Source organism: Pseudomonas sp. GW821-FHT07G10, assembly GCF_059418545.1.
In genome coordinates this window covers 1-45,088 of the sequence record NZ_JBWKQB010000011.1, presented here as the reverse complement: position 1 = coordinate 45,088, position 45,088 = coordinate 1, and the positions used below count along the sequence as shown (strand labels likewise).

The following is a 45,088-nucleotide window of genomic DNA, read 5'->3' as shown; positions in this document are numbered from 1 at the left end:
CCTACGTAGAGCCGAACACCGTTGTGACGCAGAGCGTCACGGGCTGCATTCCCACGCAGAGCGTGGGAACGATCAAAAGGCGGCGCCCGCTTCATGTGCTCGTGGGATACAGAAGTAGAGCGGGTACGAGAACTGGCGGCGGATATTCGAGAAGTGATGTCCCGCTAACCCTCGTCACCCTGATCGTTCCCACGCTCCGCGTGGGAATACCTCTAGGGACGCTCCGCGTTCCTGCCTCACCGCCTGCGTAGAGCCGAACACCGTTGTGACGCAGAGCGTCACGGGCTGCATTCCCACGCGGAGCGTGGGAACGATTATTAGAGGCGCGTCGCAATTTCCCACTAACTCCGCGGCGCTGTCCTCTAGCGCCACCCCACAACCCCGCTCACCCTGATCATTCCCACGCAGCAAAGGAATGCACCCATGGGCCACAGCCGCTACACCATCACCGAGCCCGACAAGCCCCACTTCCTGACCTGCACCATCATGGAGTGGCTCCCGTTGTTCATCCGCCCCTACATTGTCGATCACCTGCTCAATTGCTGGCGCTATCAACAATCCCATCAGAACATGCAGCTGTATGGCTACGTCATCCTGGAAAACCATCTGCACTTTGTTGCCGAAGCTCCGGACCTGAGCAAATGCCTCAGTCAGTTCAAATCTTTCACCGCACGGAAAATCATCCACGACCTGCAAAGCAAAGGCGCAGAACGAGCCCTGCAACGCCTGCGTTTCAGCAAGCGCGCCCATAAGCAGGATCGGGTTTATCAGCTATGGCAGGAAGGCTCTCACGCCGAGTTGGTCTATAGCGAAGCGGTAATGCGTCAAAAACTGGATTACATCCATCACAACCCGGTGAAGCGTGGGTATGTGGATCTGGCAGAGCACTGGCGGTACTCAAGCGCTCGGAACTATGCAGGGATGGAAGGGCTTATCGAGATTCAGCGCTGGTATTGAAACGTACGCCCGGACGACGGCGGCGAGACAGGAACGCAGAGCGTCCCGAGAGGCATTCCCACGCAGAGCGTGGGAACGATCATGGTTTGGGGGGGCTCCACGTGAGCTCGTTCCCACGCTCTGCGTGGGAATGCAGCCCCGGAGTAACGGGTTAAAACTCGATCCGCACATCACCCTTCGGCACGCTGCAGCACGAGAGGATATAACCCTCGGCTTCGTCTTCTTCGGTGATGCCACCGTTGTGCTCCATCTCGACCTCCCCGCCCAGCTTCATCACTTTGCAGGTGCCGCAGATGCCCATGCCACAGGCTTTGGGGATCAGCAGGCCGAGTTTGGCGGCGGCTGCGTGGACGGTTTCGCCCGGTGCGACGCGAATGCTTTTGCCGGAGGCGGTGAATTCCACCTGGTGCAGGTCGGCGGCATCGATTGGCGGCGCGTCGGCCGCTTGTTCGGCATGTTCGACAGCGTCGGCGCGCGCTTCCGGCGGGGTCGCGCCGAAGGACTCCTCGTGATATCGCGACATGTCGAAGCCAGCGCCTTCCAGCAAGCGCTTGACCGCGTTCATATACGGCGTCGGGCCGCAGCAGAACACTTCGCGCTCCAGGAAGTCCGGCGCCATCAACTCGAGCATTTTGTGGTTCAGGTAACCGCGATAACCGGCCCACGGCTCACCCATGCCATGCTTCTCGCAGATCAGGTGCAAGCTGAAGTTGTCGATCCGCGATGCCATATGTTCCAGCTCGCGGTGATAGATGATGTCTTTGGGCGAGCGGGCGCTGTGGATAAACACCATGTCGACATTGCCGTTGGTGTCGTAGAACCAACGGGCCATGGACATCACCGGGGTGATCCCGACGCCGCCGCTGAGGTAGAGTACTTTCGGCGCGGTGAAATCCATGGCGTTGAACAGCCCGACCGGGCCGTGCACCGCCAGCTCCTGGCCTTCATGCAGGGTGTCGTGCAGCCAGTTGGACACCTTGCCGCCCGGAACGCGCTTGATGGTCACCGAAAAGCTGTACGGCACCGAAGGCGAGCTGGAAATGGTGTAGGAGCGCATGATCGGCACACCGTCGATTTCCAGCTCCAGGGTGACGAACTGCCCGGGCTTGAAGAAGAACAGGATCGGCTGATCGGCCATAAAGCAGAAGGTACGCACATCCCAGGTTTCCTGGATGACTTTGACACAACGGACGATGTGCCGACCATTGGCCCAGGTCTGGGTTGTTACCGGATTCAGGAAACTATTGGACATGCTGATCTCCACGGCCGACTGTCGGCCTCATGTTGCCGATTCTGCTCAAGGCGTGCAGTGGCCACTTACCTATCTACGACATTCACGTACTTATCGCGACCAGCCCCCAACCACCGGGGGTTGCGCGTCGGGAACAGATTTGGCCATGTCGCCCATGGATAAGGTTCTGGCCTGCGCCGGCCCCACACTCGCTTCAACAGATAAACGCTGTTTTCTGCCTTGCGTAGCAACCCTGATTAGCCACTATTCGCCGGCCACACAGATGGCCATGAGGACTTAAACGATGGACGTCACCACTACCCTGAGCTTGGGCGATCCACTGGAACCCGCACGCAAGGCCACCGCGCAGATGCTGCAAGAGCGCGAGCGTACGTTCTCGCTGCCGCAGCCGTTTTACTCTGATGAGCGGCTGTTTGATATCGACATGCAGGAGATCTTTCAGAAAGAGTGGCTGATCGCCGGCATGACCTGCGAAATCCCGACCAAGGGCAACTACCTGACCCTGCAGATCGGCAAGAACCCGATCATCGTGATTCGCGGCGCCGAAGGCGTGGTTCATGCCTTCCACAACGTCTGCCGCCACCGTGGTTCGCGTCTGTGCACCAGCGAAAAAGGCAAAGTTGCCAAACTGGTCTGCCACTACCACCAGTGGACCTACGAGCTTGACGGTCGTCTGTTGTTCGCCGGCAGCGAGATGGGCGACGACTTCGACATGAAGCAGTACGGCCTCAAGCCGGTGAACGTGAAGACCGCCGGCGGCTACATCTTCATCAGCCTCGCGGAAAACCCGCCAGCCATCGATGACTTCCTGTCGACACTGAACCATTACATGGAACCGTACGACATGGAGAACACCAAGGTCGCGGTGCAAACCACCCTGGTGGAACAGGCCAACTGGAAACTGGTGCTGGAAAACAACCGCGAGTGCTACCACTGCAACGCGTCGCACCCGGCACTGCTGAAAACCCTGCTGGAATGGGACGACGTTACCGACCCACGCGCCGACCAGGCGTTCAAGGACCACGTAGCCGCTTCCGCCGCTGCCTGGGAAGCCGAGAAGATTCCTTACGCTCACGCCAGCTTCGGCCTGCGTAACCGCATCGTGCGCATGCCACTGCTCAAGGGCACCGTGTCGATGACCCTGGACGGCAAGCAAGCCTGCAAGAAACTCATGGGCCGGATCCAGAACCCGGATCTGGGCTCGATGCGCATCCTGCACCTGCCGCACTCGTGGAACCACTGCATGGGCGATCACATCATTGTGTTCACCGTGTGGCCGATCAGCGCGCAGGAAACCATGGTCACCACCAAATGGCTGGTGCACAAGGACGCTGTCGAAGGCGTGGATTACGACGTCGACCGCATGCGTGAAGTCTGGGATGCCACCAACAATGAGGACCGTCGTCTGGCCGAAGAGAACCAGCGCGGGATCAACTCCACCGCGTACCAGCCAGGCCCGTACTCCAAGACCTACGAGTTCGGTGTGGTGAACTTTGTGGATTGGTACAGCGAGCGTCTGCTGAACAACCTCGGCGCAGAGCCTGCGCCTTACCTCAAGGGCGTACCGGTTCACGGCTAAGATGATCGTTCCCACGCTCCCGCGTGGGAATGCATCCCGTGACGCTCAGCGTCACATCCAAAGCGGACGCAGAGCGTCCATGGCGGCATTCCCACGCAGAGCGTGGGAACGATCATAAAGGTCAACAGATCGCAGCCTGCGGCAGCTCCTACGGAATCACACGATCCCTGTAGGAGCTGCCGCAGGCTGCGATCTTTTTTTCGACAACGCAAAATTACCGCCCACATCCCCTCCCCTATAGAACTGTACGAAATATGATCTATTGCGTTCCAGCCTATAAGGGACGTGGCGTGCAGCCTTCAGCGAACAAGTTATCCACACCTCCACCCACAGCTAATGGGGACAACTGTGGAAAGGCCGGAAGGTTTCTCCACAGAAACCGAAGAAAATCCGTGACTTATCCAAAAGCAGGGTTTTCGGCAGCGATTGTATGTTTTTTAATCAGAGCCCTGTAAGCCACGTCCTGCATGGCTCGTAGCGGACCGCGAACACCTTATCCACAGAAGCGCCAACAGACTTTGGGGGCAACTTGGGTGGATCTGTGGAAAACCACCGGAGACCGCGATAAATCGGGGTTTTCAGGCGGTTTATCGGCTTGAATCGATGATTTGGTTGTTTTTTAACCATCACCCTGATAAGCCCGGTTTGTATGGTCTGTAGCGGACAGCGAACATCTTATCCACAGAAAGGCCAACAGAGATTGGGGGCAAGTATTGGTGTGCAAGCAAAGTTATCCCAGGGAAAAAGCTCGAAAAAACCGTAGGTTAGGCTGGTTGTTTTTTGTACGAAGGGTTGCAGGGCTTGATTGGCGTAGGGTGTAGCGAGGGGTGAACATGTTATCCACAGAAGCGCTAACAGGGATTGTGGGTAAATCCAAAAATCCCTGTAGGAGCCGAGCTTGCTCGCGATAGCGGTTTATCAGGCGACAGCGATGGTGAATGTCAGTACGCCTTCGCGAGCAAGCTCTGCTCCTACAGGGATTTGCGTTCGGCTCACGGCCGATACATCAGATAGGCTTCACCCGTGACCCGAATCATCGGATGAGGAGTGACCTGGCAGGTTTTGACGATGCCAAAGCCGTGTCGCTCATAGAAACGCCGGGCGCCGGTGTTCGCGGCGTAGTCGATCAGGCTCAGGCCATTGAGACCCAACTGGCTGGCTCGCGCATGGGCATGCTCAAGGAACTGCTTGCCCAGGCCCTGGTTACGCCAGCCCTCGTGCAGCGCCAGGCTGGAAATGTAGAGCGTGTCAGGGATTTCCATATCGGCGTAGGGCGCCAGGACCGGATCGGTCACAGGCTCTGCCTCGGGATCATGGCGCATTGTGTAGCTGTGCATCATGCCGACGACTTCGCCCTCGGACTCCGCAATCAAGCAGTTCTGGTAAGAGAAATCCACGTCGTCACGGGCGTACCGGGCGGCGCCTACATCGAGTAAATCCTGCCCCGACGCTGCCAGTTTGCTCCAGATATAGTCGGAGCAACCCTCAGAGGAGATCTGAAACAAGCGAGCAATCTCTCGCGCATCCGCGCGTACTGCCGAACGAAACACAATGGGCATTGAACTGAACTCCACAAGACGATGAGCGCCCGTTTTAACGCGGGCGCTCATGACGCGGCTACACGTCGGAGGGAAGGTTATTTTTCCAGATGTTGCAGCTTAAAGTTCAACGTCAACGAACCACGCCTTCTTCAATCAGCAACTTGAGAATCGCTTCAGCCCCGGCCTCGGCACTCAACCCCTTGAGCACCTGCCCACCGCCGCCGCTGGCCTTGGCCGTTGCGGCCTTCATGCGATCAGCGCCGCTTTTGGCCTTGATCACTTTCAGACGCTTTGGCCGGGGTTTCGCCGGTTGCAGCGTGGCGATTGTGAGTAACTCATCGTCGACCACCTCCACCTGATCGGCCTGCAACACACCACGCCGGGCCGGGCCATAAGCACTTTGCCGAGGTTTCGGCGCGGCGTTATCCACAGTCGCGAGAAACGGCAGGCGGACTTTCAGCCGCCGACGTTGACCACGGGGCAAGGCTTGCAGCACCAGGGCCGAATTACCATCGATGGATTCGACCTGCGCCAGACCCACGACCAGCGGCCAACCAAGGCTTTCGGCCAGAAGGAACGGCAACATGCCCGAGCCTTCACCGGTTTCCGCCTGGCTGCCGGTCAGCACGACCTGCGCCCCGGCATCGCGCAGATAGTCGGTCAATGCTGGAAGCGCATCCGCGCCGGGCGGCTGCTCCAGCACATGCAGCTGCTCCAGCCCCATCCCCAGGTAGGCCCGCAGCGCCGGTTCCGCGATATCGCCGGCATGCAGCACTTGCAGGTTATCCCCAGCCAGTTGCAATCCCAGTTCGACCGCCCGTGCGTCCTGTTCGGCACGCCGAGGTCGCCCGGAAGTCGGGTGGGCGCCGATGGACACCAGGCTGATCACATTCGTACTCATAACCTAAATCCTTCCCTTAAGCCGCATCGCGCTTGGCTTCGTTGCGGTAAGCCTCTACCGCCGCGATCAAGGCTTGAAGAATCGCCGCACTCTCGCCAATCACCGACAGGTCAGCGCGCTTGATCATGTCGCAACCCGGATCGAGGTTGATCGCCACCACCTTGTCGCAGGCACCGATGCCTTGCAGGTGCTGGATCGCCCCGGAAATTCCCACCGCGACATAGACCCGCGCCGTGACCCAGGTGCCGCTGGCACCGACCTGACGGTCGCGGGCCATGAAGCCATCGTCCACCGCCACTCGCGAGGCGCCTTCGGTAGCACCCAGGGCCGCAGCGGTCTTGTGGAACAGTGTCCAGTCCTTGACGCCGTTGCCGCCGGAGAAAATGAATTCGGCTTCGGCCATGGGAATCGCCGCCGGATCGACCGCCACCGCACCGAGGTCTTCGATACGCGACAGGCTGCGAGCGACCGCTGTGGATAACTCTACCGGCAACGCTTCGTGACGGGTTTCGCTGACAGGTTCGGCGCACTCGGCAGCCGCCAGAATCAGCCGCGCCACTGGTCGTGCGAGATCCTGCAGGCCAGCACCGGCGCGGCCGATGCACTCCTCGCCCTTGACCTGCCAGACCCGCGTAGCCGGGCGTTCGCCCAAGGCGGCAGCAAAGCGCCGGCCCAGTTCGCCTCCACCGCTGCGGCTGTCCGGCAGCAGCCAGTGCCGCGGGTTGAACTGGTTATCCACAGCCCGCAGGCCCTGGACTCGTTGTTCCGGTGCATAACCGCTGAACTCACTGCCATCGAGCACCAGCAAGCGGTCGACGCCAGCCGTGGCGAAAGCGTTCTCTTTGTGTTCGCCGAAAACCACGGCCAGCACCGCGCCGTCGTTGCCCGCCAGCTGATGGGCCAGGCCCAGCAGGTCGCGGTCGTGGCTGCTCAGGCGGCCGCCGACCATATCCGGCACGACGCTGATGTAGAACGCCGGTTGTGCCACTTGATGCAGCGGCAATTGCACTTCAACCGTGGCCGTACGCTTGGCCGCGCCGCCCTGTTGGGCGCCGCTGCGATCGATGCGTTTGATTCCGTTGGGACCGATGAATCCGATGCCGTGGGGATTCTTGCGAATGATGCCGTTAGGCCCCATCCAGCTGTGTTGCACCGGCTGCATGGCCGCGTGCAGCGGGTGCAGACGGTTGCGGGCGATCCATTCAGCGCGAGGGTCGCGGCGGATAATGTCGCTCATCAGTGCACCTCCGCAGGTTCACGTTTGGCCGGCTTCGACGGCTTGCCTGGCGCCGCGTCTTCGAGCAACGCATCAGCCACCAGCTCGGCGATGTCCTTGATCATCGGTCGCGGTTCGACCACGCCCTCAAGCATCGCGGTGCACTGTGGACAACCCACGGCCACCAGCTCGGCGCCGGTTTCGCGGATGTCTTCCATGCGCATGTCGGGAATCCGTTGCTTGCCGGGAATGTCAGTGATCGGCGCACCGCCACCGCCGCCGCAGCAGCGCGAGCGGAAACCGGAGCGTTGCATTTCCTTGATCTCGATCCCCAGCGCCCGCAGCACTTCGCGCGGGGCCTCGTATTCGCCGTTGTAACGGCCGAGGTAGCAAGGATCGTGATAGGTCACGCTGCTGCCTTTATGCTGGCCGAGGTTGAGCGCGCCGGCATCGATAATTTCTGCCATGTAGGTGCTGTGGTGCTGCACCACATAGTTGCCGTCAAAAGCACCGTATTCGTTTTTCAGCACGTGAAAACTGTGCGGATCACAGGTGACGATGCGCTTGAAGCTGTACTTGGCCAAGGTCTGAATGTTGCGTTTGGCCAGCATCTGGAAGGTCGCTTCATCACCAAGACGCCGGGCCACGTCACCGCTGTCGCGTTCTTCCAGGCCGAGTACCGCGAAGTCGACTTTGGCCGCTTTCAGCACTTTGACGAAGGCGCGCAAGGTGCGCTGGTTGCGCATGTCGAAAGCACCGTCGCCCACCCAGAACAGCACGTCAGTGGTTTTCTTCTCGCTGAGCAGGCTGAGGTTCAAGTCCGCCGCCCAGTTCATCCGTCCGCCCGGGGCGAAACCGCCAGGGTTGTCGGTGGCGATCAGGTTTTCCAGGACTTCAGCGCCCTTGTTCGGCGTGGCGCCTTTTTCCAGGGTCAGGTGACGACGCATGTCGACGATGGCGTCGACATGCTCGATCATCATCGGGCACTCCTCGACACAGGCGCGGCAGGTGGTGCAGGACCAGAGGGTTTCAGCGTCGACCAGACCGTTGACGATCGGTTGATGCGGATTACCCGCGTGTTCACCAATTGGCTTGCCCGGATAGGGGCTGCCCGCAAACTTGGCATCGGTGCCGCCAGCCAGGCCGACGACCATGTCCTGAATCAGTTTTTTCGGGTTCAGCGGTTGCCCAGCGGCAAAGGCCGGGCACGCGGCTTCGCATTTACCGCACTGCACGCAGGCGTCAAAGCCAAGCAATTGGTTCCAGGTGAAATCCTTGGGTTTTTCCACGCCTAGCGGTGCGTTCGGATCGTTAAGGTCCAACGGCTTCAAACCGGTGGAACGACCACCCCCAAAACGTTCGGCGCGGCGGTGCCAGGCCAGGTGCAAGGCACCGGCGAAGGCGTGTTTCATCGGCCCGCCCCAGGTCATGCCCAGGAACATTTCCGACACGCCCCACAACACGCCCAGACCGAGCACGGCGGCCAACAGCCAGCCGCCGAAGTCCGCAGGCAGAATCCCGGCTACCGGCAAGGTCGCAAGGAAGAAGCTGATGGAAAACGCCATCAGGCTTTTCGGCAGGCGCATCCACGGGCCTTTCGACAGCCGCGCCGGCGGGTTGCGCCGACGCAGGTAGACGAAGATCGCCCCGCCGAACATCAGCAAGGAGGCGAACAGCAAGGCGTAGCCGAGGATGCGGTTATGCAGGCCAAAACCATGGACCAGAATCGCCAGTACGGCAGCCAGCACAAAGCCGCCGGCCGTGGCGACGTGGGTGTTGGCGATGTATTTGTCCCGCGCCACCACATGGTGCAGATCGACCATGTAGCGCTTGGGTATGGCAAACAGACCGCCGATCAGGTCGACCCTGGAAGCTCGGCCCTGGCGCCACATAGCCACCCGCCGCAGCGCGCCCAGGACAGCCAGGCCCAGGGCAGCGAACAACAGGATAGGAAGAAGGGTGTTCAACATGGTGGAGCTCCCAAAGACCTCGAGGTCTTGCAGGCCTAACTACCTGGATGCCTTGCTCGACTCCTTGTAGGAGCGAGCTTGCTCGCGAAAGCGGTGGGTCAGTCGACATCAATGTTGAATGTCAGTCCGCCTTCGCGAGCAAGCTCGCTCCTACAGGGTTATCCACAAGCTCTTAGAAATCCTTGCACAACCGCAGCGCGTCGTAGATCGCCGCGTGGGTGTTGCGCTGGGCCACGCAGTCGCCGATACGGAACAGCAAGTAGCCGTCACCCGCCTGGCTCAACGATGGCTGAGGCTTGATCGCGAACAAGGCTTCGATGTCCATCTGGCCTTTGTTGCGCGAGCCTTCCTTCAGCGCGTAGTAGATTTCTTCGTCCGGCCGCACGCCGTTCTCGACCACGACCTGGTCGACCACCCGCTCCTCTTTGGCGCCGGTGTATTCGTTCTCCAGCACCGCCACCAGCTTGTCGCCTTCGCGGTAGACCTTTTCCAGCATCATGTCGCCGGTCATGATCACTTCTTTGGGGTACATGCTGCGGTAGTAAGTCGGGAACGACGTACCGCCGATGGCCACACCCGGCTTGATGTCGTCAGTGACGATTTCGACCTGGCTGCCCTTGTCGGCGAGGAAGTCCGCCGTCGACATCCCGGTGAACTCGCAAATGGTGTCGTAGACCAGCACGTTCTTGCCGGGCGCCACCTTGCCGTCGAGGATGTCCCAGCTGCTGACCACCAAACCTTCAGCCGCGCCCCAGTGTTCGTTCTGTTCCAGGAATGGATGACCGCCGACGGCGAGTACCACCACGTCCGGACGCAAATCGAGAATGGTCGCCGCATCGGCCGCCACGCCCAGGCGCAGGTCGACTTTCAAGCGCGCCAGTTCCAGCTGGAACCAACGGGTAATACCGGCGATCTGGTCTCGTTGCGGAGCCTTCGAGGCGGTAGTGATCTGCCCACCGATGAATTCTTTCTTCTCGAACAGAGTCACGTCGTGGCCACGTTCGGCCGACACGCGTGCAGCTTCCATCCCGGCAGGACCGGCACCGACGACGACAACCTTGCGCTTCACACCCGTCGACTTCTCGATGATGTGCGGCACGCCCATGTATTCACGGGAGGTCGCGGCGTTCTGGATGCACAAAACGTCCAGGCCCTGGTACTGACGGTCGATGCAGTAGTTGGCACCAACACACTGTTTGATCTGGTCGACCTGGCCCATCTTGATCTTGGCGATCAGGTGCGGGTCCGCGATATGAGCGCGGGTCATGCCGACCATGTCGACGTAACCGCCTTCCAGAATACGCGTCGCCTGGTTCGGGTCCTTGATGTTCTGCGCGTGCAGTACCGGAGCCTTGACCACTTCCTTGATACCGGCCGCCAGGTGCAGGAACGGCTCCGGTGGATAACTCATGTTGGGGATAACGTTGGCCAGGGTGTTGTGGGTGTCGCAACCCGAACCCACGACGCCGATGAAGTCGATCATGCCGGTGTCGTCGTAGTACTTGGCGATCTGCTTCATGTCCTCATGGGACAAACCGTCCGGGTGGAATTCGTCACCGCAGATACGAATGCCGACACAGAAGTCCGGACCGACTTCCTTGCGCACAGCCTTGATCACTTCCAGGCCGAAACGCATGCGGTTCTCGAAGCTGCCGCCCCATTCATCGGTACGTTTGTTGACCCGCGGGCTCCAGAACTGGTCGATCATGTGCTGGTGCACAGCCGACAGTTCAACACCGTCCAGGCCACCGGCCTTGGCCCGCGCCGCTGCGCTGGCGTAGTTGCCGATTACCCGCCAGATTTCTTCCGGCTCGATGGTTTTGCAAGTCGCACGGTGCACCGGCTCACGGATGCCCGACGGCGACAGCAGGGTCGGCCAATGCTCGCCGTCCCAACGTGAACGACGGCCCATGTGGGTAATCTGGATCATGATCTTGGCGCCATGCTTGTGCATGGCATCGGCCAGATTCTGGAAGTGCGGAATGATCCGGTCGTCGGCCAGGTTGACCGACTTCCACCAGCCTTGCGGGCTGTCGATGGCCACGCTGGAGGAACCGCCGCAAATCGCCAGGCCGATCCCGCCCTTGGCTTTCTCTTCGTAATACTTCACGTACCGATCGGTGGTCATACCGCCGTCGGTGGCGTAAACCTCGGCGTGCGCGGTGCTGAGCACGCGGTTGCGGATGGTCAGTTTGCCGATCTGAATCGGCTGGAACATTGCTTCGAAAGCCATGGCAGGATCCTCGACTTACAACGGCTTGACGGTGAACAAGCCGTCGTCGTGGCCTTCTTCGGAGCCACCGTAAACCTGTTCGGCGACGGTGCGAATCTTGCTGCCGCGCGCTTGCAGGATCTGGTCCATGGCACCGGCAAACCAGCCAGTGAACATGTAATCGACCTTGCGTCCGACCTTGCCGTACACATAGACGAACGCCGAGTGTTCAAGCTTGACGCTGGCGGTGCCTTTGTCCAGGTCGATGTCCTGGATCTTGAACAGACCCCAGCCACGCTGCGACAGGCGCTTCATGTAGTGTTCGAACACGGCGACGCCTTCCAGGCCGTGGCATTCAGCTTCTTTCTCACACCAGTGCCAGGCGGACTTGTAGCCGGCCTTGTAGAGGATCTCGGCATAGGCTTCAGCGCCCAGCACTTCCTCGATACCCATGTGGTTGTTGACGAAGAAGTGACGCGGTACGTACAGCATCGGCAGGGCATCAGAAGTCCAGACACCGGTTTCGCTGTCGACTTCGATTGGCAATTGCGGGGCGATCTTGGCCATGGAAACTTAACTCCAGAAAATTCGTTGTGTTGCCCGCTGCACGGACGGCAGCGGGAAAGGATTCAGAGGTGCGGCGGCTTATTCGCCCCAGACGTCTTTGAGGACGTTGACCCAGTTTTCGCCCATGATCTTGCGCACCACGCGCTCAGGATGGCCGCGCTTGAGCAGCGTCTCGGTCAGGTTCGGGAACTCGCCCACGGTGCGGATGCCCAGCGGGTTGATGATCTTGCCGAAGCTGGTCAGACGGCGGGCATAGCCCTTGTCGTGGGTCAGCATTTCGAAGAAATCCTGGCCATGGCCCTGGGTGAAGTCGGTACCGATACCGATCGCGTCTTCACCGACGATGTTCATGGTGTATTCGATGGCTTCGGCGTAGTCGTCGATGGTCGAATCGATGCCTTTGGCCAGGAACGGCGCGAACATGGTCACACCGACAAAACCGCCGTGATCGGCGATGAACTTCAGTTCTTCGTCAGATTTGTTGCGCGGGTGCTCTTTGAGACCCGACGGCAGGCAGTGGGAATAGCAAACCGGTTTTTTCGATTCGAGAATGACTTCTTCGGAGGTCTTGGAGCCGACGTGGGACAAGTCGCACATGATGCCGGCGCGGTTCATTTCCGCGACGATTTCACGACCGAAACCGGACAGACCGCCGTCACGCTCGTAGCAACCGGTGCCTACCAGGTTCTGGGTGTTGTAGCACATCTGTACCACACCAACTCCCAGCTGCTTGAAGATCTCGACGTAGCCGATCTGATCCTCGAAAGCGTGGGCGTTCTGGAAGCCGAAGATGATCCCGGTCTTGCCCTGCTCTTTGGCGCGCCGGATGTCGGCGGTGGTTTTGACCGGAATTACCAGGTCGCTGTTCTCGCGGATCAGTTTCTGGCTGGCGGCAATGTTATTGATGGTTGCCTGGAAGCCTTCCCACACCGACACGGTGCAGTTGGCCGCGGTCAGACCGCCCTTGCGCATGTCTTCGAACAACTCACGGTTCCACTTGGCAATGATCAGCCCGTCGATAACGATGCTGTCGGCGTGCAATTCGGCTGGGCTCATCAGGCTGTCCCCTTGTTAGCGATTCATGCGCCGAATCGTCTGCCGGCGCTTTGGGGTCAGCATATGCCTGAGGGCAGTGGCAGCCGGGTGCAAAAACGACAAGGGAATTGCCGAAAGCGTCAATACGCGACAAAGGGTCTCAACACAGGGCCAAAGCCGATCTGTTCTTTGCCTTGCGCTTGAGCCAGAATTCGTCGCATTACTGGATTTAGGGCAACGCAATGAAATCGATCTTCCTGGCTTTGGCACTGATAGCGACCGGCGTACAGGCGGCTGAAGAGGCCGACACCTCGCCGTGCGACGCAGTGGAAAACGACCAACAGACCGTGGAATGCTCGGCTTATAGCAAAACCACCGCCGAACAGTTGCTCAACGACAACTACAAAAACCTGGTCGAGCGCATGCAGGCGCTCTATGCCAACAACAAAACCCAGCTCAACGACATCACCAACAAACTTAAAACCGCTCAGCAGCAGTGGCTGAAGCTGCGCGACGCCGATTGCGCGGTCGAGGCCTTCCCTGCTGCGGTGGGCAGCAAGGCTTACACCATTGCCCACAACGACTGCGTGGCGCGGATGAGCGACGAGCGGTCGGAGTTTCTGGAGTCGGTTGGGCAGGAGTAAGAGACCGCTAGGCGTCCGTTATGACGTTGGACTGGGGTTAAGAGACAACCGTTTGTCTGTTATTCATTTGGGCTTGCGATCTTGTCGCGAGTGAGACCCTTTGCGACGCTCGATGCTCGAAGGTATGCGACCATCACCGCAAATAACGCACTCCAGGTCTCCCCATGAAAATCTGCGGCATCGAAATCAAAGGCAGCGAAGCGATCATCGCGGTTGCCTCCCTCGACAATCAGGTGCTGAGTCACCTCGCCATCGCCACCAAAAAAATCGCCCTCGAAGACGACGATGACGCCGTCAACGTCAAAGCCTTCGCCACGCAAGTCGCCGCGTTTATCCACAACAACGGCATCGAACGCGTCGCTATCAAAAAGCGCAGTAAAAAAGGCGAGTTCGCCGGCGGCCCGACGACGTTCAAGATAGAAGGCGTATTCCAGCTACTGGAAAACTGCGAAGTCACCCTGCTCTCGCCGCAGACCATCAATGCGCAGAACAAGAAGTTCGACTTCGCCCTGCCGGCAACGCTGAACAAGTATCAGCATGAAGCGTTCAAGGCGGCGTGTTCGGCGTTGACGAAAGGGGCGTCCTGATACCGCTGTTACGCCTTCACACTCTGGCGCCGGTCTTCGCGCGGACACTGCGCAAACCTCGCGCGATAACTGCGGGTGAAGTACGACGGCGACTCAAACCCGCAGGCAATGCTCACCTCCAGCACGCTCATGTCGGTCTGACGCAGCAGTTGTCGGGCCTTCTCCAGCCGCAAACCCAGATAGAAATTGCTCGGTGTGTCGTTGAGGTGCAGGCGAAATAGTCGCTCCAGCTGACGGCGCGTCACTTTGATCGATTCGGCCAGATCCAGAGTGCTCAATGGCGGCTCGCTGTGCTGCTCCATTTCGCCGATCACATGCACCAGTTTCTTGTTGCTGATGCCGTAGCGGGTGGCGATTTGCATACGCTGGTGGTCTTTGCGCGGGCGGATGCGGCCGAGTACGAATTGTTCGGACACCTGGATCGCCAGTTCCGGGCCGTGGGCCTGGCCGATCAGGTCGAGCATCAGGTCGATGGACGCCGTGCCGCCGGCCGAGGTGATACGTCGACGGTCTATTTCGAAGAGTTCCTGGGTCACGCTCAGCTGTGGATAAGACTCCTTGAAGGCGTCGATGGCTTCCCAGTGCAGGGTCAGACGGTGGCCGTCGAGCAAACCGGCTTCGGCCAGTATGAAGCTGCCGGTGTCGATGGCACCGAGGGTCACGCCATCGTGGTCGAGTCGGCGCAGCCAATGCTCCAGCACGGGGGTAGCAAACTTCAGCGGTTCGAAACCGGCCACCACCAATAAGGTCGCGCCCTTCTTCAACGGCTCCAGCGCCGCATCGGCGTTGACCGACATGCCATTACTTGCCAACACCGCGCCGCCGTCAACGCTCAGCACATGCCAGCGGTACAGCTCGCCACGAAACCTGTTGGCCACGCGCAACGGTTCGATGGCCGAGATAAAGCCGATCGCCGAAAAACCCGGCATCAATAAGAAGTAGAAATCCTGAGACATGGAACGTACTCGGATGACGGGTAGCGTGGGAACCGTGATACGCCGATTCAAGACACCATTCAAGACCACAGGTCGCTGCTGTGCAAGAGCTGGTCGCCGCTGTGCGTTTTCACACGCCTTGAGCTGCGTAACTTGGCATCACCGGCGCACAAAGACACCGGAACCCACAATAACGACCTGCCGAGGAACCCACCATGAAACGACTGATCAGCAGCTGTGTTCTTGCACTCAGCGGTACCGCTTTCTTGAGCTCCGGCGTCATGGCGGCCGAACCCGCCGCGTGCCAGAACGTGCGCATGGGCGTAGTGAACTGGACCGACGTGATCGCCACCAGTGCCATGACTCAGGTCCTGCTCGACGGCCTCGGCTACAAGACCAAACAAACCAGCGCCTCCCAGCAAATTGTCTTCGCCGGCATCCGCGACCAGCGCCTGGACATGTTCCTGGGCTACTGGAACCCGCTGATGACCCAGACCATCACGCCGTTCGTCGATGGCAAGCAAGTCAAAGTCCTGGCCGAACCAAGCCTGAAGGATGCACGGGCGACCCTGGCTGTACCGACTTACCTCGCCGACAAAGGCCTGAAAACCTTTGCCGACATCGCCAGGTTCGAAAAAGAGCTGGGTGGCAAGATCTACGGTATCGAACCGGGCTCGGGCGCCAACACCCAGATCAAGGAAATGATCGCCAAGAACCAGTTCGGCCTGGGCAAATTCCAGCTGGTCGAATCCAGCGAGGCCGGCATGCTCGCCGCGGTGGATCGCGCCGTGCGACGCAACGAAGCCGTGGTGTTCTTCGGCTGGGCGCCGCACCCGATGAACGTCAACGTGAAAATGACCTACCTCACCGGCAGCGAAAACGCTCTCGGCCCGAACGAAGGCTCGGCCACCGTCTGGACCGTCACCGCACCGAACTACGCCAGCCAGTGCCCGAACGTCAGCCGCTTGCTCAGCAACCTGACCTTCACTGCCGAAGACGAGAGCCGGATGATGCAGCCGCTGCTCGACCACAAGGACGCTTTCGAGTCGGCCAAGCAATGGATCAAGGATCACCCGCAAGACAAGCAACGCTGGCTTGAAGGCGTGACCACCTTCGACGGCAAACCGGCTGCCGAGAATCTGCAACTGACCAACAAGTAATACCGAAATGAACCACCGATTCGCAGCCGATGACGGCTGCGAACGGGCCCGCTACGCCCAAAAACCACGCCCCAAAAAAACGGCCTGAAGGAAATCGCACCATGAACCACGACGTCATCATCACCTGCGCACTCACCGGTGCTGGCGACACGACCGCCAAGAGCCCGCACGTGCCGGTCACCCCGAAACAGATCGCCGCCGCTGCGGTGGAAGCCGCCAAAGCCGGGGCCACCGTGGTCCATTGCCATGTGCGCGATCCTGAAACCGGCAAGTTCAGCCGCGACGTAGCGCTGTACCGCGAAGTGATGGAGCGCATTCGCGAAGCGGACGTCGACATCATCGTCAACCTCACTGCCGGCATGGGCGGCGACCTGGAAATCGGCGCCGGTGAAAATCCGATGGAATTCGGCCCGAACACCGATCTGGTCGGCCCGCTGACTCGTCTGGCCCACGTTGAAGAGTTGCTGCCGGAAATCTGCACCCTGGACTGCGGCACCCTGAACTTCGGCGACGGCGACACTATTTACGTCTCCACCCCGGCGCAACTGCGCGCTGGCGCCAAACGCATTCAAGAGCTGGGCGTGAAGGCCGAGCTGGAAATTTTCGACACCGGTCACCTGTGGTTCGCCAAGCAGATGATCAAGGAAGGTTTGCTGGACGACCCGCTGTTCCAGCTGTGCCTGGGCATCCCGTGGGGCGCGCCGGCAGACACCACCACCATGAAAGCCATGGTCGACAACCTGCCGGCCAATGCGGTCTGGGCCGGATTCGGCATCGGCCGCATGCAAATGCCGATGGCCGCCCAGGCGGTATTGCTCGGCGGCAACGTGCGGGTCGGTCTGGAAGACAACCTCTGGCTGGATCGCGGCGTGCTGGCCACCAACGGTCAATTGGTTGAGCGCGTTTCGGAAATTCTCAGCCGCCTCGGCGCCCGCGTTCTGACCCCAGCCGAAGGCCGGGCGAAGATGGGCCTGACCAAGCGCGGTTAACCTCAACCCACGGCTCCCTTGTAGGAGCCGAGCTTGCTCGCGATAGCGGTTTTCCAGCCGCAGATGTTCCGGATGTTCCGACGTCATCGCGAGCAAGCTCGGCTCCTACAGGGATCAGCAAACTCTTTAGGAAGTCACCATGAGTTTTATCACCGAAATCAAAACCTTCGCCGCGCTGGGCAGTGGTGTCATTGGCAGCGGCTGGGTTTCCCGCGCCCTCGCCCATGGCCTTGATGTGGTGGCCTGGGACCCGGCGCCCGGTGCCGAAGCCGCTCTGCGCAAACGCGTCGCCAATGCCTGGGGCGCTCTGGAAAAACAGGGCCTGGCACCCGGCGCGTCACAGGATCGTCTGCGCTTTGTCGCGACCATCGAAGAGTGCGTGAAAGACGCCGACTTCATCCAGGAAAGTGCCCCGGAACGCCTGGAACTGAAACTTGAACTGCACAGCAAAATCAGCGCTGCGGCCAAACCAAATGCGCTGATCGGTTCCAGCACTTCGGGCCTGTTGCCGAGCGAGTTCTACGAGGGTTCGACCCACCCGGAACGCTGCGTGGTCGGTCACCCGTTCAACCCGGTGTACCTGCTGCCATTGGTGGAAGTGGTCGGCGGCAAAAACACCGCACCTGAAGCCGTGCAAGCGGCGATGAAAGTCTACGAATCCCTTGGCATGCGCCCGCTGCATGTGCGCAAGGAAGTCCCTGGCTTCATTGCCGACCGTCTGCTCGAAGCGCTGTGGCGTGAAGCGCTGCATTTGGTTAACGATGGCGTAGCGACCACCGGCGAAATCGACGACGCTATCCGCTTCGGTGCCGGTTTGCGCTGGTCGTTCATGGGGACCTTCCTGACTTACACCCTGGCCGGTGGCGATGCCGGTATGCGGCACTTCATGGCCCAGTTCGGCCCTGCACTGCAGCTGCCATGGACTTACCTGCCAGCGCCGGAACTGACCGACAAGCTGATCGACGACGTGGTCGACGGTACCAGCGATCAGCTCGGCAAACACAGCATTTCGGCCCTGGAACGCTATCGTGATGACTGCCTGCTGGCAGTACTTGAAGCGGTGAAAACCACCAAGGCCAAGCATGGCATGACCTTCAGCGAGTGATGTCGATCGTTCCCACGCTCTGCGTGGGAATGCAGCCCGGGACGCTCCGCGTCCCAAAGACGTGACGCAGAGCGTCACAGGAGGCGTTCCCACGCAGAGCGTGGGAACGATCATGTCTGGAGATAAACATGCCTGCCCTCACCACCTACAACACCAAAATCATCCCCGACTGGGTCGACTACAACGGCCATCTACGCGATGCGTTTTATCTATTGATCTTCAGCTACGCCACCGACGCGCTGATGGATCAACTGGGCATGGACAGCAACAACCGCGAAGCCAGCGGCAACTCGCTATTCACCCTCGAACTGCACCTCAACTACCTGCACGAAGTGAAACTCGGTGCCGAGGTTGAGGTACACACCCAGATCATCGGCCACGACCGCAAACGCCTGCATCTCTATCACAGCCTGCACCTGGTCGGCGAAGAGCAAGAACTGGCGGGCAATGAGCAAATGTTGCTTCATGTCGACCTTGCCGGCCCACGTTCCGCCCCCTTCAGCGAAGCGGTTCTGAACAAACTGCTGGCCATCACCACCCTGCAGTCCGACCTGCCAGCACCGGCCTACATTGGCCGGGTGATCGGCCTGCCTCCGGAAAAATAACAAACCAAAAACAAGGAGATCGCCATGAACACCGCCGCCGCTTTTGCCGACTTCCGCAGCTATCCGTTGATCAGCGCTTTGACCGCCGTACAAGCCCGGACGGACGGTGTTCAAGTGCAATGGGCCGATGGCCGATTGAGCCCGTTTCACCATCAGTGGTTGCGGGACAACTGCCCCTGCCCGGCCTGCGTCTACACCGTGACTCGCGAACAGGTACTGGAAATCGTCGACGTCGCCGAAGACCTGGCACCTTCCTTGACCCATATCGATGCCGACGGATGCCTGTGCATCGATTGGCAGGACGGTCACAGCAGCCGCTTCGATCCCGGCTGGTTGCGGGCTCATGCTTATGACGACGAATCCCGGGCAGAACGTCGTGCCAGCAAACCGAAAAGCCAGCTGTGGCACAGCGACCTGAAACTGCCGGTGTTCGAGTATCAAGCAGTGATGGACGATCCCAAGGCGCTGCTGCAATGGCTCTTGGCGCTGCGCGATATCGGCCTCACTCAAATCCGTGGCCTACCCACCGAACCGGGTTCGCTGACGCAGATCGCCAAGCGGATTTCCTTTATCCGCGAGAGCAACTTCGGCGTGCTGTTCAACGTGCAATCCAAGGCTGACGCCGACAGCAACGCTTACACAGCGTTCAACCTGCCGCTGCACAGCGACCTGCCGACCCGCGAGCTGCAACCGGGGCTGCAATTCCTGCATTGCCTGGTCAATGAAGCGGACGGCGGCGAGAGTATTTTTGTCGACGGTTTTGCCATTGCCGAAGCCTTGCGCCAGGAAGATCCGGAAGCCTTTCGCAGCCTGTGCGACATCCCTGTGGAGTTTCGCAACAAGGACCGCCACAGCGACTACCGCTGCCTGGCGCCGATCATCGCCCTTGACGCACTGGGGCAAGTGTCGGAAATCCGCATGGCGAACTTCCTGCGGGGGCCGTTCGATGCATCAGTCGAGCAGATGCCCAAACTGTATCGGGCCTATCGACGCTTTATCGCCATGACCCGCGAAGCCCGTTTCAGGCTTATCACCCGGCTCAATCCCGGTGAGATGTGGTGCTTCGACAACCGCCGCACGCTCCACGCCCGCAACGCCTTCGACCCCACCAGCGGCGCCCGGCACTTCCAGGGTTGCTACATCGACCGTGATGAATTGCTGTCGCGGATATTGGTGTTGCAGCGCTAGAGGAAATCGTTCCCACGCTCCCGCGTGGGAATGCATCCCGTGACGCTCTGCGTCACAGCCGGAGCGGACGCAGAGCGTCCATGGCGGCATTCCCACGCAGAGCGTGGGAACGATCTCCTCTCTCCAATCCCCAGACAAAAAAAGCCCCGATCAAGCCGTGACAAGATCGAGGCAGAGGTTGTTTCTGAGGAGCTTTGCGCAGAGGGTGACCAAACCGTCGACACGTCAGCTGAGGCTCAGTGTGCCCAGTCATCGTCCCTGCAAGTTAGCCGAAAACGACCTGTTCATAGGTATCGCGGCCATTGCGACAATTCCTCCTTGCCCCTACCCATCGCCCCTACCAGAATCGAGCCACGACAATGTTCCCTGAAGAAGGATAGCGTCATGATGCACGCCGATTTGATAGACCAGGAAGACCTGTTGGGCCAGCTCAAGGCTCTTGGGTTTGAAGTCCCGAGTGGCGCCACTGCAGAGCAGGCCTGTGAATGCGCGGTACGCGGCTTGAACGATGTACGAGCCATGACCCTGAGAACCATGGTCAAGCAGATGTACACCAGCAGCGCGACGATTCTGCCCGCTGTGCGCCAGGCGATAGACAAGCAACTGCTGCCGGCATTGGCGCAATATCAGCAAAGCCGTAGCGCCTGACAGGAAGCCTTTGATCGTTCCCACGCTCTGCGTGGGAGCAGCCCAGGACGCTCCGCGTCCCTGCCGAAGCGGACGCAGAGCGTCCATTGAGGCATTCCCACGCAGAACGTGGGAACGATCAGCTGTTAGAGCCTTACGCTAGCAAACGTCGACTCGTTACGCGCCTGGCTCAACGCCGACAACGGTCCGGACAACGGGGCCAATACCAGCGCCTGCGGAATCGGCATCATCGCCACTTGTTGTGCAGTGTTGGAACCGACGCGTTCATCGCGTGGCGGAATGCCGAAGTATTCGCGGTAGCACTTGGAGAAGTGTGGTGTGGAGACGAAACCACAGACCGACGCCACTTCGATGATCGACATCGGCGTTTGCTTGAGCAACTGCCGGGCACGGATCAGGCGCAATTTCAGGTAGTAGCGCGATGGCGAACAGTGCAGGTATTTCTGGAACAGACGCTCCAGCTGACGCCGCGAGACGGTGACATACACCGCCAGCTCGTCGAGGTCGATCGGCTCTTCCAGGTTGGCTTCCATCAGCGCGACGATTTCCTGCAACTTCGGCTGGTTGGTGCCGAGCATGTGCTTGAGCGGCACGCGCTGGTGATCCTGTTCGTTACGAATGCGTTCGTAGACAAACATCTCGGAGATCGCTGCCGACAGTTCACGGCCGTGATCACGGCTGATCAGGTGCAGCATCATGTCCAGCGGCGCGGTGCCGCCGGAGCTGGTGAAACGGTTGCGGTCGAGGGTGAACAAACGAGTGCTCATGGCGACACGCGGGAAAGCTTCCTGCATCGATGCTAGGCATTCCCAGTGCACGCTGCAATCAAAGCCGTCCAGCAGACCGGCGCAGGCCAGGGCCCAGCTGCCAGTGCAGACCGCTCCGAGGCGACGGGACTGACGTGCCTGGCTTTGCAGCCACGACACGTGCTCACGGGTCACGGTGCGTTGAATGCCGACGCCGCCGCAGACGATGACAGTGTCCAGGGCGGGCGCTTTGTGCATGGAGGCGTCGGGGGTGATTTGCAGACCATCGCTGGCCCAGACCTGGCCGCCGTCGACGGTGAGGGTCGTCCAGCGATACAGCTCGCGACCGGACAATTGGTTGGCCATGCGCAGGGGTTCTACTGCGGAGGCCAAAGAAATAAGCGTGAAATTGTCCAGCAGCAAAAAGCCGATGGATTGAGGCGCACGGTTCTGGGGTTGAGCTCCAGAGTTGAACGACGTCATCGCGGTATCTCCTCACACAAAGCGGGTGATGGCCTCAGGCGGAGGCTCTTGTTATGGCCATCGTTCTCTCGCGGAGACGGGCTTTGTTATGACAGAGCAATTGCCATGCCTAAAGTTGAATGCGCATTCAATAACTCCTGAAAACGACGTCGCGAAGCGTCTATATAGCCCCCGCGCGGAGTGAGGGTTATCAGCGAGGAAGAGGTGCGTAGGCGCTTTGCCCCGGGGGCTGTGAGCAAATCGGTAGCACTTGTGGGAAAAGTACTGAGAACCCTTGGGAAAGAGTGTCACCTCAAGCACGGGTGACCAACGGTCAGGGTCGAAATCGAGCCCTGACCTGAGGGTGTTTCTCTTATCTGTCAGCGACGCGCCAAAAAGCAGCGCTTATTCGAATCAGTGTTCACTTACCGCGCAGTTTTGACTGGTCTGACGCGATGAAGGCCACTCGGTTTTACTGGTGTACTGCGCTCAACACTCCACCGCACTCACCGCCAGCCCACCGCGCGAGGTCTCTTTGTATTTGTCGTGCATGTCGGCACCGGTGTCGCGCATGGTGCGGATCACCCGGTCCAGGGAGATAAAGTGCTGGCCATCCCCACGCAGGGCCATCTGTGCGGCGTTGATGGCCTTTACTGCGGCAATCGCATTACGCTCGATACACGGCACTTGCACCAGGCCGCCCACCGGATCGCAGGTCAGACCCAGGTTATGTTCCAGGCCGATTTCCGCCGCGTTGCACAGTTGCTCCGGTGTCGCGCCGAGAATTTCCGCCAGCCCGGCCGCGGCCATGGCACACGCCGAACCGACCTCACCCTGACAGCCGACTTCGGCACCGGAAATCGACGCGTTCTTTTTACACAGAATCCCGATCGCCGCCGCACTCAGGAAATAGTCGACGACGTTGGCATCGGTCACCGCTTCGCTGAATTTCATGAAGTAGTGCAGCACCGCCGGAATGATCCCTGCCGCACCGTTGGTCGGTGCCGTGACCATGCGCCCGCCGGCAGCGTTCTCTTCGTTGACCGCCAGGGCGAACAGGTTGACCCACTCCATGGCGCTCAAGGTCGAGCCGATCACGTTGGGTTTGTTCAGCTCTTGCAGGCTGCGGTGCAGCTTGGCGGCGCGGCGTCGCACATTAAGACCACCGGGCAGGACGCCTTCGTGCTTGAGCCCTTGCTCGACACAGTCCTGCATCGCGCGCCAGAGCTTCATCAAGCCACTGCGAATTTCTTCTTCCGGGCGCCAGACCTTCTCGTTAGCCATCATCAGTTCGGCGACACGCAGGTTGTGTTTCTTGCAGAGGCTGAGCAGTTCGACCGCGCTGGAGAAATCGTAAGGCAGCACAGTGCGATCAAGGTCTACCACACCGCTGCTGGCTTGCGCCTCGTCGACGACAAAACCGCCACCAATGGAGTAATAGGTGTCGCGATGCAGCTCGCCTGCCTCGCCTTCAACGACCAGGGTCATGGCATTGGGGTGGAACGGCAGGTTCTCATCGATCAAGCGCATGTCCCGCGCCCATATAAAGGGGATCGGCAAGCGACCGTCGAGCAGCAGCGTGCCGGTTTCGCGCAGGGTGTTAATACGCACGCCGATCTGCGATGGATCAATGGCGTCCGGCCACTCACTCATCAGCCCCATGATCACCGCGTTGTCGCTGCCGTGACCGATACCGGTGGCGGACAGCGAGCCGTACAACTGCACTTCGACCCGCCGCACCTGATCAAGCAGACCTTGCTCGCGAAGCGTCTGGACGAATAGCGCCGCTGCGCGCATCGGCCCGACGGTATGAGAACTCGAGGGCCCGATACCAATCTTGAACAGGTCAAACACACTGATAGCCATTACCGCGAACCTCCTGATGAGCATACTCCAGGCGCCAAAGCACCCGGTGACGGAGCTGCTACGCTCAAATCGCAATCCGCCTGGATCGCCGCATCATCCGGCTTTTGCAGTCAGGCACGACGTCTCACACCGACTCGCTCATGTCCATCAACGTCGCAATCGGCCAACAGCAAGTTCTGGCCGTTTTTCGCGGTGCAGATGGACAAAAAGTGCGGTTGCAGGGCTGAAAAAATCTGTAAACGACGTTACCGACACTGGATGCGACCCTCCCTGTACTGGATACGACGCACCCTGTAGGCGTCAGATTTTCACTGGTACATGATCAGTCTCGACTCGATTGCAAGATGCTGTGGTAGAGCTGCTCCCCACACGTCTCCAACCGCAACACATAAGCGCGGTCATCCAGTCGGTAAACCGCCAAAAAAAAACATCCAGGAGTCCACCCATGAAAGGTTCCCCGTCGTTGTTGTTGGCCGCCATGCTGAGTCTGCCTGTTCTGGCTCAAGCCGCAGAACCGGCACAGTGCAGCACCGTAAACTTCTCCGATGTCGGCTGGACCGACATCACCGCCACTACCGCGACCACCAGCGTCGTCCTCGATGCCTTGGGTTACAAGACCAAGACCACCATGATTTCCGTGCCGGTGACCTACAAGTCCCTGGCCGACGGCAAGAACATGGACGTATTCCTCGGCAACTGGATGCCGACCATGGAAAACGACATCAAGGCCTACCGCGATGCCGGTACCGTGGAAACCGTGCGTACGAACCTCAAAGGTGCCAAGTACACCCTGGCGGTTCCACAGGCTTTGTATGACAAGGGTCTGAAAGATTTCAAAGACATTGCCAAGTTCAAAAAAGAACTGGACGGCAAGATCTACGGCATCGAACCGGGTAATGACGGCAACCGCCTGATCCAGAGTATGATCGACAAGAACGCCTTCGGCCTGAAAGACGCTGGCTTCAAAGTGGTCGAGTCCAGCGAAGCCGGCATGCTCTCCCAAGTCGAGCGCGCCCAGAAGCGCGATACCGCTGTGGTGTTCCTGGGCTGGGCACCGCACCCGATGAACAAGCGCTTCAAGATTGAGTACCTCACCGGTGGCGATGATTACTTCGGGCCGGATTTTGGCGCAGCCACTGTCCTGACCAACACCCGCAAGGGCTACACCCAGGAATGCAGCAACGTTGGTCAGTTGCTGAAGAATCTGGAGTTCACCGTCGACATGGAAAGCTCTCTGATGGGCAACATCCTGGACGACAAGATGAAGCCTGACGCGGCCGCCAAGGCCTGGCTGAAAAAGAATCCACAGGTGCTCGATACCTGGCTCGCTGGCGTGACCACCATTGACGGTAAACCAGGCCTGGAGGCCGTTAAAGCCAAACTCGCGAAGTAATCGTTGACGCCGGGCGGGCTAGCCCGCCCGGGCTGTTTTTTTCCTTGCATGCGGACGTTCACTACCATGCTGACTGATCACAAAATCCCCCTAGGCCAGTACATCGCTGCCTTCGTTGAATGGTTGACGCAACACGGCGCCAGCACTTTCGATGCGATCGCCACGACACTGGAAACGATGATCCATGGCGTGACATTTGCGCTGACCTGGTTCAATCCGCTGGCATTGATCGGCCTGATCGCGCTACTGGCTCATTTCATTCAACGCAAATGGGGCCTGACGGCCTTTGTCGTACTGTCTTTCCTGCTGATCCTGAACCTGGGTTACTGGCAGGAAACCATGGAAACCCTAGCCCAGGTGCTGTTCGCCACACTGGTCTGCGTGGTCATTGGCGTGCCGCTGGGCATCGTCGCGGCGCACAAGCCGATGTTCTATACTTTAATGCGTCCGGTACTCGATCTGATGCAGACCGTACCGACGTTCGTTTACCTCATTCCTACCCTGACCCTGTTCGGTCTGGGTGTGGTGCCCGGTCTGATTTCCACGGTGGTGTTCGCGATTGCCGCGCCCATCCGTCTGACCTACCTGGGTATCCGTGATGTACCGCAAGAGTTGATGGACGCCGGCAAAGCCTTTGGCTGCTCGCGCCGTCAGTTGCTCTCGCGCATCGAACTGCCCCACGCCATGCCGAGCATCGCTGCCGGCATCACCCAGTGCATCATGCTCTCACTGTCGATGGTGGTGATCGCGGCGCTGGTGGGTGCTGATGGCTTGGGTAAACCCGTGGTCAACGCACTGAACACTGCTGATATCGCACTGGGCTTTGAAGCAGGCCTGGCGATCGTATTGCTGGCGATCATGCTCGACCGTATCTGCAAACAACCCGACGCTAAAGTAGGGGGTGACGCATGAGCATAATCCGCTTCGACAAGGTAGATGTTGTCTTCTCCAAAGACCCGCGTGAGGCCCTGAAATTGCTGGACAAGGGCCTGACGCGTGATCAGATCCTGAAACAGACCGGTCAGATCGTCGGCGTCGAAAAAGCCAGTCTGGACATCGAAAAAGGCGAAATCTGCGTGCTGATGGGCCTCTCCGGCTCTGGCAAGTCGAGTCTGTTGCGGTGTATCAACGGCTTGAACACCGTCAGCCGCGGGCAGTTGTTCGTCGAGCACGAAGGCAGGCAAATCGACATCGCCTCTTGTACCCCGGCCGAACTGAAAATGATGCGCACCAAGCGCATTGCCATGGTGTTCCAGAAGTTCGCCCTGATGCCTTGGCTGACCGTGCGCGAGAACATCAGCTTCGGCCTCGAGATGCAGGGTCGTCCGGAAAAGGAACGGAACAAACTGGTCGACGAAAAAATCGAACTGGTGGGCCTGACCCAATGGCGCAACAAGAAGCCCGATGAACTCTCCGGCGGCATGCAACAACGTGTGGGCCTGGCCCGCGCCCTGGCGATGGACGCCGACATTCTCCTGATGGACGAACCCTTCTCGGCCCTCGATCCACTGATCCGCCAAGGCCTGCAAGACGAACTGCTGGAGCTGCAACGCAAGCTGCACAAGACCATCGTGTTCGTGAGCCACGACCTCGATGAAGCCCTGAAGCTGGGCAGCCGTATCGCGATCATGAAAGACGGTCGGATCGTCCAGTACAGCAAACCGGAAGAAATCGTGCTGAACCCGGCCGATGACTATGTTCGCACGTTCGTTGCCCATACCAACCCGCTCAACGTCCTGTGCGGTCGCAGCCTGATGCGCACGCTGGACAACTGCAAACGCATCAACGGTTCCGTATGCCTCGACCCAGGCGGTGACTCCTGGCTCGATCTGGCCGAAGGCAACACCATCAAGGGCGCACGCCAGAACGGCGCCAGCCTTGATCTGCAGAACTGGATACCTGGCCAGGCGGTGGAAGGACTGGGGCGTCGACCAACCCTGGTGGACTTCAACATCGGCATGCGCGAAGCCTTGCAGATCCGCTACCAGACCGGCAACAAGCTTGTTCTGCATGACAACCACAAGGTGGTCGGAATACTCGGCGACAGCGAGCTCTACCATGCGTTGCTAGGGAAGAATCTGGGGTAAGACAGCACACATAAAAACGCCGCGATCCTCGCGGCGTTTTTATGTGTGCGATCAGTGGACGCAGAGCGTGCTGGATCGTTCCCACGCTCCGCGTGGGAACGATCACCAAGCACAAAAAAGGAGCTCTATCCGAGCCCCTTATGCTTTAGCTATACACCCGGCCCAGGAGCTGCCGATGGCTTTCAAACTGATCGAGCACGTCACGGGTAATCTGCTCTGGAGTGAACCCCATCAAGTCATATTCCTGACTGCCGCTGTGCAGGTAAACCTCGGCACGGTAGTAACGACTGCGCACTTCAGGCTCCACACCCGCTCCTTCAGGCTGAACCGATTCGCTCGGCGCCGCCAGATAACCCTCCAGGCTGACCTCGTAAACGAACGGATTGCCCTCATTCATTTCCACCTGCAGGCCAATATTGCTGCGGGATTTGCCCAGGTTGCTCTGCACCGTCAGGCCCAGGTTACGCAGTTGCGCGGCGGCATCTTGCAGCGCCGCACTGACGTGCTTGTCCATGTAGCGTTGCACCATGGCCTGAGTCGGTTGCAGATCCAGCGCACTCAAACGTTCGCTGAAACCACGACGACCGCGAGCGGCCAATTCGGCTTGCTCCTGCTCGATCTGCACGTCCTGGCGCATGGCCTTGTGCAAACCGAACATGAAGAACACCAACACCACCGAGAACGGCAGACCGGCCAGCACCACCATGGTTTGCATGGCTTCGAAGTTACCGGCGAACAACAGACCGATGGTCACCAGCGTGATCACCACCGACCAGAAGATCCGCAACCAGTGCGGCGCGTCTTCATCGACATTGCCGCCCTTGCAGGACAGGTTGGCCATCATCACCGCGCCAGAGTCGGCCGGGGTCAGGAACAACACGAAACCGACAAAGATCGACACGCCGATCACGATTTTCGACGCTGGGTAGTGCTCAAGCAGCTGGTAGATCGCCATGGACGGCTGCTCGAGCGCCGTCTTCCCAAGCTCCACCGCTCCCTGGTTCATCACCAGATCCAAAGCCGAGTTACCGAAGATCGACAGCCAGGCCAGGGTGAAACCCAGCGGAATCAGCAACACGCCAGCCACCAGTTCACGCACGGTACGACCGCGGGAAATACGCGCGATGAACATGCCTACGAATGGGGCCCAGGAAATCCACCAGGCCCAGTAGAACAGAGTCCACAGGCCCAACCAGCGCTCGGATTTGGCGTTGTCGGCTTCGTACACATAAAGGTCGAAGGTTTTCAGCACCACGCCGTTCAGGTAGTCGCCGATGTTCTGCACAAAACCGTTAAGCAGGTGCAGGGTCGGGCCGAACAGCAGCACGAAAATCAGCAGACCGCTGAACAGCACGATGTTCAGGTTGGACAGACGACGGATGCCGTTTTCCACGCCAGACACGGCAGCGATGGTCGCCACAGTGCTCATCACGATGATTACGATCAACAGGTTGGTGTTGTTGTGCTCCATGCCAAAGAGGTTCTCAAGCCCCGACGACACTTGCAGCGAGCCAATCCCCAGGTTGGTCACCAGACCCAGCAGGGTCACGAACATGCCAAAGCCGTCGACCGCATGACCGGCCGTGCCTTTGACCCAACGCTCGCCCACCAGCGGATACAGCGCCGAACGCAGCGCCAGCGGCTGGTTATGACGGTAAGCAAAGTACGCCACGGCCAGGCCGACCAACGCGTAGATCGCCCAGCCATGCAGGCCCCAATGCAGGAACGTCAGCTGCACTGCCTGACGTGCCGCCAGGTTGCTGCCGGCCACGCCTTCCGGCGGGTTGAAATAGTGATCCAGAGGCTCGGAAGCACCAAAGTAGAGCAGCGAGATGCCGATGCCGGACGAGAACAGCATCCCGGCCCAGGCGCCATAGCTGAAGTCCGGGGTGTCGTCCTTGCTGCCCAGTTTGAGCTTGCCATAGGACGAAAACGCCAGACCGACGACGAATACCAGGTAGGCGGCGATCACCACCATGTAGTACCAGCCGAAGCTGCGCGACAACCAGGCCTGGGCTATCCCCAGCACTCTCCCGGCTTCTTGCGGCGCGGCGATGAGGATGGCGGTCAGCAGCAGGATCAATGCGGTCGAGGTGTAGAACACCCAACCGTTGACCGTCACCTTTTCGGGCGAGGTCTTTATAAGAGAGGCAGAACTCATTGCACAGATGCTCCAGGCAGTGCGAGAGAAGGACACAAGGCAAAGCGTTACCCGACCAATCGGTTAGTTGGCAGCCGATCAGCGGGTGATATAAAGACACCCCGAAAAAAGCCCGAACCCACAGGAACGGCGCTGAAAACCGGCGAGGGGTTTGCGCGAAAGAATGCTTGGCCATTTGACCTCAAGCACTCGACACGTCTTTCCTCGGCGGTTAACGCCATGTCCTGAGTGGGTTTCGAGCTTTTTGGGATGCCGTTTTTCCGCCATCTACACGTAGGAAAAACCTGCAGATAGCGACGATTTGTCGCAGATCTTATTCTTTGTTGATTGAACGTTCAATCAAAACAAAATAGACTGGCCTTCACGTCAGTGGTCACTGGTCGACTGCTGGCAGGCCTAAGGAGATGTGCAAGATGCCCAAGGTCGGTATGCAACCCATACGCCGCCAGCAGTTGATCGAAGCCACCTTGCTGGCAGTCGATCAGGTCGGAATGGGGGACGCCAGCATTGCGCTGATCGCCCGTTTGGCCGGTGTCTCGAATGGCATCATCAGTCACTATTTTCAGGACAAGAATGGCCTGATCGCCGCCACGATGCGGTATCTGATGAGCGTCCTGAGCGAGAACGTCACCGCGCGCCGCCAGGCGCTGGAAGATAGCTGCCCACGGGCTCATCTCCAGGTGATTATCGAAGGCAACTTCGACGCCAGCCAGGTCAATGGCCCGGCAATGAAAACCTGGCTGGCCTTCTGGGCCACCAGCATGCACCACCCGTCATTGCACAGGTTGCAGCGGATCAACGATCACCGACTGTATTCCAACCTGTGTTGCCAGTTCCGCCGAGTGCTGCCGATTGACGCAGCACGCAGCGCAGCACGCGGTCTGGCAGCCCTGATTGACGGTTTGTGGTTGCGCGGCGCGCTGTCGGGAGATGCTTTCGACACCGAGCAGGCGCAACGGATTGCTTACGAATACATGGATTTCCAACTGGCTAAGCAGGAGCGCTAGAGCACACATAACCGCTCGGCCCCTGAACGGCCACTGACCAGCGATGCCCAGGCTTTACGGCACGCCCAGTGGTTAACGCCAACCACTTATGCACTTGCGAGGACACTATGGCCCGTTTCGAACTGCAAAAACTTTACATCGACGGCGGTTACTCCGACGCCAGCGGCGACGCCACCTTCGAAGCCATCAACCCGGCTAACGGTGAAGTTCTCGCACAAGTGCAACGTGCGACCTTCGCTGACGTCGAGCGCGCCGTTGTTGCCGCCGAAAAGGGCCAGAAAGTCTGGGCCGCGATGACCGCCATGCAGCGTTCGCGCATCCTGCGTCGTGCCGTTGAAATCCTCCGCGAGCGCAACGACGAACTGGCCGTTCTGGAAACCCTGGACACCGGCAAGTCGTACTCGGAAACCCGTTACGTCGACATCGTTACCGGCGCTGACGTGCTCGAGTACTACGCCGGTCTGGTCCCGGCCATCGAAGGCGAGCAGATCCCGCTGCGCACTACCTCTTTCGTCTACACCCGTCGCGAGCCGCTGGGCGTCGTCGCGGGTATCGGCGCGTGGAACTATCCGATCCAGATCGCTCTGTGGAAATCCGCTCCGGCCCTGGCGGCCGGTAACGCGATGATCTTCAAGCCAAGCGAAGTCACCTCCCTGACTACCCTGAAGCTGGCTGAGATCTACACCGAAGCCGGCCTGCCGGATGGCGTGTTCAACGTTCTGACCGGCAGCGGCCGTGAAGTCGGCACCTGGCTGACCGAGCACCCACGCATCGAAAAAATCTCTTTCACCGGCGGCACCGACACCGGCAAGAAGGTCATGGCCAGCGCTTCCAGCTCCTCGCTCAAAGACGTGACCATGGAGCTGGGCGGAAAATCCCCGCTGATCATTTTCGACGACGCCGATCTTGATCGCGCTGCCGACACCGCGATGATGGCCAACTTCTACAGCTCCGGTCAGGTCTGCACCAACGGCACTCGCGTGTTCGTTCCGAGCCACCTGAAAGCCGCTTTCGAAGCCAAAATCGTTGAGCGCGTTGCGCGCATTCGCATTGGCAACCCGCAAGACGAAAACACCAACTTCGGCCCACTGGTCAGCTTCGCCCACATGGAAAGCGTGCTCGGCTACATCGCCAAAGGTAAAGAAGAAGGCGCCCGCGTTCTGTGCGGCGGCGAACGTCTGACCGACGGCGAATTCGCCAAAGGCGCGTTCGTGGCACCGACCGTGTTCACCGACTGCACCGACGAGATGACCATCGTCCGCGAAGAAATCTTCGGCCCGGTGATGAGCATCCTCACCTACGAAACCGAAGAAGAAGTGATCCGCCGTGCCAACGACACCGAGTTCGGCCTGGCCGCTGGCGTCGTCACCAAGGACCTGAACCGCGCTCACCGCGTGATTCATCAACTGGAAGCCGGTATCTGCTGGATCAACGCCTGGGGCGAGTCGGCGGCGGAAATGCCGGTTGGCGGCTTCAAGCAATCGGGCGTGGGTCGCGAAAACGGCATCAGCTCGCTGAACAACTTCACACGCATCAAATCGGTACAGGTCGAGCTGGGCGAATACAACTCGGTGTTCTAAGACTCGAGTCTTTCACCTCTCGCGAGGCCGCCTCGCGAGCAAGCTCGCTCCTACAGGTTTTGCGCGGGCCCTGTAGGAGCGAGCTTGCTCGCGATCGAGTGCGCAGCACTCGCAACGGCCCCACCTGACCCAACATCAAAGAGGGTGCATTCAATGTCCCAAGAATTCGACTACATCATCATTGGTGCCGGCTCTGCCGGTAACACCCTGGCGACCCGTCTGACTGAAGACGAAGGCGTCACCGTGCTGCTGCTCGAAGCAGGCGGCCCGGACTACCGTTACGACTTCCGCACGCAAATGCCTGCGGCCCTGGCGTTTCCGCTGCAAGGCCGTCGCTACAACTGGGCCTACGAAACCGACCCAGAGCCACACATGGATGGCCGTCGGATGGAATGCGGTCGCGGCAAGGGCCTGGGCGGTTCTTCGCTGATCAACGGCATGTGCTACATCCGCGGTAACGCCATGGACTACGACGGCTGGGCGAAAAACCCTGGCCTGGAAGACTGGACCTACCTGGACTGCCTGCCGTACTTCCGCAAAGCGGAAACCCGCGACATCGGCCCGAACGACTACCACGGTGGCGAAGGCCCGGTCAGCGTGACCACGCCCAAAGCCGGCAACAACCCGCTGTTCCACGCGATGGTTGAAGCAGGCGTGCAGGCCGGTTACCCGCGCACCGAAGATCTGAACGGCTACCAGCAGGAAGGTTTCGGTCCAATGGACCGTACCGTGACGCCTAAAGGCCGTCGCTCCAGCACCGCACGCGGCTACCTGGACATCGCCAAAAAGCGTTCGACCCTGCACATCGTCACCCACGCTCTGACCGACAAGATTCTGTTCGAGGGCAAACGTGCCGTTGGCGTACGTTACCTGGTGGGCAGCGCCGAAGAGCGCGTTGAAGCCCGTGCACGCAAGGAAGTGCTGCTGTGCAGCGGCGCGATCGCTTCGCCACAGATCCTGCAACGCTCCGGCGTCGGCCCGGCCCAATTGCTGAAAAGCCTGGACATCCCGGTCGTTCACGATCTGCCAGGTGTTGGCGAGAACCTGCAAGACCACCTGGAGCTTTACCTGCAGTACGCCTGCACCCAGCCGGTCTCGCTGTACCCCTCGCTGCTGCTGCACAACCAGCCGGCCATCGGTGCCGAATGGTTGTTCAACGGCACCGGTATCGGCGCCAGCAACCAGTTCGAGGCCGGTGGTTTTATCCGTACTCGTCCGGACTTCAAATGGCCGAACATTCAGTACCACTTCCTGCCGGTTGCGATTAACTACAACGGCAGCAACGGTGTGAAGGAGCACGGTTTCCAGGCGCACATGGGCTCCATGCGTTCGCCAAGCCGCGGCCGCATCCAGGTCAAATCCAAGGATCCGCGCCAGCACCCGAGCATCCTGTTCAACTACATGGCCACCGAGCAAGACTGGCAGGAATTTCGCGACGGCATCCGCCTGACCCGTGAAATCATGCAGCAGCCGGCACTCGACGCCTTCCGTGGTCGCGAACTGAGCCCGGGCATCGAGGTGCAAACCGACGAGCAACTGGACAAGTTCATCCGTGAACACGCCGAAACCGCGTTCCACCCGTCCTGCTCGTGCAAAATGGGCACCGACGAGATGGCCGTGGTCGATGGCCAGGGTCGCGTCCACGGGATGCAAGGCCTGCGCGTGATCGACGCCTCGATCATGCCGCTGATCACCACCGGTAACCTGAACGCGCCAACGATCATGATCGCCGAGAAAATCGCCGACAAGATCCGTGGTCGCAAGCCACTGCCTCGCAGCAAGGCCAAGTACTATGTGGCGGGCAACGCCCCGGTACGTGGCAAGCCACTGCGTGAAGTGGGCCCAACCGCGCAGTAACCGTTACACCGCGGTGCTGCCTTCGCGAGCAAGCCCGCTCCCACATTAGTTTTGTGTCGAGTCACTATTAAGTGTTCAACGCAAATCCAATGTGGGAGCGGGCTTGCTCGCGAATGGCGCCCGACCAAACAACACATCACCTCCTGCGGTAACCCGCTTCACCCTTGATCCCACCCCCCGCGCAGGCCTAATCTAGTCACCGCGCAAACGTTTCACCCCCCGCCCCCATCGACAAGCCGCCACCTGGCTGGCCACGAGGCATACTCATGTTTGATGTCGTTTCTTCGAGCAAATGGCCCACCGGCTTCCTGATCAATCCAAACGTTGAACCCCTCGATCCAAAATGGCTGAAGGAATTCAGCAAGATCCCCGCCGCTGCCGTCAGCGATTGCCTGGGCCGCAATGTCGGTGGCCTGGGTCTCAAAGCCTTCCACGGTAACGCTCCGATGCTTGGCAGCGCGCTGACCGTGCGCGTGCGCCCCGGCGACAACCTGATGATTCTCAAAGCCATGCAGATGGCCCGCCCCGGTGACGTGCTGGTGATCGACGGCAGCGCCGACCTGACTCGCGCAGTGTTCGGCGGCATCATGCGCGCCATGGCGCTGAAAGCCGGAATCGTCGGCGTGGTGATCAACGGTGCTCTGCGCGACCTCGACGAATGGCAAACCGGTGAACTGCCGGCCTACGCCATCGGCGGCGTACACCGTGGCCCGAGCACCGACGGCGGCGGTGAAATCAACGTGCCGATTTCCTGTGCCGGGATGCTCGTCGCACCAGGCGACCTGATGATCGGCGACGGTGACGGTGTGGTGGCCGCATCGCGCAGCGAACTGCCGGAACTGTTGGTGCGTTGCCACGACCTGCTGGCCCGCGAAAAAGCGACATTGGCAGCAATTGAAGCCGGCACCCTGGACCCGGATCGCTTCGACGCCATATTGCGCGCCAAGGGTTGCCCGGTTTAACCGCCTTACCACCTGATCGTTCCCACGCTCTGCGTGGGAATGCCTCAATGGACGCTCCGCGTCCGCTTCGGATGTGACGCAGAGCGTCACGGGCTGCATTCCCACGCGGAGCGTGGGAACGATCTTTTTAAGGAGGTTCCCCGCATGTTCGATTTCCACCCCCAGCTCAAGCAGCGCTTCGCTGCGTTGCGCACAGGCGCTGAATTCTTTTCGCTGCGCTACGTGCGTGAGTCGGGCCAGTACCTGTCGGTGCGCAAGAACGTTGCAGAGCCCCCACACCTTGGCCGCGACGAAGGCGCGATGCTGACCGCACGGGTCAACGGCGTTGAAGCCTATGCCGCGACCAACGATCTTTCCCAATCCGGCCTGCAAGCCGCCCTCGAACGGGCCGAGCAGCAAGCCCGGTTGATCGCCGCCCACGCCCTGCTCGACCTGCGCCAACAGCCGGTTTCCAGCGAGCGCGGCGATTACTTGTCACCGAACTTCGAACACCCCTTCCCATCCCTGAGTGACTGCTACCAGTTACTTGGAGACGAATCCGCCGCCGTGCCAAAAGACCAGCGGCTGGTGAACTGGGAAGTGAGCATCGGCATCACCAATGTCGAGCAGATCTACCTCAACAGTGCAGGTGCCGAACTGCGCCAGGCGCAGCGTTTCGTCTACCCGAGCCTGGAGGTTACCGCCTACGACGGCAGCGACAGCCAGACCCGCAGCCTGGGCCGCGAGAACTTCGGCCAGCAGGGCGGCGCCGACGTGATCAGCCGCTGCGGGCTGGTGGGCGCCGGCCCAACAGTGGCCGACCAGGCCCTGCAACTGCTGCTGGCGCCGAACACCCCGCAAGGCCCGCGCGACCTGTTGTTGATGCCGGACCAGATGATGCTGCAGATCCACGAGTCCATCGGTCACCCGCTGGAACTGGATCGCATCCTCGGCGACGAGCGCAATTACGCCGGCACCAGTTTCGTCAAAGCCGGCGACTTCGGCAGCCTGCAATACGGCTCCAAATTGCTCAACGTGACCTTCGACCCGGACATTCCCGAACAGCTCGCCAGCTACGGCCATGACGACGACGGTACGGCCGCCAGCAAACAATTCCTGATCCGTGACGGGTTGCTGCTGCGTCCGCTGGGCGGCGCGCTGTCGCAATACCGCTCCGGCCTCGACGGCGTCGCCAACAGCCGCGCCTGTAGCTGGAACCGTCCGCCGATCGATCGCATGGCCAACTTGAATATCGAGCCGGGCGATCAGCCTCTTGAGCAACTGATCGGCGGTATCGAGCACGGCGTGCTGATGTCGACCAACCGCTCCTGGTCGATCGACGATGCGCGCAACAAATTCCAGTTCGGCTGCGAATGGGGCCAGTTGATCGAAAACGGCGAACTCAAGGGCGTCGTGAAGAACCCCAACTACCGTGCCATTTCCGCGCAGTTCTGGCGCAACCTCAGCGCCGTCGGTGACGCCGGCACCTTCAAGGTCCTCGGCACGCCGAACTGCGGCAAAGGCGAGCCAAATCAGGTGATCCGCGTCGGCCATGCATCGCCCGCCTGCGTATTCAGCAACGTTGATGTGTTTGGAGGGGATGCCTGATGAGTACTGCCATGAGTCAGGAGCAACAATTCCAGGCACTGGTCGGTTGGTTGCAGGGCAACCTGCGCGAGCCAGAGCAATTCACCCTGAGCTACGACGCCGAATCCTCGGAGTTCATTCGTTTCAACCATGCCAAGGTGCGTCAGGCCGGGCATGTGCAGCAGGCCAGCCTGAGCTTCAAGCTGATTGACGATGGTCGTCATGCAAACCTCGGCATCACCCTCGCCGGCGACCCGCAAGTCGACCGTCAGCGCCTGGCCGAAGGCCTGCAACAGCTGCGCGAAACCTTGCCGTTGTTGCCGCAGGACCCGTATCTGTTGCTCAACTACAACGGCTGGCAGAGCCAGAATGTGCAGGACCACCCACTACCGGACACCGCCCAGGTCGTTGAAGCCATCAGCCGTGCCGCTGACGGGCTCGACCTGGTCGGCTTCTATGCTGCCGGTCCTGTCAGCCGTGGCTTCGCCAGCTCGGCCGGGGCCTTTGGCTGGCATCAGGCCAACAGTTTCAACTTCGACTTCAGCCTGTTTCACGCCAACGGCCAAGCGGTGAAAGCCAGCTACGCCGGGCATGACTGGAGCAGCGAGGGTTTCGCCAAGCGCTTCCAGCAGGCCCGCGAGCAGTTGCAATACCTGAGCCGCCCCCTGCGCACGTTGGCGCCGGGACAGTACCGTGCTTACCTCGCGCCGGCTGCCCTTGAAGAAATTCTGGGCATGCTCTGCTGGGGCGGTTTTTCAGCCCGCTCGATCGCCAGCAAGAGCAGTCCGCTGCAACGACTGTACGGCGGCGATTGCGCGTTCAGCCCGCTGGTGTCTCTGGATGAGAAAGTGACAGGCTCGCTGAGCCCGGCGTTTTCCGGCGAGGGTTATCCGCGTAGCGATCTGACGCTGATCAATGCCGGCCAGGCTGATGCGCAACTGGTCAACTCGCGCAGTGCCGCCGAATACGGCCTCACCGCCAACGGCGCCGCTAGCGGCGAAGCGCCGAGTGCATTGAACATGGCGGCGGGTTCGCTGGCGCAGGAGGACATTCTCAAGCAACTGGGAACGGGCCTGTACATCAGCAACCTCTGGTACCTGAACTACTCGGACCTGCCGGCAGCACGCCTGACCGGCATGACTCGCTTCGCCACCTTCTGGGTGGAAAACGGCGAGATACAGGCACCGGTCAGCACCATGCGTTTCGACGACAGCGCCTACAGCTTGCTCGGCTCGCAACTGGAAGCACTGACCCGCGAGCGGGAACTGATTTTGTCGGCCAGTACCTACAGCCAGCGCCAAACCGCCTCGGCGCTGCTGCCGGGAGCACTGGTCAGCCGACTCACGTTGACCCTGTAGTGACGCACGTTGCCCCTGTAGTGACGATCGTTCCCACGCTCTGCGTGGGAGTGTATCCATGGACGCTCTGCGTCCGCTCTTGAACTGTGACGCGGAGCGTCACGGGCTGCATTCCCACGCAGAGCGTGGGAACGATCACTGACTCACACTCACAAGAGGTCCCATGCCCAACCGCCCGACGCTTGATGCAACAACCGCCCGCTGGGTGCCGTGGGTAGTGGCCATCGCGTTTTTCATGCAGTCCCTCGACGGGACAATCCTCAACACAGCATTGCCCGCCATGGCCCGGGATCTGGCGGAGGACCCGCTGCGCATGCAAGGCGTGGTCATCGCCTACATGCTCACTGTGGCCCTGCTGATTCCCGCCTCGGGCTGGATCGCCGACCGCTTCGGCACCAAAAAGATTTTCTTCGGCGCGATATTTCTGTTCAGCATCGGCTCGCTGCTCTGCGCGTTATCCCACTCGCTGAACATGCTGATCGGCGCCCGGGTCGTGCAGGGTCTGGGCGGCGCACTGATGTTGCCGGTAGGCAGGCTGGTGGTGCTGCGGGCTTACCCACGCTCTGATCTGGTGCGGATTATGGGTTTCATCACCATTCCCGGCCTGCTCGGCCCGCTGCTCGGCCCGACCATGGGCGGCTGGATGGTGCAGTACCTGACCTGGCACTGGATTTTCCTGATCAATCTGCCGGTCGGCCTGATCGGCTGCTACGCCGTCTGGCGCTTCATTCCCGACCTGCGCGGCAGCGAGCGCACGCGCTTCGACGGCCTCGGTTTCCTGTTCTTCGGCGCGGCGATGGTACTGATCACCATCGCCATGGAGGGTCTCGGCGAACTGCACCTGCCGCACTTGCGGGTGATGTTGCTGCTGTTCGGCGGCATGGCCTGCCTCGCGGCGTATTGGCTGCGGGCCGGGCACATCGACAACCCCTTGTTTGCACCGTCGCTATTCAAGACCCGGACCTTTGCCGTGGGCATCCTCGGTAACCTGTTCGCCCGTCTGGGCAGCGGCGCCCTGCCGTTTCTGGTGCCGTTGCTGCTGCAAATCGCCCTCGGTTATTCGCCGTCCCAGGCCGGGATGAGCATGCTGCCGCTGGCCGCGGCGGCAATGATCGCCAAATCCATCGCCCGGCCGCTGATCGAACGCCTGGGTTATCGGATCCTGCTCACCGGCAACACCCTGGCGCTGGGTTTACTGCTGGCGAGCATGGGGCTGGTCAGCGAACAAACGCCTTACGGGTTGTTGCTGTTTCAATTGGCGCTGCTCGGTGCAGTCAACTCGTTGCAGTTCACCGCGATGAACACCGTCACCCTGATCGACCTCGACGACGCCAGCGCCAGCAGCGGCAACAGCCTGCTGTCGGTGGTCGCACAGCTATCCCTGAGTCTGGGCGTGGCCTGTGCCGGTGCTCTGCTCGGCGGCTTTACCGCTGAGGTGGGCAACGACGGTGTGAACAGCGTTTTGGGCGCCTTCCAGTTGACCTTCGTGACCGTCGGCATCATGGCAATGCTGGCTGCGGCGATCTTTTTGCAACTGTCGCCAAAAGACGGCCGGCGTATTCGCCGTCCGCAAGAGCACATCGAGCCGTAGTTTCTGACAAAAGGTGCCCGCACCTGGCTACTTTTCGTCCATAACTTGCGGGGAAAATGCTTGGGACTGGTACACTGCGCGACATTTTGTTTTGCAGGCCAGTCCCGTGACCACCATCGCCACCGCTTTTAATACTTTGCCGCTGTCCGCCGCCATGCTGGCTAACCTCGACTCCCTCGGTTATGCCCAGATGACGCCGATCCAGGCGCAAAGCTTGCCGGTGATCCTCAAGGGGATGGACCTGATCGCCCAGGCCAAGACCGGTAGCGGCAAAACCGCCGCCTTCGGTATCGGCCTGTTGAACCCGATCAATCCGCGCTTCTTTGGCTGCCAGGCACTGGTCATCTGCCCGACCCGTGAGCTGGCCGACCAGGTCGCCAAGGAAATCCGTCGCCTGGCCCGCGCCGAAGACAACATCAAGGTCCTGACCCTGTGCGGCGGCGTGTCCTTCGGCCCGCAGATCGGTTCGCTGGAACACGGCGCGCACATCATCGTCGGCACCCCGGGCCGGATTCAGCAGCACCTGCGCAAGGGTTCGCTGGTGCTCCATGGACTGAACACCCTGATCCTCGACGAAGCCGACCGCATGCTCGACATGGGTTTCTACGATTCCATCGAAGAAATCATCGCCCAGTCCCCGGAGCGTCGCCAGACCCTGCTGTTCTCCGCCACCTACCCGGTGGGCATCAAGCAGCTGGCGTCGAAGTTCATGCGCAACCCGCAGCAAGTGAAGGCCGAGGCGTTCCACGACGACACGCAGATCGAACAGCGTTTCTTCGAGATTTCGCCGGAAGAGCGCATGGACGCGGTGGTCAAGGTCCTCGCGCATTTCCGTCCGCAATCCACTGTGGCGTTCTGCTTCACCAAGCAGCAGGTGCAGGAAACCGTTGATCACCTGACCGCCAAAGGCATTTCCGCCGTCGGCCTGCATGGCGACCTGGAACAGCGTGATCGTGACCAGGTGCTGGCGATGTTCGCCAACCGCAGTACTTCGGTACTGGTCGCCACTGACGTCGCCGCTCGCGGTCTGGACATCGATGCGCTGGACATGGTGGTCAACGTCGAACTGGCCCGTGACTCGGAAATCCACATCCACCGCGTCGGCCGTACCGGTCGTGCCGGTGAGAAAGGCATTGCGATCAGTCTGGTCGCGCCGTCCGAAGCCCATCGCGCCCAGGCCATCGAGCTGCTGCAGAAATCGCCACTGAGCTGGGACCAACTGGACAACCTGAAATCCCAGGGCGGCGCCCCGCTGCTGCCGGCCATGAGCACCCTGTGCATCGGCGCCGGCCGTAAAGACAAGGTTCGCCCGGGCGATATCCTCGGCGCCCTGACCGGCGATGCCGGCATCCCGGGTGCCCAGGTCGGCAAAATCGCGATCTTCGACTTCCAGGCCTACGTGGCCGTGGAACGCACAATCGCCAAGCAGGCTGTGCAGCGCTTGAGCGAAGGCAAAATCAAAGGCCGGTCGCTGCGCGTGCGGATTTTGTAAGAACATCGCAACAATGATCGTTCCCACGCTACCGCGTGGGAATGCATCCCGTGACGCTCTGCGTCACAAAAGCGGACGCGGAGCGTCCAAGGCGGCGTTCCCACGCAGAGCGTGGGAACGATCGAACATGTTGAGGGTTTCGTTTTGCGCTCTACCGAAGTCGTGATCATTGGCGCTGGCGCCGCAGGTTTGATGTGTGCACTGACCGCCGCCGGGCGTGGGCGCAAGGTGATGTTGATCGACCATGCAAACAAGGCCGGCAAGAAAATCCTGATGTCCGGTGGTGGGCGCTGCAATTTCACCAACATGTACACCGAACCGAACAATTTTCTCTCGCAGAACGCGCACTTCTGCAAATCCGCCCTCGCCCGCTACAACCAATGGGATTTCATCGGGTTGGTGGCCAAGCACGGCGTGCCGTACCACGAGAAGAAGCTCGGCCAGTTGTTCTGCGATAACAAATCCAGCGACATCCTCGCCATGCTGCTCGAGGAGTGCGAACAGGTCGGCGTCAGCCTGCACCTGGACACTTCGATCCAGCAGATCGAAAAACTCGAGAGCGGCTACCTGCTGGAAACCACCCTGGGGCAGTTGACCTGCGAATCCCTGGTGATCGCCACCGGCGGCCTGTCGATTCCAACCCTCGGTGCTACCGGTTTTGGCTACCAAGTGGCCAAGCAATTCGGCCATGAGCTGCTGCCGACTCGCGCAGGGCTGGTGCCGTTCACCATCACCGATCAGCTCAAAGAATTGTGCGGCGAGCTGTCGGGTACCTCGGTGGATTGCCTGGTGAGCTGCAACGATCAGAGTTTCCGCGAGAACATCCTGTTCACCCACCGCGGCCTGAGTGGCCCGGCAATTTTGCAGATCTCCTCGTACTGGCAATCGGGCGACACCGTGGAGATCAACCTGCTGCCCGATTACGACGTGCCGGGCTGGCTGCAACAGCAACAAGCCGAACGCCCCAACAGCGAGTTGAAAACCCTGCTTGGCGAGATCTTTACCAAGAAGATGGCCAACCTGCTGGCCGAACAATGGTTCGCCTCCAAGCCAATGAAGCAGTACACCCACGCTGAGTTGGCCGATATCGCCGAAAAGCTGGCGAGCTGGAAACTGGTGCCGGCCGGCACCGAAGGTTATCGCACCGCGGAAGTAACGTTGGGCGGCGTGGACACTCGCGAAGTGTCATCCAAAACCATGGAATCACTGAAAAGCCCAGGGCTGTATTTCATCGGCGAAGTACTGGACGTCACCGGGCACCTCGGCGGTTTCAACTTCCAGTGGGCCTGGGCCTCGGGTTACGCGGCCGCGCAATACGTTTAATCAACACAGACCTCCTGCGTAGCAGCCTGCGTCCGGCTGCGCGGCAGTCGTAAAACCAGACAGTGCGGTGTGCCAGGCAAATCGCGGCGCCTGACTTGCCAGGACTGCGTCCTGGAACGCAGCCTGCGGCAGCTGCTACATGGTGTTATCCAACAGTTGCTCCCACGGAACAGATTTTGCTGTCAGATGTGATCGACGCCATTGCGTCGACGTCATTACTGGCTCAATTTAGCTGCATTGCCCCGGAAGGCCTTCGCACTTCATGTCATCGACCTCGTTCCGTCAGTCTCTGCGGCGCCTTTGGGCGCTGGATAAATTCAGCTACAGCGTGCGGGTATTCGTCGCCCTGACCGGTACGATGGCGCTGTGTTGGTATCAGGATGAAATGGGGCTGCTGATCCCGTTGTTCCTGGGGATTATCGCCAGCGCCCTGGCCGAGACCGACGACGGCTGGCAAGGCCGCTTGAATGCCTTGGCCGTGACCCTGGTCTGTTTCAGCGTCGCGGCGCTTTCCGTCGAACTGTTATTCCCCTACCCGCTGATTTTTGTCGGCGCTCTGGCGCTGGCCAGTTTCAGCCTGACCATGCTCGGCGCCTTGGGCGAACGTTACGGTGCGATTGCTTCGGCGACCTTGATTCTCTCGGTCTACACCATGATTGGCGTGGACCAGCGCGGCGGCGCGGTCAACGACTTCTGGCATGAGCCGGTGCTGCTGGTGGCCGGTGCCGCCTGGTACGGCCTGCTATCCGTGCTGTGGCAGGCGCTGTTTTCCAACCAGCCGGTGCAACAGAGTCTCGCCCGGCTGTTTCGTGAGCTGGGTTATTACCTGAAGCTGAAGTCGTTGCTGTTCGAGCCGATCCGGCAGATGGATGTCGAGGCGCGGCGTCTGCAACTGGCCCAGCAAAACGGCCGGGTCGTCGCAGCGCTCAACGCCGCCAAGGAAATCATTCTGCATCGGGTCGGCAATGGCCGACCGGGCTCGAAAGTCAGCCGCTACCTGAAGCTGTACTTCCTCGCCCAGGACATCCACGAACGCGCCAGCTCTTCTCACTATCCCTACAACGCGCTGGCCGAAGCCTTTTTCCATAGCGACGTGCTGTTTCGCTGCCAGCGCCTGCTACGCCAGCAAGGCAAAGCCTGCCGGGCACTGGCCGAGACGATTCAGTTGCGCCAACCGTTCGTGTATGACGCCAACTTCGCCGAAGCGCTGAGCGACCTGCACGCCTCCCTCGAACACTTGCGCATCCAGAGCAACCCGGCCTGGCGCGGCTTGCTGCGCTCTTTGCGTGCCCTGGCGGCAAACCTGAGCACCCTCGACCGGCTGCTCAGCGATGCGAGCAACCCCGACAGCCTGGCCGACGCCACCGACAGCAGTCTGCTGGACCGTTCGCCGCGCAACCTCAAGGACGTCTGGACGCGCCTGCGAACCCAACTGACACCAACTTCGCTGTTGTTCCGCCATGCCCTGCGTTTACCCCTGGCCTTGAGCATTGGCTACGGCATGGTGCATTTGATTCACCCGTCCCAAGGCTATTGGATCATCCTCACCACACTGTTCGTCTGCCAGCCGAACTATGGCGCGACCCGGCGCAAGCTTGGTCAACGGGTCATCGGCACGGCGATCGGTTTGACTGCGGCCTGGGCACTGTTCGATCTATTCCCCAGCTCCCTGATCCAGTCGCTGTTCGCCATCGCCGCCGGGATAGTGTTCTTTATCAACCGCACCACCCGTTACACCCTGGCCACGGCGGCGATCACCTTGATGGTGCTGTTCTGCTTCAATCAGGTCGGCGATGGTTACGGGCTATTCCTGCCACGACTGCTCGATACCTTGCTCGGCAGCCTGATCGCGGGGCTTGCGGTGTTCCTGTTCCTGCCGGACTGGCAAGGTCGACGCTTGAACAAAGTGCTGGCCAATACCCTGACCTGCAACAGCATCTACTTGCGGCAAATCATGCAGCAATATGCCATCGGCAAAAGTGACGATCTGGCGTATCGCCTGGCCCGACGCAATGCCCACAACGCCGATGCGGCGCTGTCGACCACGCTGGCCAACATGCTGATGGAGCCGGGGCATTTTCGCAAAGAAGCCGACGTCGGTTTCCGCTTTCTGGTGCTCTCCCACACCTTGCTCAGCTACCTGTCGGGCCTCGGTGCCCACCGTGAAACCCCGTTACCGCCGCCAGTGCGCGAGCAGTTGATCGACGGCGCCGGCGTCAGCCTGGCGGCGAGCATCGATGAAATCGCTCAGGGGTTGGCAAGCAAACTGCCGATTGCGATTCAGAGCGATGCCGAAGAAGCGCTGGCCAATGAGCTGGAACAGATGCCGGATGAAATCGACGAAGGCCAGCGGCTGGTGCAAACCCAGCTGGCACTGATTTGCCGCCAGCTCGGCCCATTGCGGACCCTGGCGGCGCATTTGATCAAGGATACGAGCGAGGATTAGCAGGGCAGATCGTTCCCACGCTCTGAACTGACCCCACAAAGTTGGACGATTATCTATCTATGCCTGAGCGGCCTGAGTTCTGTATTCAACAGGACTCAGG

35 protein-coding genes and 1 pseudogene are annotated in these 45,088 nt (G+C 60.3%); 24 read left to right on the top strand and 12 right to left on the bottom strand.

Going from position 1 to position 45,088, the window contains the following annotated elements; genetic code table 11:
- Positions 1–75: 75 nt before the first annotated feature.
- A pseudogene (locus AC07O1_RS14410) lies at positions 76–168 on the top strand (hypothetical protein); the annotation flags it as partial.
- A gap of 255 nt (positions 169–423) precedes the next feature.
- Entirely contained in the window at positions 424–957 is a 534-nt protein-coding gene (locus AC07O1_RS14405; protein ID WP_495089141.1) for an REP-associated tyrosine transposase, read from the top strand.
- Between the two features lie 151 nt (positions 958–1,108).
- Here the strand turns inward: AC07O1_RS14405 and gbcB are convergent, their stop codons facing one another.
- Positions 1,109–2,209, bottom strand: a complete 1,101-nt coding sequence (gene gbcB, locus AC07O1_RS14400) for a glycine betaine monooxygenase reductase subunit (protein ID WP_494990623.1) — start codon at positions 2,207–2,209, stop codon at positions 1,109–1,111.
- Positions 2,210–2,492: 283 nt separating this feature from the next.
- Here gbcB and gbca point away from each other — a divergent pair, with 283 nt between their 5' ends.
- Positions 2,493–3,788, top strand: a complete 1,296-nt coding sequence (gene gbca, locus AC07O1_RS14395) for a glycine betaine monooxygenase oxygenase subunit (RefSeq protein ID WP_494990624.1) — start codon at positions 2,493–2,495, stop codon at positions 3,786–3,788.
- A 992-nt stretch (positions 3,789–4,780) separates the two neighbouring features.
- Here gbca and AC07O1_RS14390 read toward each other — a convergent pair.
- The 7 genes from AC07O1_RS14390 to AC07O1_RS14360 all read right to left on the bottom strand — a co-directional run bounded on the left by AC07O1_RS14390 (position 4,781) and on the right by AC07O1_RS14360 (position 13,251).
- Positions 4,781–5,347 carry a GNAT family N-acetyltransferase gene (locus AC07O1_RS14390; protein WP_495089140.1) on the bottom strand — a complete coding sequence of 189 codons (567 nt, stop codon included), beginning with the start codon at positions 5,345–5,347 and terminating at the stop codon, positions 4,781–4,783.
- 112 nt (positions 5,348–5,459) lie between these two features.
- Positions 5,460–6,230, bottom strand: coding sequence for an electron transfer flavoprotein subunit beta (etfB, locus tag AC07O1_RS14385; protein WP_495089139.1), 771 nt, complete (start codon positions 6,228–6,230; stop codon positions 5,460–5,462).
- 16 nt (positions 6,231–6,246) lie between these two features.
- Positions 6,247–7,467 carry an electron transfer flavoprotein subunit alpha gene (gene etfA, locus AC07O1_RS14380; protein WP_495089138.1) on the bottom strand — a complete coding sequence of 407 codons (1,221 nt, stop codon included), beginning with the start codon at positions 7,465–7,467 and terminating at the stop codon, positions 6,247–6,249.
- Positions 7,467–9,416, bottom strand: coding sequence for a dimethylglycine demethylation protein DgcB (dgcB, locus tag AC07O1_RS14375; RefSeq protein ID WP_495089137.1), 1,950 nt, complete (start codon positions 9,414–9,416; stop codon positions 7,467–7,469). Before dgcB ends, etfA begins: the two co-directional genes overlap by 1 nt.
- A gap of 172 nt (positions 9,417–9,588) precedes the next feature.
- Positions 9,589–11,649: a dimethylglycine demethylation protein DgcA gene (dgcA, locus tag AC07O1_RS14370; RefSeq protein ID WP_258698727.1), complete on the bottom strand. Its 2,061-nt coding sequence runs from the start codon at positions 11,647–11,649 to the stop codon at positions 9,589–9,591.
- Between the two features lie 15 nt (positions 11,650–11,664).
- On the bottom strand, positions 11,665–12,195 hold the full coding sequence (locus tag AC07O1_RS14365; protein ID WP_007947752.1) for a DUF5943 domain-containing protein: 531 nt from the start codon (positions 12,193–12,195) through the stop codon (positions 11,665–11,667).
- Between the two features lie 78 nt (positions 12,196–12,273).
- Positions 12,274–13,251, bottom strand: a complete 978-nt coding sequence (locus AC07O1_RS14360) for a dipeptidase (protein WP_495089136.1) — start codon at positions 13,249–13,251, stop codon at positions 12,274–12,276.
- A 221-nt stretch (positions 13,252–13,472) separates the two neighbouring features.
- On the opposite strand from AC07O1_RS14360, the gene AC07O1_RS14355 reads away from it, so the two are divergent.
- Entirely contained in the window at positions 13,473–13,874 is a 402-nt protein-coding gene (locus AC07O1_RS14355; RefSeq protein ID WP_495089135.1) for a lysozyme inhibitor LprI family protein, read from the top strand.
- Between the two features lie 164 nt (positions 13,875–14,038).
- Complete coding sequence (locus AC07O1_RS14350; protein WP_495012003.1) at positions 14,039–14,461, top strand: DUF3010 family protein; 423 nt, start codon at positions 14,039–14,041, stop codon at positions 14,459–14,461.
- 8 nt (positions 14,462–14,469) lie between these two features.
- Here AC07O1_RS14350 and AC07O1_RS14345 read toward each other — a convergent pair whose 3' ends face one another.
- Positions 14,470–15,417, bottom strand: coding sequence for a GlxA family transcriptional regulator (locus tag AC07O1_RS14345; protein ID WP_495089134.1), 948 nt, complete (start codon positions 15,415–15,417; stop codon positions 14,470–14,472).
- A gap of 194 nt (positions 15,418–15,611) precedes the next feature.
- Here AC07O1_RS14345 and choX point away from each other — a divergent pair, with 194 nt between their 5' ends.
- From choX to AC07O1_RS14315, 6 genes are all read left to right on the top strand, one after another.
- Complete coding sequence (gene choX / locus AC07O1_RS14340) at positions 15,612–16,556, top strand: choline ABC transporter substrate-binding protein (RefSeq protein ID WP_494990633.1); 945 nt, start codon at positions 15,612–15,614, stop codon at positions 16,554–16,556.
- A 101-nt stretch (positions 16,557–16,657) separates the two neighbouring features.
- Positions 16,658–17,545: a 3-dehydrocarnitine:acetyl-CoA trimethylamine transferase CdhC gene (cdhC, locus tag AC07O1_RS14335; RefSeq protein WP_494990634.1), complete on the top strand. Its 888-nt coding sequence runs from the start codon at positions 16,658–16,660 to the stop codon at positions 17,543–17,545.
- Between the two features lie 139 nt (positions 17,546–17,684).
- Positions 17,685–18,650: an L-carnitine dehydrogenase gene (locus AC07O1_RS14330; RefSeq protein ID WP_494990635.1), complete on the top strand. Its 966-nt coding sequence runs from the start codon at positions 17,685–17,687 to the stop codon at positions 18,648–18,650.
- A gap of 128 nt (positions 18,651–18,778) precedes the next feature.
- On the top strand, positions 18,779–19,255 hold the full coding sequence (locus AC07O1_RS14325) for a thioesterase family protein (protein WP_495089133.1): 477 nt from the start codon (positions 18,779–18,781) through the stop codon (positions 19,253–19,255).
- A gap of 24 nt (positions 19,256–19,279) precedes the next feature.
- The gene (locus tag AC07O1_RS14320) at positions 19,280–20,443 is read left to right on the top strand and encodes a gamma-butyrobetaine dioxygenase (RefSeq protein ID WP_495089132.1); all 1,164 of its coding nucleotides are present in this window, start codon (positions 19,280–19,282) and stop codon (positions 20,441–20,443) included.
- A 384-nt stretch (positions 20,444–20,827) separates the two neighbouring features.
- Positions 20,828–21,091: a hypothetical protein gene (locus AC07O1_RS14315; RefSeq protein WP_347902423.1), complete on the top strand. Its 264-nt coding sequence runs from the start codon at positions 20,828–20,830 to the stop codon at positions 21,089–21,091.
- Between the two features lie 125 nt (positions 21,092–21,216).
- Here AC07O1_RS14315 and gbdR read toward each other — a convergent pair whose 3' ends face one another.
- Positions 21,217–22,320: a choline metabolism transcriptional regulator GbdR gene (gene gbdR / locus AC07O1_RS14310; protein WP_494990638.1), complete on the bottom strand. Its 1,104-nt coding sequence runs from the start codon at positions 22,318–22,320 to the stop codon at positions 21,217–21,219.
- A 468-nt stretch (positions 22,321–22,788) separates the two neighbouring features.
- A complete protein-coding gene (locus AC07O1_RS14305; protein ID WP_495012006.1) occupies positions 22,789–24,165 on the bottom strand; it encodes an L-serine ammonia-lyase in 1,377 nt (458 codons plus the stop codon).
- 445 nt (positions 24,166–24,610) lie between these two features.
- Between AC07O1_RS14305 and AC07O1_RS14300 the strand changes: the two genes are divergently transcribed.
- The 3 genes from AC07O1_RS14300 to choV all read left to right on the top strand — a co-directional run bounded on the left by AC07O1_RS14300 (position 24,611) and on the right by choV (position 27,645).
- Positions 24,611–25,558: a choline ABC transporter substrate-binding protein gene (locus tag AC07O1_RS14300; RefSeq protein ID WP_494990640.1), complete on the top strand. Its 948-nt coding sequence runs from the start codon at positions 24,611–24,613 to the stop codon at positions 25,556–25,558.
- A gap of 66 nt (positions 25,559–25,624) precedes the next feature.
- Positions 25,625–26,470: a choline ABC transporter permease subunit gene (choW, locus tag AC07O1_RS14295; RefSeq protein ID WP_494990641.1), complete on the top strand. Its 846-nt coding sequence runs from the start codon at positions 25,625–25,627 to the stop codon at positions 26,468–26,470.
- Positions 26,467–27,645: a choline ABC transporter ATP-binding protein gene (gene choV / locus AC07O1_RS14290; protein ID WP_495012007.1), complete on the top strand. Its 1,179-nt coding sequence runs from the start codon at positions 26,467–26,469 to the stop codon at positions 27,643–27,645. Before choW ends, choV begins: the two co-directional genes overlap by 4 nt.
- A 145-nt stretch (positions 27,646–27,790) precedes the next feature.
- Here the strand turns inward: choV and AC07O1_RS14285 are convergent, their stop codons facing one another.
- Positions 27,791–29,749 carry a BCCT family transporter gene (locus tag AC07O1_RS14285; RefSeq protein WP_495089192.1) on the bottom strand — a complete coding sequence of 653 codons (1,959 nt, stop codon included), beginning with the start codon at positions 29,747–29,749 and terminating at the stop codon, positions 27,791–27,793.
- A 470-nt stretch (positions 29,750–30,219) separates the two neighbouring features.
- On the opposite strand from AC07O1_RS14285, the gene betI reads away from it, so the two are divergent.
- The 10 genes from betI to yccS all read left to right on the top strand — a co-directional run bounded on the left by betI (position 30,220) and on the right by yccS (position 44,988).
- Positions 30,220–30,813 carry a transcriptional regulator BetI gene (gene betI / locus AC07O1_RS14280; RefSeq protein WP_495089131.1) on the top strand — a complete coding sequence of 198 codons (594 nt, stop codon included), beginning with the start codon at positions 30,220–30,222 and terminating at the stop codon, positions 30,811–30,813.
- Between the two features lie 107 nt (positions 30,814–30,920).
- Positions 30,921–32,393: a betaine-aldehyde dehydrogenase gene (gene betB, locus AC07O1_RS14275; protein ID WP_495089130.1), complete on the top strand. Its 1,473-nt coding sequence runs from the start codon at positions 30,921–30,923 to the stop codon at positions 32,391–32,393.
- A 153-nt stretch (positions 32,394–32,546) separates the two neighbouring features.
- A complete protein-coding gene (betA, locus tag AC07O1_RS14270; RefSeq protein WP_495089129.1) occupies positions 32,547–34,250 on the top strand; it encodes a choline dehydrogenase in 1,704 nt (567 codons plus the stop codon).
- 266 nt (positions 34,251–34,516) lie between these two features.
- Positions 34,517–35,212: an RraA family protein gene (locus AC07O1_RS14265; RefSeq protein WP_029297314.1), complete on the top strand. Its 696-nt coding sequence runs from the start codon at positions 34,517–34,519 to the stop codon at positions 35,210–35,212.
- A gap of 144 nt (positions 35,213–35,356) precedes the next feature.
- Positions 35,357–36,799, top strand: a complete 1,443-nt coding sequence (locus tag AC07O1_RS14260) for a TldD/PmbA family protein (protein WP_495089128.1) — start codon at positions 35,357–35,359, stop codon at positions 36,797–36,799.
- On the top strand, positions 36,799–38,136 hold the full coding sequence (locus tag AC07O1_RS14255; protein WP_494990647.1) for a TldD/PmbA family protein: 1,338 nt from the start codon (positions 36,799–36,801) through the stop codon (positions 38,134–38,136). Before AC07O1_RS14260 ends, AC07O1_RS14255 begins: the two co-directional genes overlap by 1 nt.
- A gap of 163 nt (positions 38,137–38,299) precedes the next feature.
- Positions 38,300–39,727: a multidrug transporter subunit MdtD gene (mdtD, locus tag AC07O1_RS14250; RefSeq protein ID WP_495089127.1), complete on the top strand. Its 1,428-nt coding sequence runs from the start codon at positions 38,300–38,302 to the stop codon at positions 39,725–39,727.
- Between the two features lie 154 nt (positions 39,728–39,881).
- Positions 39,882–41,219, top strand: coding sequence for an ATP-dependent RNA helicase DbpA (gene dbpA / locus AC07O1_RS14245; protein ID WP_495089191.1), 1,338 nt, complete (start codon positions 39,882–39,884; stop codon positions 41,217–41,219).
- 144 nt (positions 41,220–41,363) lie between these two features.
- Positions 41,364–42,542: a BaiN/RdsA family NAD(P)/FAD-dependent oxidoreductase gene (locus tag AC07O1_RS14240; protein WP_495089126.1), complete on the top strand. Its 1,179-nt coding sequence runs from the start codon at positions 41,364–41,366 to the stop codon at positions 42,540–42,542.
- 262 nt (positions 42,543–42,804) lie between these two features.
- On the top strand, positions 42,805–44,988 hold the full coding sequence (gene yccS / locus AC07O1_RS14235; RefSeq protein WP_495089125.1) for a YccS family putative transporter: 2,184 nt from the start codon (positions 42,805–42,807) through the stop codon (positions 44,986–44,988).
- Positions 44,989–45,088 lie beyond the last annotated feature (100 nt).

Coding starts and splice junctions, on each gene's coding strand:
- AC07O1_RS14405 (WP_495089141.1), top strand. CDS start 424: ATGGGCCACAGCCGCTACACCATCACCGAGCCCGACAAGCCCCACTTC.
- gbcB (WP_494990623.1), bottom strand. CDS start 2,209: ATGTCCAATAGTTTCCTGAATCCGGTAACAACCCAGACCTGGGCCAAT.
- gbca (WP_494990624.1), top strand. CDS start 2,493: ATGGACGTCACCACTACCCTGAGCTTGGGCGATCCACTGGAACCCGCA.
- AC07O1_RS14390 (WP_495089140.1), bottom strand. CDS start 5,347: ATGCCCATTGTGTTTCGTTCGGCAGTACGCGCGGATGCGCGAGAGATT.
- etfB (WP_495089139.1), bottom strand. CDS start 6,230: ATGAGTACGAATGTGATCAGCCTGGTGTCCATCGGCGCCCACCCGACT.
- etfA (WP_495089138.1), bottom strand. CDS start 7,467: ATGAGCGACATTATCCGCCGCGACCCTCGCGCTGAATGGATCGCCCGC.
- dgcB (WP_495089137.1), bottom strand. CDS start 9,416: ATGTTGAACACCCTTCTTCCTATCCTGTTGTTCGCTGCCCTGGGCCTG.
- dgcA (WP_258698727.1), bottom strand. CDS start 11,649: ATGGCTTTCGAAGCAATGTTCCAGCCGATTCAGATCGGCAAACTGACC.
- AC07O1_RS14365 (WP_007947752.1), bottom strand. CDS start 12,195: ATGGCCAAGATCGCCCCGCAATTGCCAATCGAAGTCGACAGCGAAACC.
- AC07O1_RS14360 (WP_495089136.1), bottom strand. CDS start 13,251: ATGAGCCCAGCCGAATTGCACGCCGACAGCATCGTTATCGACGGGCTG.
- AC07O1_RS14355 (WP_495089135.1), top strand. CDS start 13,473: ATGAAATCGATCTTCCTGGCTTTGGCACTGATAGCGACCGGCGTACAG.
- AC07O1_RS14350 (WP_495012003.1), top strand. CDS start 14,039: ATGAAAATCTGCGGCATCGAAATCAAAGGCAGCGAAGCGATCATCGCG.
- AC07O1_RS14345 (WP_495089134.1), bottom strand. CDS start 15,417: ATGTCTCAGGATTTCTACTTCTTATTGATGCCGGGTTTTTCGGCGATC.
- choX (WP_494990633.1), top strand. CDS start 15,612: ATGAAACGACTGATCAGCAGCTGTGTTCTTGCACTCAGCGGTACCGCT.
- cdhC (WP_494990634.1), top strand. CDS start 16,658: ATGAACCACGACGTCATCATCACCTGCGCACTCACCGGTGCTGGCGAC.
- AC07O1_RS14330 (WP_494990635.1), top strand. CDS start 17,685: ATGAGTTTTATCACCGAAATCAAAACCTTCGCCGCGCTGGGCAGTGGT.
- AC07O1_RS14325 (WP_495089133.1), top strand. CDS start 18,779: ATGCCTGCCCTCACCACCTACAACACCAAAATCATCCCCGACTGGGTC.
- AC07O1_RS14320 (WP_495089132.1), top strand. CDS start 19,280: ATGAACACCGCCGCCGCTTTTGCCGACTTCCGCAGCTATCCGTTGATC.
- AC07O1_RS14315 (WP_347902423.1), top strand. CDS start 20,828: ATGATGCACGCCGATTTGATAGACCAGGAAGACCTGTTGGGCCAGCTC.
- gbdR (WP_494990638.1), bottom strand. CDS start 22,320: ATGACGTCGTTCAACTCTGGAGCTCAACCCCAGAACCGTGCGCCTCAA.
- AC07O1_RS14305 (WP_495012006.1), bottom strand. CDS start 24,165: ATGGCTATCAGTGTGTTTGACCTGTTCAAGATTGGTATCGGGCCCTCG.
- AC07O1_RS14300 (WP_494990640.1), top strand. CDS start 24,611: ATGAAAGGTTCCCCGTCGTTGTTGTTGGCCGCCATGCTGAGTCTGCCT.
- choW (WP_494990641.1), top strand. CDS start 25,625: ATGCTGACTGATCACAAAATCCCCCTAGGCCAGTACATCGCTGCCTTC.
- choV (WP_495012007.1), top strand. CDS start 26,467: ATGAGCATAATCCGCTTCGACAAGGTAGATGTTGTCTTCTCCAAAGAC.
- betI (WP_495089131.1), top strand. CDS start 30,220: ATGCCCAAGGTCGGTATGCAACCCATACGCCGCCAGCAGTTGATCGAA.
- betB (WP_495089130.1), top strand. CDS start 30,921: ATGGCCCGTTTCGAACTGCAAAAACTTTACATCGACGGCGGTTACTCC.
- betA (WP_495089129.1), top strand. CDS start 32,547: ATGTCCCAAGAATTCGACTACATCATCATTGGTGCCGGCTCTGCCGGT.
- AC07O1_RS14265 (WP_029297314.1), top strand. CDS start 34,517: ATGTTTGATGTCGTTTCTTCGAGCAAATGGCCCACCGGCTTCCTGATC.
- AC07O1_RS14260 (WP_495089128.1), top strand. CDS start 35,357: ATGTTCGATTTCCACCCCCAGCTCAAGCAGCGCTTCGCTGCGTTGCGC.
- AC07O1_RS14255 (WP_494990647.1), top strand. CDS start 36,799: ATGAGTACTGCCATGAGTCAGGAGCAACAATTCCAGGCACTGGTCGGT.
- mdtD (WP_495089127.1), top strand. CDS start 38,300: ATGCCCAACCGCCCGACGCTTGATGCAACAACCGCCCGCTGGGTGCCG.
- dbpA (WP_495089191.1), top strand. CDS start 39,882: ATGCTGGCTAACCTCGACTCCCTCGGTTATGCCCAGATGACGCCGATC.
- yccS (WP_495089125.1), top strand. CDS start 42,805: ATGTCATCGACCTCGTTCCGTCAGTCTCTGCGGCGCCTTTGGGCGCTG.